Annotated in this window: 49 protein-coding genes (2 of these 49 only partly in view); 21 read left to right on the forward strand and 28 right to left on the reverse strand. The window is 64.4% G+C overall.

Features of this window, described 5'->3' with window-relative positions; translation table 11 throughout:
* A protein-coding gene (locus GEV06_02295; GenBank protein ID MPZ16736.1) for a hypothetical protein crosses the window boundary here: on the forward strand, window positions 1-302 show its 3' portion. The gene continues 40 nt to the left of window position 1, outside the view; only the last 302 of its 342 coding nucleotides appear in the window; its start codon lies off the left edge, out of view; the stop codon is at window positions 300-302.
* A 73-nt stretch (window positions 303-375) separates the two neighbouring features.
* Window positions 376-2529, forward strand: a complete 2154-nt coding sequence (gene feoB / locus GEV06_02300) for a ferrous iron transport protein B (GenBank protein ID MPZ16737.1) — start codon at window positions 376-378, stop codon at window positions 2527-2529.
* Window positions 2530-2951: 422 nt separating this feature from the next.
* On the opposite strand, the gene GEV06_02305 is transcribed toward feoB, so the two are convergent.
* Both GEV06_02305 and GEV06_02310 read right to left on the reverse strand, forming a co-directional pair.
* Window positions 2952-3710 carry a hypothetical protein gene (locus GEV06_02305; GenBank protein MPZ16738.1) on the reverse strand — a complete coding sequence of 253 codons (759 nt, stop codon included), beginning with the start codon at window positions 3708-3710 and terminating at the stop codon, window positions 2952-2954.
* Window positions 3711-4187: 477 nt separating this feature from the next.
* Window positions 4188-5495 (reverse strand): amidohydrolase, encoded by a 1308-nt coding sequence (locus tag GEV06_02310; protein MPZ16739.1) that lies wholly within the window; start codon window positions 5493-5495, stop codon window positions 4188-4190.
* Window positions 5496-5534: 39 nt separating this feature from the next.
* On the opposite strand from GEV06_02310, the gene GEV06_02315 reads away from it, so the two are divergent.
* The gene (locus GEV06_02315) at window positions 5535-6839 is read left to right on the forward strand and encodes a membrane dipeptidase (GenBank protein MPZ16740.1); all 1305 of its coding nucleotides are present in this window, start codon (window positions 5535-5537) and stop codon (window positions 6837-6839) included.
* Window positions 6840-6905: 66 nt separating this feature from the next.
* Window positions 6906-7472 carry a cob(I)yrinic acid a,c-diamide adenosyltransferase gene (locus GEV06_02320; protein ID MPZ16741.1) on the forward strand — a complete coding sequence of 189 codons (567 nt, stop codon included), beginning with the start codon at window positions 6906-6908 and terminating at the stop codon, window positions 7470-7472.
* Here the strand turns inward: GEV06_02320 and GEV06_02325 are convergent.
* Together GEV06_02325 and GEV06_02330 are read right to left on the reverse strand one after the other, a co-directional pair.
* Window positions 7462-9867, reverse strand: a complete 2406-nt coding sequence (locus tag GEV06_02325) for a TonB-dependent receptor (GenBank protein ID MPZ16742.1) — start codon at window positions 9865-9867, stop codon at window positions 7462-7464. The genes GEV06_02320 and GEV06_02325 overlap by 11 nt on opposite strands.
* A gap of 184 nt (window positions 9868-10051) precedes the next feature.
* Entirely contained in the window at window positions 10052-10417 is a 366-nt protein-coding gene (locus GEV06_02330) for a hypothetical protein (GenBank protein MPZ16743.1), read from the reverse strand.
* 99 nt (window positions 10418-10516) lie between these two features.
* Here GEV06_02330 and GEV06_02335 point away from each other — a divergent pair, with 99 nt between their 5' ends.
* Both GEV06_02335 and GEV06_02340 read left to right on the forward strand, forming a co-directional pair.
* Window positions 10517-10741, forward strand: coding sequence for a hypothetical protein (locus tag GEV06_02335; GenBank protein MPZ16744.1), 225 nt, complete (start codon window positions 10517-10519; stop codon window positions 10739-10741).
* A gap of 52 nt (window positions 10742-10793) precedes the next feature.
* Window positions 10794-11711, forward strand: coding sequence for an SGNH/GDSL hydrolase family protein (locus tag GEV06_02340; GenBank protein MPZ16745.1), 918 nt, complete (start codon window positions 10794-10796; stop codon window positions 11709-11711).
* A gap of 180 nt (window positions 11712-11891) precedes the next feature.
* On the opposite strand, the gene GEV06_02345 is transcribed toward GEV06_02340, so the two are convergent.
* Window positions 11892-14624 carry a peptidase M14 gene (locus GEV06_02345; protein MPZ16746.1) on the reverse strand — a complete coding sequence of 911 codons (2733 nt, stop codon included), beginning with the start codon at window positions 14622-14624 and terminating at the stop codon, window positions 11892-11894.
* Window positions 14625-14997: 373 nt separating this feature from the next.
* Between GEV06_02345 and GEV06_02350 the strand changes: the two genes are divergently transcribed.
* Both GEV06_02350 and GEV06_02355 read left to right on the forward strand, forming a co-directional pair.
* Window positions 14998-15807, forward strand: coding sequence for an HAD-IB family phosphatase (locus GEV06_02350; GenBank protein ID MPZ16747.1), 810 nt, complete (start codon window positions 14998-15000; stop codon window positions 15805-15807).
* Entirely contained in the window at window positions 15800-16060 is a 261-nt protein-coding gene (locus GEV06_02355; protein ID MPZ16748.1) for a hypothetical protein, read from the forward strand. The genes GEV06_02350 and GEV06_02355 overlap by 8 nt, the downstream gene beginning before the upstream one ends.
* 42 nt (window positions 16061-16102) lie before the next feature.
* Here GEV06_02355 and GEV06_02360 read toward each other — a convergent pair whose 3' ends face one another.
* Genes GEV06_02360 through GEV06_02375 form a run of 4 tightly spaced genes read right to left on the reverse strand, consistent with a single transcriptional unit; the run spans window position 16103 to window position 20997 of the window.
* Window positions 16103-16792 (reverse strand): hypothetical protein, encoded by a 690-nt coding sequence (locus GEV06_02360; protein ID MPZ16749.1) that lies wholly within the window; start codon window positions 16790-16792, stop codon window positions 16103-16105.
* 4 nt (window positions 16793-16796) lie between these two features.
* Window positions 16797-18266 (reverse strand): DUF2064 domain-containing protein, encoded by a 1470-nt coding sequence (locus GEV06_02365; GenBank protein ID MPZ16750.1) that lies wholly within the window; start codon window positions 18264-18266, stop codon window positions 16797-16799.
* The gene (locus GEV06_02370) at window positions 18263-19864 is read right to left on the reverse strand and encodes an FAD-containing oxidoreductase (protein MPZ16751.1); all 1602 of its coding nucleotides are present in this window, start codon (window positions 19862-19864) and stop codon (window positions 18263-18265) included. The genes GEV06_02365 and GEV06_02370 overlap by 4 nt, the downstream gene beginning before the upstream one ends.
* Window positions 19864-20997, reverse strand: coding sequence for a hypothetical protein (locus GEV06_02375; GenBank protein MPZ16752.1), 1134 nt, complete (start codon window positions 20995-20997; stop codon window positions 19864-19866). Before GEV06_02375 ends, GEV06_02370 begins: the two co-directional genes overlap by 1 nt.
* 126 nt (window positions 20998-21123) lie before the next feature.
* Here GEV06_02375 and GEV06_02380 point away from each other — a divergent pair, with 126 nt between their 5' ends.
* The 3 genes from GEV06_02380 to GEV06_02390 all read left to right on the forward strand — a co-directional run bounded on the left by GEV06_02380 (window position 21124) and on the right by GEV06_02390 (window position 24940).
* On the forward strand, window positions 21124-22338 hold the full coding sequence (locus tag GEV06_02380; GenBank protein MPZ16753.1) for a glycosyl transferase: 1215 nt from the start codon (window positions 21124-21126) through the stop codon (window positions 22336-22338).
* Window positions 22339-22454: 116 nt separating this feature from the next.
* Window positions 22455-23378, forward strand: coding sequence for a hypothetical protein (locus GEV06_02385; protein MPZ16754.1), 924 nt, complete (start codon window positions 22455-22457; stop codon window positions 23376-23378).
* A 20-nt stretch (window positions 23379-23398) separates the two neighbouring features.
* Entirely contained in the window at window positions 23399-24940 is a 1542-nt protein-coding gene (locus tag GEV06_02390) for an ATP-dependent DNA ligase (protein ID MPZ16755.1), read from the forward strand.
* A 148-nt stretch (window positions 24941-25088) separates the two neighbouring features.
* Here the strand turns inward: GEV06_02390 and GEV06_02395 are convergent, their stop codons facing one another.
* The gene (locus GEV06_02395; GenBank protein ID MPZ16756.1) at window positions 25089-25721 is read right to left on the reverse strand and encodes an outer membrane beta-barrel protein; all 633 of its coding nucleotides are present in this window, start codon (window positions 25719-25721) and stop codon (window positions 25089-25091) included.
* A gap of 298 nt (window positions 25722-26019) precedes the next feature.
* On the opposite strand from GEV06_02395, the gene GEV06_02400 reads away from it, so the two are divergent.
* Window positions 26020-26982, forward strand: a complete 963-nt coding sequence (locus tag GEV06_02400) for a VWA domain-containing protein (GenBank protein MPZ16757.1) — start codon at window positions 26020-26022, stop codon at window positions 26980-26982.
* Window positions 26983-27293: 311 nt separating this feature from the next.
* Here GEV06_02400 and GEV06_02405 read toward each other — a convergent pair whose 3' ends face one another.
* Genes GEV06_02405 through GEV06_02440 form a run of 8 tightly spaced genes read right to left on the reverse strand, consistent with a single transcriptional unit; the run spans window position 27294 to window position 35982 of the window.
* Window positions 27294-28205, reverse strand: a complete 912-nt coding sequence (locus tag GEV06_02405) for a hypothetical protein (GenBank protein MPZ16758.1) — start codon at window positions 28203-28205, stop codon at window positions 27294-27296.
* Window positions 28206-28219: 14 nt separating this feature from the next.
* Window positions 28220-29551: an RIP metalloprotease RseP gene (rseP, locus tag GEV06_02410; GenBank protein ID MPZ16759.1), complete on the reverse strand. Its 1332-nt coding sequence runs from the start codon at window positions 29549-29551 to the stop codon at window positions 28220-28222.
* 60 nt (window positions 29552-29611) lie between these two features.
* Window positions 29612-30796, reverse strand: a complete 1185-nt coding sequence (locus tag GEV06_02415; protein MPZ16760.1) for a 1-deoxy-D-xylulose-5-phosphate reductoisomerase — start codon at window positions 30794-30796, stop codon at window positions 29612-29614.
* A 58-nt stretch (window positions 30797-30854) separates the two neighbouring features.
* Window positions 30855-31685 carry a CDP-archaeol synthase gene (locus GEV06_02420; GenBank protein ID MPZ16761.1) on the reverse strand — a complete coding sequence of 277 codons (831 nt, stop codon included), beginning with the start codon at window positions 31683-31685 and terminating at the stop codon, window positions 30855-30857.
* 56 nt (window positions 31686-31741) lie between these two features.
* A complete protein-coding gene (locus tag GEV06_02425) occupies window positions 31742-32527 on the reverse strand; it encodes an isoprenyl transferase (GenBank protein MPZ16762.1) in 786 nt (261 codons plus the stop codon).
* A gap of 19 nt (window positions 32528-32546) precedes the next feature.
* Entirely contained in the window at window positions 32547-33362 is an 816-nt protein-coding gene (gene truA, locus GEV06_02430; GenBank protein MPZ16763.1) for a tRNA pseudouridine(38-40) synthase TruA, read from the reverse strand.
* A gap of 14 nt (window positions 33363-33376) precedes the next feature.
* Entirely contained in the window at window positions 33377-33949 is a 573-nt protein-coding gene (locus tag GEV06_02435; protein ID MPZ16764.1) for an orotate phosphoribosyltransferase, read from the reverse strand.
* Window positions 33946-35982, reverse strand: coding sequence for a prolyl oligopeptidase family serine peptidase (locus GEV06_02440; GenBank protein ID MPZ16765.1), 2037 nt, complete (start codon window positions 35980-35982; stop codon window positions 33946-33948). The genes GEV06_02435 and GEV06_02440 overlap by 4 nt, the downstream gene beginning before the upstream one ends.
* A gap of 929 nt (window positions 35983-36911) precedes the next feature.
* On the opposite strand from GEV06_02440, the gene GEV06_02445 reads away from it, so the two are divergent.
* From GEV06_02445 to GEV06_02455, 3 genes are all read left to right on the forward strand, one after another.
* Window positions 36912-38789, forward strand: coding sequence for a hypothetical protein (locus GEV06_02445; protein MPZ16766.1), 1878 nt, complete (start codon window positions 36912-36914; stop codon window positions 38787-38789).
* A 401-nt stretch (window positions 38790-39190) separates the two neighbouring features.
* Window positions 39191-40000: a glycosyltransferase gene (locus GEV06_02450; protein MPZ16767.1), complete on the forward strand. Its 810-nt coding sequence runs from the start codon at window positions 39191-39193 to the stop codon at window positions 39998-40000.
* 33 nt (window positions 40001-40033) lie between these two features.
* Window positions 40034-41134, forward strand: coding sequence for a glycosyltransferase (locus GEV06_02455; protein ID MPZ16768.1), 1101 nt, complete (start codon window positions 40034-40036; stop codon window positions 41132-41134).
* A gap of 35 nt (window positions 41135-41169) precedes the next feature.
* Here GEV06_02455 and GEV06_02460 read toward each other — a convergent pair whose 3' ends face one another.
* The 6 genes from GEV06_02460 to GEV06_02485 form a co-directional block, all read right to left on the reverse strand.
* Window positions 41170-42024 carry a TIGR02757 family protein gene (locus GEV06_02460; protein ID MPZ16769.1) on the reverse strand — a complete coding sequence of 285 codons (855 nt, stop codon included), beginning with the start codon at window positions 42022-42024 and terminating at the stop codon, window positions 41170-41172.
* A gap of 17 nt (window positions 42025-42041) precedes the next feature.
* Window positions 42042-42668 (reverse strand): hypothetical protein, encoded by a 627-nt coding sequence (locus GEV06_02465; GenBank protein ID MPZ16770.1) that lies wholly within the window; start codon window positions 42666-42668, stop codon window positions 42042-42044.
* A gap of 62 nt (window positions 42669-42730) precedes the next feature.
* Window positions 42731-44080 carry an amidohydrolase family protein gene (locus GEV06_02470; protein ID MPZ16771.1) on the reverse strand — a complete coding sequence of 450 codons (1350 nt, stop codon included), beginning with the start codon at window positions 44078-44080 and terminating at the stop codon, window positions 42731-42733.
* Window positions 44081-44091: 11 nt separating this feature from the next.
* The gene (locus GEV06_02475; GenBank protein ID MPZ16772.1) at window positions 44092-45108 is read right to left on the reverse strand and encodes an aspartate carbamoyltransferase catalytic subunit; all 1017 of its coding nucleotides are present in this window, start codon (window positions 45106-45108) and stop codon (window positions 44092-44094) included.
* A complete protein-coding gene (pyrR, locus tag GEV06_02480; protein MPZ16773.1) occupies window positions 45105-45623 on the reverse strand; it encodes a bifunctional pyr operon transcriptional regulator/uracil phosphoribosyltransferase PyrR in 519 nt (172 codons plus the stop codon). Before pyrR ends, GEV06_02475 begins: the two co-directional genes overlap by 4 nt.
* 223 nt (window positions 45624-45846) lie before the next feature.
* Window positions 45847-47577 carry a hypothetical protein gene (locus tag GEV06_02485; protein ID MPZ16774.1) on the reverse strand — a complete coding sequence of 577 codons (1731 nt, stop codon included), beginning with the start codon at window positions 47575-47577 and terminating at the stop codon, window positions 45847-45849.
* Between GEV06_02485 and GEV06_02490 the strand changes: the two genes are divergently transcribed.
* From GEV06_02490 to pyrF, 3 genes are read left to right on the forward strand one after another with little or no spacing between them, the layout of a single operon-like run.
* Entirely contained in the window at window positions 47561-48463 is a 903-nt protein-coding gene (locus GEV06_02490) for a dihydroorotate dehydrogenase electron transfer subunit (GenBank protein MPZ16775.1), read from the forward strand. The two genes, GEV06_02485 and GEV06_02490, sit on opposite strands and share 17 nt — an antisense overlap.
* Before the next feature lie 4 nt (window positions 48464-48467).
* Window positions 48468-49406 carry a dihydroorotate dehydrogenase gene (locus tag GEV06_02495; protein MPZ16776.1) on the forward strand — a complete coding sequence of 313 codons (939 nt, stop codon included), beginning with the start codon at window positions 48468-48470 and terminating at the stop codon, window positions 49404-49406.
* Window positions 49391-50116 (forward strand): orotidine-5'-phosphate decarboxylase, encoded by a 726-nt coding sequence (pyrF, locus tag GEV06_02500; GenBank protein MPZ16777.1) that lies wholly within the window; start codon window positions 49391-49393, stop codon window positions 50114-50116. The genes GEV06_02495 and pyrF overlap by 16 nt, the downstream gene beginning before the upstream one ends.
* On the opposite strand, the gene pal is transcribed toward pyrF, so the two are convergent.
* The 4 genes from pal to GEV06_02520 all read right to left on the reverse strand — a co-directional run bounded on the left by pal (window position 50103) and on the right by GEV06_02520 (window position 54116).
* Entirely contained in the window at window positions 50103-50681 is a 579-nt protein-coding gene (gene pal, locus GEV06_02505) for a peptidoglycan-associated lipoprotein Pal (protein MPZ16778.1), read from the reverse strand. The two genes, pyrF and pal, sit on opposite strands and share 14 nt — an antisense overlap.
* A 328-nt stretch (window positions 50682-51009) precedes the next feature.
* Window positions 51010-51264 carry a hypothetical protein gene (locus GEV06_02510; GenBank protein MPZ16779.1) on the reverse strand — a complete coding sequence of 85 codons (255 nt, stop codon included), beginning with the start codon at window positions 51262-51264 and terminating at the stop codon, window positions 51010-51012.
* Between the two features lie 343 nt (window positions 51265-51607).
* Window positions 51608-53755, reverse strand: a complete 2148-nt coding sequence (cadA, locus tag GEV06_02515) for a cadmium-translocating P-type ATPase (protein MPZ16780.1) — start codon at window positions 53753-53755, stop codon at window positions 51608-51610.
* 10 nt (window positions 53756-53765) lie between these two features.
* Window positions 53766-54116, reverse strand: coding sequence for a metalloregulator ArsR/SmtB family transcription factor (locus GEV06_02520; protein ID MPZ16781.1), 351 nt, complete (start codon window positions 54114-54116; stop codon window positions 53766-53768).
* Window positions 54117-54448: 332 nt separating this feature from the next.
* Between GEV06_02520 and GEV06_02525 the strand changes: the two genes are divergently transcribed.
* From GEV06_02525 to GEV06_02535, 3 genes are all read left to right on the forward strand, one after another.
* Window positions 54449-55471, forward strand: a complete 1023-nt coding sequence (locus GEV06_02525; GenBank protein MPZ16782.1) for an ATP-binding cassette domain-containing protein — start codon at window positions 54449-54451, stop codon at window positions 55469-55471.
* Complete coding sequence (locus GEV06_02530; protein MPZ16783.1) at window positions 55464-56237, forward strand: ABC transporter permease subunit; 774 nt, start codon at window positions 55464-55466, stop codon at window positions 56235-56237. The genes GEV06_02525 and GEV06_02530 overlap by 8 nt, the downstream gene beginning before the upstream one ends.
* 84 nt (window positions 56238-56321) lie before the next feature.
* On the forward strand, window positions 56322-57671 hold the 5' portion of the coding sequence (locus GEV06_02535) for a hypothetical protein (protein ID MPZ16784.1). It continues 306 nt past the right edge of the window; 1350 of the gene's 1656 nt are visible here — the first part of the coding sequence; its start codon is at window positions 56322-56324; its stop codon lies off the right edge, out of view.

Consider the following 57671-nt stretch of genomic DNA (forward strand, 5'->3'; position numbering starts at 1 on the left):
TGAAATCACGCGCATCCTCGACGAAGAACAGCTCCGTGCCGACTTCTCCGGCGATCACTGTTTCTCCCGCGCAACCGGTCCGCCTGTCAGAGCTTCGCGCTGGCGCACGCGCACGGGTGCACGCGGCGGACCTCGCTTCTGAAGACTCTGCGCTGCTGCGGGCGATTGGCTTGGCCGAACGCTGCCTCGTGCGCGTCTGCAAGGCAGGGGAGCCGTGTATCGTGCAGGTTGGGGCGACACGGATTGGCCTGTCTGGCATAGTCGCAGGTGGCATCTTCGTCGTTCCCGAGCGGCTCGACTGAGCTGCGGTAGCTACCCGAGGCGCGCGCCTGGACGATCGATGCTGCAGTGTGGTGACCGAGCCACAACACGCCCATGCCGACCGCTGTGAATCCAGTACCCGCCCGCAACGAGTCCGACGGAGGGATGGCACCCCCCGCGGCCGTAGCGCTGTCACCCGAGCCGGCACGGGTCGCGGTGACGAATGCGCGCGTCGCGCTCATCGGAAACCCGAACACAGGCAAGACGACCCTCTTCAATCGCTTGTGCGGTGCACGAGCCAAGACAGCCAACTTCCCTGGCACGACTACCGGTGCGCGGGTAGGACGTCGACAACAGGATTCAGATCGCTTCGAGATTGTCGATCTGCCTGGCCTCTACCAGCTCAGCCTCGATGTGCCGGAAGCGCGCGTCTGCCGCGCCGTCCTGAAGGGTGAGGGCAGCTATCGGCAGCCGGACGCGGTGGTCGTCGTCGTTGACGCGTGCAACCTGTCGCGGAATCTCGTGCTGGTCGGGGAGCTCCTCTCCGACGGTGTTCCGGTCGTGGTAGCCCTCAACATGGTGGACCTGGCTCAGCGTCGGGGGCTCAGCCTCGATGCCGGGCGGCTGGCGGCCATGCTCGGTTGTCCTGTGGTTCCCATGGTTGCGCGACGCGGCAGCGGTATCGACGCGCTGCTGGACGCGCTGAAGCGCGTCGTGACAGAAGCGGACACGCCCGAACCGACGGCCGTGTCGCCGCGGCCCATACGGGCGGCGGTTCAAACTGCGACGGCTCTCGACAGCTCGAAGATCGCACGGGTGATGCCTTCCTGGGCCCCGGTACCCCGGAATGGCTCTGTCGAAGCGCTCGCCGCGTGGGCGGATGATGTCGCGATGGAGAGCGTTGGTGGAACCGACGCGGTTGGCTCCGACACCGACACGTTGACCGAGCGGCTCGACAAGGCGCTCACACATCCGGTCGCCGGCATGTTGGTCTTTCTGGCGGTGATGGGTGGGCTGTTCTGGATACTGTTTGCCTTGGCAACCGTCCCCATGGACTTAATCGGGGGGACTTTTGCCTATCTGGGCGAGCTGGTGGGCCGCTACCTCCCACCGGGGCCCGTGCACGACCTCCTGGCCGAGGGCATCATTGGCGGCATTGCTGGCACGGTGGTCTTCTTACCCCAGATCTGCCTCCTTTTCTTCCTGATCAGCCTCCTCGAAGACACGGGGTATCTGGCTCGAGCCGCGTTCGTGATGGACCGCGTGCTCTCTCGTTTTGGCCTCCCCGGTCATGCGTTCGTGCCCTTGTTGACGTCACACGCCTGCGCGATACCTGGCATCATGGCCGCACGCTTGATCCCGGATCGCCGAGATCGCCTGGCGACGATCTTCATCGCGCCGTTCATGAGTTGCTCGGCTAGGCTACCGGTATACGTACTCCTGACCAGCCTGTTGTTCGCCGAGCGGCCGGCGCTCGCGGGCCTTGCCTTCGCGGGCTGCTATCTGCTCGGCGGCACGGCGGCGATGGGAAGCGCGCTCCTGGCTCGCGGGACGCTGCTGAAGGGACGGGCACGGCCGATGGTGCTGGAGCTGCCCTCCTACAAGGTGCCCTCGTTGCTGAACGCCCTCGTCTCCGCCAAGGATCAGGGTGTTGCCTTCCTCAAAACTGCAGGCACGGTCATCGTGGCAATCTGCATCGTGATGTGGTGGCTCAGCGCCTACCCGGCTGTGGATCCGCCCGCGGAAGCGGTCGCCTTACGGGCGCAGGCGGCCCAACCGGGTGTCTCCGGCGAGCAGGCCGCAGCCCTCTCCCAGGAGGCCGATTTCCTGACGGCGCGAGCCGAGCAGGCCGGCAGCTTTGCGGGCCAGATGGGGCAGTTCGTGCAACCTGTATTTGCCCCCCTTGGCTACGATTGGCAATTGACCGTTGGTGTGCTCACGAGCTTTCTCGCGCGGGAGGTTTTCGTCTCGACGATGTCAGTTCTGGTAGGCGGCTCGCCGGATATGGACGTGGAGGACCAAGGGGTCATCGCCCGCATCCGGACCGCGCCACGTGCCGACGGCAGGCCGGTCTTCACGCCGGCGACGTCGGTGAGCGTGCTCCTGTTCTTCGTCCTGGCGATGCAGTGCCTACCGACATTGGCGGTCACCCGCCGCGAAACAGGCTCGCTCAAGTGGGCCGGTCTGCAGCTCGGTTACATGTCCGGTCTGGCGTATGTCACGGCGTTGGTGGCCTACCAAAGCTTGAGACTACTCGGGATATCGTGATGCGAGAGAGGTAGCGCTCTGAGATGTTCGGTTACGACTGGCAGACCATCGTGGTCACGCTCGCTGCGCTGGGAGCGCTGGCGGTTGTGGTACGCCGCATCCTTGATCTGAAAGGGGTCAGGGGTCAGGGGTCGGCGAGCAGGCCGTCCTGTCCATCATGTGCGTCGGGCGCAGCAGCATGCGCGACCCCCTCGCGAAAGCCGCCACCGGCGGCGCAGCCGGTTCAGTTGATGCGAAAGCGCGCGGGAAGGGCGTAACAGGGTGATGGCGTGATGGGGTGACAAGGTGAGCGGGTGGTTCGATTGCTCGAGGCGCACGTCAAGCGACGTAGAAACGTCACCCGACTTCCAACCTCGAATTCTCGAATGACCCCCTCACCTTGTCACCCGATCACCCAGTCACTTTGTCACCCCCTCACCTTGTCACCTAATAATTGCCCTGCCCACGGGCACGCGGACGCGTTGTCTGATGCGGGAGCCTCCGCCGGTTGTCCGCGCTGCTTTGTTGGCCACCGGTGACGAGGTGATGGGGCGCAATCCGAGTACTTGATGGAGCGCCTCGAGGGTGTCGATTTCGGTGATCCGATTGTCGTCAGCGTCGTAGCGCACCTGTTTCACGACACCAATCAGGCGCCCTTCCAGATCGACGACAGCGCCGCCGCTCATTCCCTTCAACAGCTCGAGATCGAGCCAGACACGATCGCTATGGACGGCCGCAATGATGCCCCGCCGCAGTGTTGGCTCCACCTCTCCGAGGGCGTGGCCGAGCACGAAGACTTCCTCACCCACGCGCAGTGGCGTCCGCCTCAGCACGAGGCCACGCTCTGGCATCTCGACATACATCAACGTCAGGTCTCGCACCTGACGGCTTGCCGGCCAGACCTCACCTCCAATTCGAACCTTGCCGTGTGCAATGCGGAGGCAGTGTGACGCGGTCAGCAAGCGGTGCTCGACGACGACCGCGGAACAGTAGATGGGATCGATATCATCCCCAAGCGGCAGCACCGCGGGTCGCACGAGACCGTAGACGCTAATGGCAGCAATGGCGAGCAAGCTAATCATGGCGGCTGTACTTCCTTTGAACGTGCGCCGACACGGACACCGAACGGTCGAACCGCTTCTGCCGCAATCAGATACACACCCCGACCACCTTCGCACGAATCCCGCGTGCGGCCTCGCCATGGCGGTCGCGTGGCCGATCGTCTACGAACGGCCGCCGACAAGTAGACATCCACGCCAACGCGGCGCCGCGCCTACCAACGGTTACTTCGAAAGCTGTGAGAGGGTTCCGGGGTCCGGGCAAGCCAGCGCCAACGGAGCACGCGGCATGCTTCTAACCCGGTAGCCGTATTATCCAACACCTTGGTGTCGGATCGCTAGTGTCCTGTCTCAGTAATTCGCGACATAATTCTCGGGCGGGCATCCCGCCTGGCGTCGTTGCTCGTCGGTCGAATACGGCCTGTATGCTTCCTCCTCGCGCCTCGCCAGCCGGGCGCCGCGCTCCGGGACTTATGCCACGAATCACTGAGACAGGACACTAGCGAAAAATCGCGGCAGGCCGCCGCCCGTCCCCAGGGCTGCAGAAACCGACGATCTTTCTCTCGCATAGCTTGAGACGCGCGGCGTCGCAATTTGGTCGGGTCGATGCGGGAATCTCGGTCACTGCCGGAAGAGAAAGTCGAGGAGGAGCGTGCTCATGGCCCGGACGCCAATCGGCAGGGCCTCCTCGTCCAAGTCGAACTGCTCGGTGTGAATCATGGCCGTGATGTTCCGGGCCTCATTCCGGACGCCCAGAAAGTAATAGAAGCCGGGCGTCTCTTGCTGGTAGAAGGCGAAGTCTTCGGCACCCATCTGGGGAGGCGGCACCACCAGAGCATCCTTGCCCACGATGGCTTCCAGGACGGGGAGCGAGGCTGTCGTGAGATCGGGATCGTTGTATGTCACGGGTGCCTTCTGCTCGTACTCGAATTCGTACTGGGCGCCATAGCCACTCGTCATGCCCTTCACGAGACTCTCCATCAGGGCCTTGACCTGCCCCGACCCTTCCTTCGTCAGCGTGCGCACCGTTCCTTCGAGCTCGACACGGTCGGCAATGATGTTGAACCGATTCCCCCCGTGGATAGCGCCCACGGACACCACCGTCGGTGTCGTCGCGTTGACGAGCCGGCTCGGGATTGTTTGGAGCGCGAGGATGACCTCGGCGGCAATCGGCACCGGATCGAGGCCTGTATGTGGGTAGGCGGCGTGGGTCTTCTGACCAACGATGCTGATCTTGAATCGGTCGCTGCTTGCCATTGCCGAGCCAACGTTGTACCCGATGGTGCCGACGTCGAGCGTCGGCATCACGTGCAGGCCAAACACCGCCTCCGGTTTCGTCTCTGCGAACAGGCCGTCCTGCAGCATACGCAGCGCGCCGGTGTCGCCACCGTCTGGATCGCCTTCCTCCGCCGGCTGGAAGAACACCATCACGGTGCCAGGAATCTCTGCGCGCATGCCACTCAGCAGCTCCGCCACGCCGAGCGCGATGGCGACATGGGCATCATGGCCACAGGCGTGCTTCACGTTTTCAACCGTTGATTTGTAGGGCACGTCATTGAGCTCGGGAATGGGCAGGGCGTCCATATCCGCGCGCAGCGCAACCACCTTCCCCGGTTTCCCACCTTTCAGGATGCCGACGACGCCGGTCACGCCGATGCCGGTGCGAACCTCGTCGAAGCCCAGCTCCTGCAGCCGTCGCGCCACGAGATCCGCCGTGCGCTTCTCGCGAAACCCGAGCTCCGGGTGCCGATGGATGTCCCGCCGCGTTTCGACGAGCCTGGACACCATCGCGGCGGCCCCCTCGTCGACTTGGTGGCCGAGCGACGCCGGAACGCTCAGCGTCTGGGCGCTCAGATCTGGACACGAAAGCAGTGCGGCTACGCCCACGAGCGCGACTCCCAAGGTGACAGTGACAAAGCTACGGTGCATTCGACTCCCTCCCGTCGCAAGATCCTATAGGATCTGCCCATGCGGATTCCTTCGTTGCCAGTGATCGTGATCAGTGGGAGCCTTGTCGCTGCAGCCACGCTCGCCGCGAGCGGCCCAATCCTGCCGGGTCCCCAGGCGTCGCCGGCGCCGGTGGCCGAGGCTGCCCAGATCGAGCGGGCGCGCGCGCTGCTCGGCCGTGTGCCCCTCATCGATGGACACAACGACCTGCCATGGGCCCTGCGCGAGAAGGTGCACTACGATCTCACCAAGATGGACGTTCGCCGTTCTCAGCCCGGCCTCATGACCGACATCCCTCGGCTCCGTGAGGGCCGCTTGGGTGGCCAGTTCTGGTCGGTGTACGTGCCCGCGAGCTTACAGGGTGAAGCGGCAGTGACCGCAACATTGGAGCAGATAGACGCTGTCTACCTCCTCGCCCAGAAATACGCCGACACGTTCGAGATCGCGGCGACGGCAGACGAAGTGGAGCGGATCTTCAAGGGTGGCAAGATTGCATCGTTCGCGGGCGTGGAAGGCGGCCACTCGATCGATAGCTCACTCGGGACGCTTCGCATGATGTACCGCATGGGTGCGCGCTACATGACGCTGACTCATAGCAGCAATACGCCGTGGGCCGACTCCGCCACTGACGACCCGCGCCACGATGGCCTCACGCGCTTCGGCGAGGAGGTGGTCCGCGAGATGAACCGACTGGGCATGCTCGTAGATCTCAGCCATGTGTCGCCAGAGACGATGGCAGACGCTCTACGTGTGACTGAAGCTCCGGTCATCTTTTCGCACTCGTCTGCGCGCGCCCTCACCGACCATCCGCGCAATGTGCCGGACGACATCCTCCGTCAGCTGCCAAAGAACGGCGGCGTCGTGATGGTGACGTTCGTCCCGGACTTCGTCTCACCAAAGGGTGGCGCGCACTACACCGCCCAGCAAGCCGAGCGCGAACGCCTCGAACGCCTTCACCCAAGCGACGAAGAGGCGCGAGAAGCCGGCCTCCGGGCTTGGCGAAAGGCGCATCCGTCACCAACGGCGGCACTGACGGACGTGGCCAACCACATCGACCACATCCGTGAGCGCGCCGGGGTCGACCACATCGGGATTGGTAGCGATTTCGATGGGATTGAATCGACGCCAGTAGGTTTGGAAGACGTGTCCACATACCCGGCGCTCTTCGCCGAGCTGCTCACGCGCGGGTACAGCGAGGGCGACCTCGAGAAGATTGCCGGTCGCAATGTGCTGCGCGTCATGCGGCAGGCTGAGTCGGTGGCTGCCAGGCTGCAGTCGGCACGACCGCCCTCTGTGGCCACACTCGACGAGCTCGATGGGAAATAAGGGGTCAGGGGTCAGGGATCAGTAGGGATCAGGTCTGACGCCTGCTGATCCCTGACGCCTGTTGTTATGCCGCGGCTGACTCGACTCTACACGCGAAAAGGCGATGACGGTGCGACCGGCCTTGGCGGAGGGCAGCGGGTCGGTAAGGACTCCGCGCGGGTTGCGGCATACGGCACGATCGACGAGCTGAGCTCCACCATCGGCGTGGCGCTCGCGATCGGTCTCTCCCCACACCTCGCGGAAGTCCTTCCGGCGATCCAGAATGAGCTACTCAATCTCGGTGCTGATCTGTGCTTCGTCGAGGAGGACAAACAGAGGCTGACGCTCCCGCAGATCGAGCAGCGACATATCGAAGCGCTCGAGCGCCTCATCGACGAGCTCACCGCGATCGTCGGCCCGCTCGAGAACTTCATTCTGCCCGGCGGCGCTCCTGGCGCAGCGCAGCTCCACCTTGCGCGCACCGTCTGCCGGCGCGCGGAGCGCGACGTGGTGGCCTTGTCGCGCGCGGAGCCGATCGGGCGGCTCGTCCTGCCGTACCTCAATCGGCTTTCCGACGCGCTGTTCGCCATGGCTCGCTACGAGAACCACGAACGGAACGTTCGAGAGCCGTTGTGGGATAGCACTAGAACCTGATGCTGTATACCACCTTGACGTTGCGGCCACGCTCCGCCACCAGATCCTTGATATAGGAGAGGTGATTGCGGTAGAGCTCATCCGTCACGTTGTCGAAACTGAGCGTGATCGTATTGAGGACCCCGCGCGTCATGAACGAGTAAGCGCCAAACAGGTCCAGAAGGGTCGCACTGTCGGTGGGCGTCTCCTCGCCGAAGATGCGATCTTGCTCGGCGAGGCCCGTCAGGCGCCCACCCACCTGGAGAGCGTTCCAGTGGTACTTCGCCCCGACCGAAACGCGTAGCGGCGGCATCCGGGGCAAGGGATCGTTGGTCGTCCGGAGCTCACCGCGAACGTAGTCGAGCAGGCCCTCGATCACCAGCGCGTCGGTGACATGAAGGTCGGCGTGGGCCTCGACACCTTGCAGGAGAGCATCGCGACCCACGAACTCGATGAACTGCAGCCCTTCGTGGCCGTGACCGTGCTCGCCCTCGTCCTCCTCCTCGTGCTCTCCCTCTTCGTGCTCCTCTTCTTCTTCGAGCTCACCAAAACGACCCTCGAACTCTTCCTCGCTGATCGGGTTCCGGAAGATGTAGTTGTCGACGCTGTTCCGAAAATAGCTCACCTCTCCCGAGAAGCGGGATAGCCGCCAACGGAAGGCCACATCCAGGCCGTAGGCGACCTCCGACTCGAGATCGTCGTTGCCGATCTCGAACGAGAAGTTTCCGGGATGGGCGCCGAAAAAGTACAGCTCTTCCAGGGCAGGGTTTCGGGCCGCGCGCGCGAAGCTCACCGCGATGGTGGTCGCGTCGGTGGGGCGAAACAGCACACCGCCGGACGCCGATGCGTTGTCGAAGTCACGCGCGCGGAGCTCGGCCGGCGAGAACGACGCTCGGTCGTAGCGAGCCCCGAACTGGAGCGTGATGTGCGGCCAAGTGATCTCTTGATACGTGAACAGTCCAAATCCGCCCTGGTCGACCGGGGGCGCGAGCGCCTCCGCCCCGACCACCGAGAACGACCGCACGAGGCCAGAGACACCGAAGCTTCCCGAGAGCCGCCCTACCGGCCGGTAGCTCGCAAGCAACTGCAGGTCGGTCGCATCGTTGTCGAATGTCGTTGCAACCTCTCCGGCGTCGAGCTCGTCGTGCGTGTAACGCGTCACCCCCAGCGAGCCGCGGAGAGACCGGATGAACCCAGAGAGACCACGGCGCTCGCCTCGCAGCGTGAAGGCGTGCTGGCGCGGTGTGAGCTCGGTTTCCCCTTCCTCCACCATGGGCACACCGTATTGCCGATCGTCGTACGCGTAACTGCCGCCGACGTACCCATTGTCAGCCGTGTAGCCGAGACCGACGTGTCCCATGCCGCCGCGCGACTGCGAGTTGTCCACGTCGCCGAGCGGCGTGTCGATGTCGCCGCTGCGCTGGCCGCTACCGCCGGCGTTCATCGCCCACCGGCCGCCGCCCACGGTGATATCTGCCGCGCCACCAGCTTCACCGGCCGCCGACGCGAGATCGAGCTGCGCGGCGCCGCCGACACCGCTCATCGGCTGCATTGGGATCTCGCTCGTGATGACGTTGACCAGGCCACCGATGGCATTGGCGCCGTAGAGCAGCGTCGCCGGCCCGCGGACGACCTCCACTCGCTCAGCGGCAAGCGGGTTGACCATAACGCCGTGATCGGCCGACTGGCTCGACAGATCTCCGGTCCGCACGCCGTCTTGCAGCACGAGCACACGGTCGCCGTCCATGCCACGAATGACGGGGCGCGCTGGCGCCGAGCCGAGCGACCGCTCGGCCACTCCCGGCTCGTTCTTCAGCAGAGCGCCTAACGAGCCTTCCATCTTGAGCGCCAGATCCTGACCCGCCAGCACAGAGGTTGGCTGGAACGACTCGAAGGGGTCCCGAGGCGCCGGGCTCACCGACACGACCTCGGAGTAGTGGAGGTCGGCATGTAACGTGAAGTCCCGCGACAACCCCTGCTCGCCGACCGTGATCTCCTGACGCTCAGGTCGATAGCCCTCTAACGTGACGCGCACGTGATAGGTCCCCGGCGCCACGCCTTCAAACACATAAGTCCCATCCCCACCAGTCGTCACGACCGTCTTGAGCTCTTCGATGATCACCGTGACTCCGGGCAGCACGGCTTGTCCTTCATCGGTCACTCGACCGCGCACTTCTATGCCCGCGACCTGGGCCGCAGTCACGGCCGTCATCGAGCACAGGACGAGTGCCATCACACTCGCAATCCAAAGGCTCGCACTCGCTCGCCAGTTCTGCGCGCGACTGCATGCAGGCCCGTCCGGGCAACCGAGGCGCCTGCCGTGCGCCCTGTAAGAAACCAATCGCATCACACACCTCAAAAGCAGAAAGAAAACCCGCAATGCCACGGTGTCCAGCCGACCAGACGTGATCAGCATGCGCCGAACGCGTCGGTCGGACACCCTCCGCAACGCGACGGCCGTGGTCCACGACGATCCACGGCCACGCAAAGACCTGCCGCAAAGCGCAGCCTGACGTGCACCGGTGCACGTAGACCAGGACTCAACACCTATCTCGGGTCGTGTCTCGGTTGAGAATCAGGCGGCGCGCTGTGGCGGGCTCTTAACCCCGAACAGGGGGTGCGCGGGAGGGTCCCGGTGCGTCGGGCCGGTGGTACTCGGGCCGTACGTCGCCAGACCAGAACAGCAGCTTCGGTGTGGAATCGACTACGAAGTTGAACGATCGGACAGTGGGCTGCCAGCGCAGAACGTAGAGCGCATGACAGATTGCGCAACCGGTGGGCGTATGCCCAGTCGGAGGCGTATGGTGCGCCGTGTCGCAGACGACGAGCTCGCGGGCGCTCGACGGCGCAACAGGCCCGACGGGATGGATCAGAGTGAGCGGCCCACCCGGGCCCACCAGGAACAACGCCAGGATCAACGCGATCTGGCCGCCACGACCCAGTAGCGCCCGGCTCCAGATGCTCATCGGTCGAAGCGTAACAGGTTTGCCAGAATGGACCGCAACTGACGCCAGGTCCGGGGTGCCGGCTGCTCTGTTAGACTGAAGGCTCGGAGGAGCCTTCCAATGCATAGGCTTACGCTCACAGCCCTCGCGCTGGGTGTCGGGGCAGTCGCACCGCTGATGGCACAGCAGCCGCCGATCGCCTTGATTGGTGTTCATGTCGTCGGCATGGAGGACGAGAATGTCGCCAACAGCCAGACGATCCTCGTTCGAGATGGCCGTATCGCGGAGATCGGGCCAGCCGCGAGCGTGAAGATCCCCGAAGGGGCGAGGGGGGTGGCGCGGTGACCGGGGTGACACACCGACCGCGTGCCAGGGTGGCAAGGTGCTTGGGTAAGTCGTGACACCGCGGCGTCATCATCTGATCAAAGGGGCTAGGCAATGTAACGCTCTATCGATCTGCCTCCTCACCTGTCTCTTGCTCATAATCGCGGGCTGCGACGATAACGATGGTCCGACCGCGCCGACTCCGCCCACCGAACCCAATACAGCAGTTTATTCCGCCTTGGGCGCCAGCGACGCCATTGGCGCCGGCAGCAGCGGCGTGTGCGCGCCTTTCGCCAACTGCCCCAACGGTATGGGTTACGTCCAGCTCATCGAGCGACACTTGCGTGCAACTCAGGAGGAAGTCACGCTGGTCAACCTTGGCCTTCCCGGTGCGGTCCTCAGCCCGGAGATCGAGCGGCTCGGCGACGACCTCGGTCGCCAGATCTTCGGGAACTTCCTCGAGCGAGAGGCACCATTCATACTTCCGGGGAGCACGCTGGTCACCATCTTCGCCGGTGCCAACGATACGAACACGATTGCAGCGGCCATCGAGGCGGGCCGGTCAGACGGCGAGCTTCACCCCTACATCGATCGCTGGGTCGATGTCTTTGCACGCGATGCCGTTGCGGTGTTGGAACGCATTCGCGACCGTGCTCCGACGGCGCGCATCGTCATTGCCAATCTTCCGAACCTCGCGGCCCTCCCCTACGTGGCCAGCCGGCCAACCGAGGATCGTCAGATCATGCAGGAGATCTCGGTCAGGCTCACCACGCGCGCCATCAACCCGTTGTCCGGTCGTGGCGTGCTGGTCGTGGATTCGATGTGCGACGCCAGGTCCTACGACCCAGGGCTGTACTCGTCCGACGGCTTCCACCCGAATGACGCGGGCTACGCGTATTTCGCCGAGATCTACCTCGCAGCGATCACGAGTGGGACCACCGCAACACCTCCGGCAAGCTGCAGCTATATGCAGCTCGTCCCGCGGTTGTGATCGCTCCGAAGGCCCACTCAACCACGAAGGACACGAAGAATTTCACCACGAAGGACACGAAGAGCACGAAGACAGGAAGATCACGAAGAAAACCAATTGATTTCTCTTCGTGTCCTTCTTTCTTCGTGTCCTTCGTGTCCTTCGTGGTGAGATCCTCGTGTCCTTCCTGTTAGCCGAGGCTTAATACGCCGGGCCGAGGAGGATGGCGTTGATGAACAGCAGCTCGGTGGCCTCGGCAAATGCACGAAAGTTCGGTTCTTCGGCAAAGCCCACCACATGGCCTTCACCGAGGGGTTGGTGCATGAGATAAGCCTTGTTGGCGAGGAGTGTCTGCGATTCTGGCCACATCAACCCACTCACGACGAGTTGATCGCGCTTGGCATACAGCCCGACGTTTCGTCCCTTGTCCAACTTCAGCGGCGTAAACACCCGGCGGCCGGAGACCATCGCCTGGATCTCGCCATCCGTGCCCGCGCTGAGCCAGTGCTCCTGGTCGAGCAAGACGCGCGTGAGCGTGCCTGGTATCTCGAAGGGTTGTTCGCGTTCGGGCTCGATTGCTTCGTCGAGATTGATCGGCTGGCTCGGCGCCTTCCGTTGCTCGTCCTGCTTGGCGGCACCGGCGTTCTCGTCTTCGACTGGTTCCGTCGCGGGCCGTCCATCCCTGAGCTCCGGCGTGGTGGCCAGCAGACCGACGGCCTTCCGCGTCGCCCAGCGCGAGGCGTCGCCGAGCGTCACCAGCGTGCCGCCTGCAGAGACCCAGTATTTGACCTTCTTCAGCGTCTCGTCGGTGATGGCGGTGCGGTAGTCGCCGGATGGCAGAATCAGCACGTCATAACGCGACAGCTCGACGCGATCAAGGGATGACACGCGAACGGCAGTGGCCGCCTGGCCAAAGCGCTGCTCGAGCACGTAGCGTGCCGCACCGGCTGACAGGCTCTGCGTGGGCCTGTCCCACGCGAGGAGAACGCGTGGACGCTTCAGCGCGACCACCTCGTTGCTGCCGAGTGAGGCGCCGTCTTCGACGTACGCGCTGTCGGCTGGGACCGCTTCCGCATCGTGGCGAGCCACGATTGCGGCAAGTCGTGTCGGGAGATCGTCAGGGTTCTCGGCGCGACGGACGATCGCGGCACCAATTGGGTAACGGCGGTCGCCGAGCGTAAACGGCCGGCCCGTGAAGCGCACGCGGAGGCCCTCTCGGAGCGCTTCGATCACGGCTCCGGCCGTGCTCGATCCCCAAGGCAGCAAATATCCGACACGGGCCGCAGGGAGCGCGCGCGCACCGCTCGTCCCGTTGGAAGGCTGGCCCGGAACGGCGCCTTCGGTCGATGGCGCCGCGTGCGCCTGAGGCCCGTCGTCGGCCCTTCCCTCGACCGCCCGGGTCTCCACGGAAATGGGCCGCCTCGACTCGATCAGCTCGACGTCGAATAGTGCCGGCAGGCTCCACGCCGTGACGTCGTAGATCTGATCCGGAAGACGCTTCTTGCGGCGGCGATCTTGCTCCTCGACGAAGTCTTCGGGCTGTGCGACCTCGAGCTCGAGGAGATTTCGCAGGAGCCGGGCCGCGGGCTGCGCGGCGGGCACGACGAAGGCGCCGGCCGGTAGCTCGCGCGTGCCGAGGGTCACTGGCGCCAGTGTCTCACCGACGTCGAAGCCCTGCTCGACCAGGAGGCGGGCAAGTCGTCGCGCCCGTGATGGATCGCCGCCGGGCGCAAGGACGTACGCCCGGACCGGCCCGCCCTCACCTTCGGCCACGGCGGTGCGTCGGTAGGAGGCAAAGTCGCGCAGCAGCGCCGCGCGGTTGCGCGCGGCGGTGGCGGCCGTCGTGATGGCGGCGGTGAAATGGTGCAACACGCCGTCGCGATAGGTGAGCAGCGCCTCGTCCGTCCGCCGGAGCACGAGCCCACGGGCTGAGGCCTGCTCGTAAGTCATGCCCACGGCGCCGTGGAAGATTGGCCACGACTCGCCGTACCCCGGATAGAAAGAATCGTACTGCTCACGAATGAAGTAACTGAAGCCGCGCTCGTCGAATCGCGCGGCGTTGGCCTTGCCAAACGTCTCGAACCACGTCACCTGCTCCTTCGAGATGTGTGGATTGAGTGGATTCGCAGGCGGTGCGAAGTAGTAGGTCGAGTTGCCGCCCATCTCGTGCAGATCGACGACGACCTGTGGAAACCAGGTGAGAAAGAACCGCGTGCGGCCGCGGGTCTCCGGTTGGGACTGGCCGAACCAGTCCCGATTCATGTCGAAGAGGTAATGGTTGGTGCGGCCCCCGGGCCACGGCTGATCGTGCTCGGCCGCGAGCGGCTCCGGATCCGGCTCCCGGGCGCGGCCCGCCATGGTCGTCGCCAGGAATCGAGCGCGGCCGTCAGGGTTCTGCATGGGATCGATGAAGACAATCGCTTCGCGACGGATCAGATCGACGTCTGGATCGTCTTGTGCGGCCAGCAGGTGATACGCCTCGAGCAACGCGGCATCGCCAGACGAGATCTCGTCACCGTGCACGCCGTGCATGAGCCACACGAGCACGGGCAGGGTGCGAATGAGCTGCGCCTCCGCTCCCGGCGTCGCGCGACGCGGGTTTGCGAGCTGCTGCACGCGCTCTTTGACCGTCTCGAACTGCTGCATCCGTTCTGGCGACCCGACCGCGAGCACGTAGAGTGGCCGGCCTTCCCACGAGCGCGCATACTCGATCAGGCGCGTGCGCTCGGGTGCTGCCTCCTGCAGCGCTTGCAGGTACGCCACGATCTCATCTGGCGCCGTGATTTCCGCGCCAGGCTCGTGGCCAACGACCTGCTCGAGCGTTGGGATCTTTTCATCGTAGCGAACGCCTGGAGCAAATGGCGGCGCCTGTGTGGAGGGTTGCCCTTGAGCAGCAAGGGCCAATGTGCCGGCAAGAATGAACGACTGCATCATGAGCAAGGGGGCCGCTGTCCGACGAAAAGTGGCCCCTCTATTCTGCAATGAAATCGACCGAGACCCGTCATCAGGACGTCGCCGCACCGCGCTACCCTTGATCGTGGGCAAAGCGGCCGAATCACCCGGTTCGACCGTTCTTGGAAGGCGACGATTTCGTTGCTCGCCATCAGCAAAACGACGTGCTGGTCAGAACAAATGACCGGAGGGCTTCGCGTCGGTATGCGTGTTGGACTGGTTTCCTGCACGATATCGCCTAGTCGCTGGAAAGCGACGCGATGGCATCCATATTGCTCAGTACGAAGGCGAGGTGGGTTCGTCATCTTATACGTTCATCAACCCACTGGCATCGCACTCATAAGCAACACGCATCATGAAGCACTATTTATTGATCAGTGATTTCGATCAAACCCTCAGCCACAACGATTCTGGCCTCGTCCTCAGTCAATTGCTCGGTGTGCCTGATTTCGAGGCACGCGTTCGCGGACTGGCCCAGATCAACTTCGTGCAGCAAGGCGCCGAGCTCGCGTATCTCATGCTCCACGATCCCGAATTTCGTCGGGTGCGGCGGGAGCACCTGATCGAGACCGGTAAGCGCATCCGCTTGAAGCGCAACATCGACTTCCTGGCGCGCTTCGTGGAGAGCATCGAGGGTCACCAGTTTCACTTCTTCGTGATCTCTGCTGCACCGGAAGAGGTGATCAAGTCGGCGCTGGAGGGCCTCGTGCCGCCGGACCGCATCTTCGGCGCACGCTTCAACTACCACGCGGGAACCGGGGAGATCGAGTCCATTGCGCGCATACCGGCCGGCTACGGCAAGGTGGCCGTCCTGATGGACCTGCAGTCGCGTCTCCGCATCGCGTCCGACCGCGTCGTGTACGTGGGCGATGGCAGCTCCGACATCCACGTCATGCTACACGTGAACCGTCGCGATGGCTTCACCATCGCGGTCTCGGAGAACAAGTACATCACGCCCATCGCGAAGCGCACGATCATGAGCGATGACGCGCTGAGCGCCCTCGTGCCGATTCTCGAAGACATCCTGCTGTGGGACACGGCCCGCGTTCGGGTGCACTTCGAGACACACGGCTTCCTCATCCAGGAATGGGACAAGGTGCGAACCGACTGGCTGACGATTCGAGACAGCGGCCCGGACGTTGCGTCGGAGAGCGCCCATGTCTGAGTGGATTGGATGGCTCGCCACGGGCGTCTTCGTTTTGTCGTATGCCTGCCGCACGCCGATGAGCATGCGTCTCGTTCAGGCGGGAGGCGCGGTGTTGTGGGTGGGCTACGGCCTGTTTCTCGACGCCGCACCCGTCGTCGTCGCCAACGTGCTCGTTGGTGGAGCGGCGCTCTTTTCATTGTTGAGTGGCCGCTACTGGGAGCGAGACAGAAGTGAGCCGCCGCAGCGCCCGGAGCACGAGCGCGCGGCGTAGTGAAGGACGGTCGCGCCGGTTTCGAGCGGGGGTGGCGCACGCTCAGCGTGCGCCACCCCCGCCGAGCAGGAGGGCCACTAGCGCCGTCACGGCCGCGACTTGCCCTACCCAAAAGACAAACGCCCACTTGATCAGTCCCGTGTGCACGCGGCCGATCTCCTTCGTCAGTCCCGTATGCACGCGGGCGATCTCCGCCGTCAGTCCGGTCTGCACGCGGGTGATGTCGTTCGTGAATCCTGTCTGCACGCGGGCGATCTCCGCCGTCAGCCCCGTTTGCACCCGCGTGATTTCGTTCGTGAGCCCTGTCTGCACGCGGGACATCTCGCTCGTAAGTGACCCGTACATCCGGGTCATTTCGGTACTGAGCTGTCTGTGCACGGTGGCAATTTCTGCGCCCAGGTCCTTGCGTGTCGTCACAATTTCAGCACTTAGCTCTTGACGTACCGTGGCGATTTCAGCGCCGAGATCCTTGCGTGCCGTGGTGATTTCTGAACCGAGATCCTTGCGTGTCGTCACAATTTCAGCACTTAGCTCTTGACGTGCCGTGGCGATTTCGGATCCGAGATCCTTGCGTACCGCGACAATTTCCGCGCTCAGCTCCTTGCGTGCCGTCGCGAAGCCCTGCGCCATCTCGGTTCGGAGCGCTGCCCCTTCACGTCCGATCTCGAGACGCACGCTTGTTATTTCTTCCACCAATCGCCGCTCGAATCGATCCGCAGCAATTGTGATCACGTCGTCAGTCCACTCCCGGCGCGTCGTATCGAGAAGCGCGAGCAGTCCACTTGTCGCTTCCGGGCCCAGATGAGCCCTGAGCGCCTTTGGTACCGTCTCCGGATCCACGTGGTTGGCTCCTACGAGACGACGATGCCATCGTCGCGCGGAAGGAGTCAAGCCAAACGTGGGTCAACGGAGCAGCTCTGTCGCCTTCGGCGCGAAGTCGTTCGAGATCTTTCCATTCATCGACGTCATACCATGGCTCGAGCAGATGCGCGTCGACACCGTGCTGTCGTGCGAGCGAGAGCGTTTGGCCCAGGACGTGAGATGTCCCCCAGTCGATGCTCGAGAACAGCTCCGGATGGGGCACTCTGAGCCCAACGAGGTAGTACCCTCCGTCAGCCGCTGGTCCGAGCACAACGCGATCCCTCCGCTGTTCCAATGCCTTGGCCGCCGCAGCGAGGAAACGGACCGGCAGATTCGGTAAATCGGAGCCAACGAGGATCACGCTCCTCGCACCGAGACGAAAGAGATCCTCGAACGCGCCACTCAGGCGCCGGCCCAGATCGCCGCCACGCTGTGCGAGCACCTGGATCTCGGGACCAACGAGGTCGCGCAGTTGTGGGCAGGCCTCGGGCGGCACGCACAGCACGTATCGGTCAGCGGCCTCCATCGAGCGAATGATCTCCAGTGTGTCGCGGAAGAGCGCCGTCCGGAGAGCCAACTGATCCGCGGGTGCCAGATCTCGCGTCAGTCGTGTCTTGCCGCCGACCCATGGTGCACGTGCCATCATGCCAACGACAAGCGGCCGCCGGCGGAAATAGATGCGCGCCAGCACGCCCGGCGACACACCGCAGAAATAGAGCCCAGCCAACCACATGTTCTCCGCGCTTCTGCCGAGCCACCCGTCACGTTCCCACGCGCGTGCTGACGTGCGCACCGGTAGCTCATGGTGCAGGAGCTTGCCTACGCGCCTGAGTCGGCGGACCAAATCGACATCCTCCATCAGCGGCAAATCGCAGTAGCCGCCGAGCGCGTCGAAGACATCGCGTCTTACGAAGAGCGCTTGATCGCCGTACGGTAGGCCAAGGAGGCGAACACGCGCTCGCACTCCTGCTTCAATCAGCCGCGCGCGCCAATCGTTGCTGTCGAGCGCGAGACGATAGGATCCGCCGACGACGCCTGGCTGCCCGTCGGCGTCACGAATGGCGGCGTACCAACGGTTCGACAGGCGGGAGTCGGCATGAAGAAACAGCAGCCAGCCGCCATGAGCGACGGCGGCGCCGGCGTTCATCTGCGACGCGCGCCCACGCGGCGCGAAGACCACGCGAACCTCGGGATACTCGTCCTGCAGCCACTGGTACGTAGCTGTCTCATCAGCCGGCGCGGCTACGATGATCTCGGTGTCCTTCGGGCTATCGAGATCAGCGAGCACACCGTGGAGGTGCTGGCGGTCGTCGCGCCACGCTGGAATGACAATGGAAGTTGTCAACGCAACCAGCGGAAATACCCTTTCAAGAGACGCCCAACGGATGGCGTCAGACGTGCGCGGCGGTAGGCATCGCCCAGGCGTCGAATCACCTCCGACTGCGTGGGATACGGATGAATCGTCTGCGAGAGCGTCGCAGCGCCCAGACCCGCCGTCATGGCAAGTGTGATCTCCCCAATCATGTCGCCCGCGCGCCTTGCCACGATCGTGGCACCGAGGATGCGCCCTCGATGCCGATCCGTGTGGAGCCGCGCAAAGCCATTGGTTTCCTCGTCGAGGACGGCACGATCGATGTCCGTGAGATCGACATCAAAGGTCCGCACATCGAAGCCCTGCTCGTCCGCCTCTTGCGCGGACAAGCCGACGTGCGCCACTTCAGGGTCCGTGTACGTGCACCACGGAATCACGAGCGCTCTCGCCTTCTTTCGCCCGAAGAACAACGCGTTTTGAAGGACGATACGCGCCATTGCGTCGGCGGCGTGGGTGAACTTCCACGCCGAGCAGACGTCGCCCGCCGCGTAAATGCGCCGATTCGTCGTCCGCAGGCGATCATCGACGCGGACGCCTCCCTGTGCGAGCTCTACGCCGGCCGCGGCAAGCTCGAGGCCTGCGACGTTCGGCTCACGCCCGACCGCCAGGAGGATCTCGTCGGCCTCCACGCCTTCTTCACCTTGACCACGGTTGAAGCCCACGTGCTTCCCGTTCGGTCCGCGCGCGACGCGTGTGAGTCTGGCGCCCAGACACAGGGCGATGCCGTCCTGAATGAAGCGTCGGTGGAGGAACGCCGCTACGTCCGGATCCTCGCGCGGCAGGAGCTGCCGATCGAGACTGATGATCGTCACGCGGCTACCGAAAGAGGCAAACGCCTGTGCCATTTCGCAGCCGATTGGTCCAGCGCCAATCACGAGCAGTCGACGAGGTAGTGTCGTCAAACCGAAGAGGGTCTCGTTGGTCAGGTATCCCACCTCAGTGAGCCCGGTCACCGGAAGCGCGGCCGCGCGCGCGCCGGTCGCGATCACTGCGCGCGAGAAGGTCAGGCGCTGGTCACCCACCATCACAGCGTTGCGGCCGCAGAAGCTGGCCTTGCCCAAGTACACGTCCACCCCGAGGTCACTGAAACGTCGCGCGGAGTCGTGTGGCGCGAGATGCGCTCGGAGCCGGCGCAGTCGATCCATCGCCACGGCGAAATCGACACGGACATCCTCACTCGAACGGACACCGAGTCGCGCCGCCCGTTTGACGTCATGGGCTGTACGCGCCACGTGCAAGAGCGCTTTCGAGGGCACGCAACCGTAGTTGAGACAGTCACCGCCCATCAAGTGTTGCTCGACCAGCGCCACGCGTGCCCCGAGCGCGGATGCACCGGCGGCCGTCACGAGACCTGCCGTGCCGGCACCCACGACGACGAGGTTGTAGCGCCGACGAGGGGTTGGATTGATCCAATCGGACGGATGCACGTTGTCGACGAGCTGCCGATCGTGCGGATCGGCAGGCAGCAGGCCGAACTCCGTGAAGTCCAACGACGCCGGTTCCACGGCTGTCCCGACGCCGTCGGCCGGCGCGCGGTAGCCGAGAGTCTGACGCTCACTCACACCGCGCATCAGGGCACCTCTGCGGTCCAATTCGATTTCATCGCTGCATCTCGGCGGTCATCTTCGGACCATTCTACGTGGTCCGGCGCAAGAATACGGTCACAGAGGGATCCTTCGTCGCGGGTTGGCTCCGTCATCGGCGGCGGTGAGGCGGACCGATCGCCTGCTTCATCGATATGGCGGAGGAGGTCGGCGGCCGTCCACTCATTGCCCCGCAGTACGGTCACCACACGCCCCTGCGGATCGACGACCGCCGTCCGGAGCGCGTGCATGATCTCGCTGCCCTGCTGTTCGTAGACCAAACCGAAGAAGCCCGCAAACCGGCGAACGTTCTCCAGTTCACCAGTCAAGAGGCGCCATGACACGTTGCCGCGGACCGAAACGCGGTTCCGTCGGTCGCCTCGCGCGACGAGGCGCGCAGCGTACTTGCGCAACACCGCAGGTGTGTCGTATTCGGGGTCAACGGTCACCGGCACGAACTGCGTCTTCGGCATCCCGCCCGGTCGCGCCTGCAACAGCGTTGCCGTCTCGGTGAAGCGTCGCATCATCAGCGGGCAAAAGTCGGGGAGCGGACAACGCGTGTAGATGAACGTGACGACGGACACGTGGCCCGTGAAGTCGCGCTCGCGAACGGGCTGCTCGTCCTGATCAACGAGAGACAGCGCAGGTACCCTCGTGCCCGGCGCTGGCGCCCCCGGCAGATGGCCGGCCTCACCGCCCCGCGAATTGTCCGATGCGCTGTTCCTCGTCACGACGATCTGTTGCAGCCACGAGCGCTCGCCATCGACGACAAGTGTCGCCGCAACGCGGTCTCCTGGTGCCATGGCCTGCAGCGCCCACTGCTCCTTGACCGCGAATTCCATCGTCATGGCTTGCATCACACCTTCGATTTCTTCGTGCGCAACAGTCACCTTGCGTGCCGATGGCGCGACCGACACAACGCGACCGACCAGGGGAAATTGCTGCGCGCCAGGACGCATCTCGAACTCCGAGTCGCTCGCCTGTCCGCCGCGCTCACAGCTGCTCACCATGAGGCAACCACAGAGGATGAACAGCAACCACCCCATCGGTGCTAGCGAGCCAGCTCGCTGGAACACTGGATCCCTGCGCGGACTCCGCACGTGACACACCTCCTCGTCCATCGTATAGCGATCGACAGCGCTTGGTGGGCCTCGAGCCTCAGCTTCACAACCTCGACCCTTCGACCGTCATCGCTGAGATCAACGCCCAGGAGCGTTGACAGCGCCGCGTGCTAGGATCGGGCGCTTATGGGAGACTTCTACCAAACAGGGGTTCTCGCCACGTTTCACCTCTTCCAGGAGGCAGGGGCCCTCGCCCGCCTCGAGCAAGAGCTCGTGCGGCACGCGCGCCAACGGCCCATCGCGCTCATCGTACCGGCGCTCTACTCGGAGTTCGAAGGGGAAGCGCTCCCACGGATTATCGAGGAGCTCCGGAACGTCCCGTACCTCAAGCGGATCATTCTCTCGCTCGATCGTGCCGAGCGTGCGCAATTCGACGAGGCTCGCAAGCGCCTGTCGACGCTGACGACGCCGGTGACCGTGGTCTGGCACGACGGCCCTCGCCTCCAGGACTTGTACGATCAGCTCATTGCCTACGAGCTCCCGATCGGACAGCAAGGAAAGGGACGCTCCTGCTGGATGTCCACCGGTTACGTACTGGCAAAGGGCGACTGCGAGGTCATCGCCATGCACGACGCCGACATCGTGACCTACGAGCGCGCCATGCTGGCGCGCCTCGTGTATCCGGTCACGAACCCGACAATGGCGTACGACTTCGCGAAGGGATTCTATCCGCGGATCAGCAATCGCAAGATGCACGGGCGCGCGACGCGGCTCCTGATGACCCCGCTCGTTCGCAGCCTGGTTCGCATCATCGGACACCATCCGTATCTCGTGTATCTCGACAGCTTCCGCTACGTGCTCGCGGGCGAAATTGCCATCGTGTCAGACCTCGCGCGCGTGGTACGGGTACCGGCAGACTGGGGCCTCGAGGTGGGCACGCTCGGCGAGGTGTACAGAAATACGTCGAGTCGGCGTGTATGCCAGGTCGGGCTCGCCTATCACTACGATCACAAGCACCGCGAGCTCTCACCAGACGATCCGAGCAAGGGCTTGATGAAGATGAGCGTCGACATCAGCAAATCCATCTTTCGCACGCTCGCAAGTGAGGGCATCACGCTATCGGCTGGCACCTTCCGCACCCTCTCGGCGGCATACGTCCGAACCGCTGAGGACACGATTCAACGCTTCCTCGACGATGCGACGATCAACGGGCTCATGTTCGATCGTCACGAAGAAGAAACGGCCGTCGAGACCTTCGCCAAGGGCATGCAAATCGCGGCCGAGCAGTTCCTGGGGGATCCGCTCGGCGTGCCACTCATCCCGAACTGGAACCGCATCGCGTCGGCGATCCCGGACTTCCTCGATCGGCTGCGTGAAGCAGTCGACGCCGATAACGCTTAACGAGTCCTTGGTCCTTGGTTCCTGGTGCTTGGTGCGATCCTCCAAGCTGCCAAGGCGCACCAAGAACCTAGGACCGAGAACCAAGGACCAAGGACCAAGGACCAAGGACCAAGCAGTTGATCGTGTCTCACATCATCATCTTCAGCGATCTCGACGGCTCCCTGCTGGATGAGACAACCTACCAGTGGGACGCTGCGGCGCCAGCGCTGGACGCCGTGCGACGCGGGTCGATTCCTCTCGTGTTGGCGAGCAGCAAGACGCGCGCCGAGATGGTCTCATTGGCGTACGCCCTGGGATTGACCGACGACCGCGGCCTTCGTAATCCGCTCATCATTGAGAACGGTGGCGGCGTATTGCTGCCCCACGATTCGGCGGTGGAGCTCTGGCCAGACGCCGTCTCGACCCCCGAGGGTTGGCTGATGGCGCTGGGCACACCCGTGGCCGCCCTCCGCGAGGCGCTCTTGGCAATCGCCGATGAGTGTGGCGTCCGAGCGCGAGGGTTCTCGGCGATGGCCGATGATGAGATTGCCACACTCACCAGCCTGAGCGCCGACGCGATTGCGCCCGCGCGCCAGCGCGAGTTCGATGAGCCGTTCGTGCTGACCGACGTGCGTGAGCCGCTGGACACCGAGACCGAGCGGTATCACGCCGCCGTCAAGTGCGTCCACCAGGCTGCCAAGGGACGAGGCCTGCGCGTGACTCACGGTGGGCGGTTTCTGCATCTGACTGGGGACGTCGACAAGGGGCGAGCCGCGGCTCTGGTGTTGCGCTGGTACGAGGAAAAAGGGGACAGGCCCCTTTTTGCGGGTCGAGCACAGGCAAAAAGGGGCCTGTCCCCTTTTTCCGTCGCGCTCGGGGATTCTCCCAACGACCTCTCGCTGCTGCAGCTGGTAGACCAGCCCATCATCATCCCGCGCCCGAATGGGCGGCCGGATCCCGAGCTCAGGAGCGCATTGCCACATGCGACCGTCGCGCCGACTCCCGGACCCGCAGGATGGAATCATGCCGTGCAGGCGCTGCTGGCAAAAGTCGAATGCTGAGGGCGCTACTATAACGTCAGATGCTGCTCGCCGACGTGATGCAGGCTTCCGCGCGGGTTGCGGCCACTCGGGCACGCTCGGAGAAGATCGCGCACCTCGCCGACCTCCTGCGCCGGTTGCTCCCGGAAGAGATCGACATCGCGGTCGCCTATCTCTCTGGCCGACTCCGACAAGGCCGTATTGGCCTCGGCTGGGCCGCCGTTCGCGACGCCCGCGCGGGAGGTGCCGCCGGCACTTCGAGCTTGACACTGCTGGAAGTAGATCACGCGTTGGCGCAGCTTGCGCGCACGACTGGGCGAGGCTCGACAACCGAGCGCGCCGGTCAGCTCGGCAGGCTCTTTGCTCGCGCCAGCCCCTCCGAGCAGGATTTCCTCACCCGTTTGATTCTGGGCGAGCTGAGGCAAGGGGCACTCGCTGGCGTCATGGAAGAAGCGCTCGCAAGGGCCGCGGACGTGGATCCTGGGGCCGTGCGGCGCGCGCTTCTCGTGGCCGGCGATCTGCACACGGTATCCCGTGCCGTGCTGGCCGAGGGGCGTTCGGGTCTCTCGCGGTTCTCGCTTCAATTGCTGCGGCCGCTACAGCCCATGTTGGCGCAACCAGCCGACAGTGTCGACGAGGCATTCGCGCGCCTGGGTGAAGCCGGCCTCGAGTGGAAGCTCGATGGCGCGCGTGTACAGGTGCATCGCGTGGATGATGAGGTCCGCGTGTTCTCCCGGCGCTTGAACGACGTCACGCCGGCGGTCCCGGAGCTGGTCGAGGCAGTTCGCGCATTGCCTGCGCGCCAGCTACTGCTCGATGGAGAGGTTCTCGTCCTCAGGCCAGACGGCACGCCGGAGCCGTTTCAAGTGACGATGCGGCGATTCGGGCGGAAGTTGAACGTCGACCGCTTGCGTGGCGAGCTGCCGCTGTCGCCGTTCTTCTTCGACCTGCTCCACCTCGATGGCGAAGACCTTCTCGACGAACCGTCGGCGGAGCGCGCACGTGCACTGCGCGCGATCGCGGACACACAGGCCGTCGTGCCTTACATGGTGACCGACGATCCCAACATCGCACGTGGCTTCCTGGACGAGGCGCTGGCGCGCGGCCATGAGGGACTCATGGCGAAGGCGCTCGGCTCGCCATACGAGGCGGGACGTCGGGGTTATGGATGGCTGAAGATCAAAGCGGCGCAGACGCTCGACCTCGTCGTGCTCGCGGCCGAATGGGGCCACGGGCGGCGGCAGGGGTGGCTGTCCAACTTGCACTTGGGCGCGCGCGACCCGGCGACCGGCAGCTACATCATGCTTGGAAAAACCTTCAAGGGTATGACCGACGCGATGCTGGTGTGGCAGACCGAAAAGCTCCTCGGCCTCGAGATAACGCGTGACCAATGGACTGTTTATGTACGCCCCGAGCTCGTCGTCGAGATCGCGTTCAACGGCGTGCAGAAGAGTCCTCAATATCCAGGTGGCGTGGCCCTGCGCTTTGCACGCGTCAAGCGGTACCGACCGGATAAGCCGGTCGAGCAAGCCGACACTCTCGAGGCTGTTCGCAAAGTAGGGGCTAGGGATCTCGGGATCTAGGGGTCCAGGTAGGGCCGCCTCGCCGAGGCGGCCGTTATCTCGCCGAGGCGCCCGGACGGCGCGTCCGGCGAACGCGCCCTACCAACGCTGACCTGTGTCCTAGACCCCTTGGTCCCTTGATCCCTTGATCCCTTGATCCCTTGATCCCTTAGAACTTAAAGGTTACGCCGCCGGTGAAGCGAACGAAGTCGAAATCGATGTCACTCAGGTCGCCGCTCGCTGCGCGGAAGTAGCGCAAGTCGGCGCGTGCGCCCATCGTTGGTGACCAGAAGAAATTCGCACCTCCACCGATGTTGAACCCGAACGAATTGAACGAGTCCGAGCCATTGACGCTATCCTGCGATAGACGAATGAGACCAATGCCACCACCCGCGTATGGCTCGACGATGGTGGGAGTTTCGAACACGTACATCGCGCCGCCCATCAAGGTGACAACGTCTGCGCTCACGTCGAACGGATCATCGTCATCCGCACCGCTGTGAATCCAGCCGAAGTCGGCCTCGATACCGATGGGCCCCGACAGGAACAGCCCGGACCCTCCAAGCGTGACGGCGCTCGAGTCGCCATCATCCGAGATGCCGAGGAACGGCGTCACGTATGTCACATCCTGTGCTTGGGCGGCCGACGGCACCACAATCAGTAGTCCTAGACCAAAAAGAATCCCGAGAATTCGTCGCATTCCTTCGCCTCCTTCGTGAGGTGTCTGAACGTGCCGGTCGCGTGAACAACGGCGGCCGGCGAATGAAAGCAAGAACAATTGCCGATTAGTGAACGCTCTCATCCCTACCTGGGTTTGTCCGAGGCTCAACCATTACCGGACACTAGTTCTGTATTCGACCACCCACGGCTCGCGTAGCCACGGGTCAGCCGATGAAAAGCTCAGGCGCGCCAGGAGGGAAAAATCACGTTGCAGCGTAAGAGCTGAGACGCTGCATCGACCTGAGCTGGAGGTGCGCAATCGCACAGCCGAGCCGGCCGCACGAAAGCGCAGGGAATTAAGACTATACGTTACATCCTCGCTAAATGCAAAACGCTTGGGCAGCCAGCGGGACGCTGGCCTCTCATGCTAGGCTGAGTCGATGCGCGACGCGTTGGTAGCACGAGCGGTGCCTTCGAGCAGAGCGGCGCGAGGGCGAGAGACGCTGGTGGGGCTCGCGGTCCTCATTGGCGTGGCCCTCCTTCCGGGCTCGCTGCTGCTCGCTCAAACCCCGGCATTCAAGAGTAGCGTTGCCACCGTGCCTCTGTACGTCACCGTGACGGATGGGGATGGACGCCTCGTGCCTGGTCTGACGCAGCAGGACTTCGAGGTGTACGACAATGACAAGAAGCAGGAGCTGACGCTGTTTCGGAGCGACGTCACGCCGTTCACCGCGACGGTCATGCTCGACACGAGCCTCAGCATGGCACTGCTCACCGAGCTCCTGAAAAATGCGACCGAGCAGTTCGTGATTCGGATGCTGCCGGACGACCTCGCCCGCGTCGGCTACTTCAACGACAAGATCGAGTTCACGAGCGAGTTCACAAACGATCGGGACGCGCTCATTCGATCGCTCGATCATGTCGACTTCGGGAACCCCACGCGTCTCTGGGACGCCGTGGACTTCGGTCTCGATGCGCTCGAGCCGCTCGACGAGCGCCGCGTCATCGTCGTGTTCACCGATGGCGACGACACTGACAGCCGCCGATCCCGCGGCGATGTCCTCGAGCGAACGCGCGCGACCGGCATCATCGTGTACGCGATTGGGCTCGATAGTGAGCTCGTCGTAGACGGCCGCCGCATTCGCACATCGCCAGACCGCGGCCTTCGCGGCCTGGCGGAGGAGAGCGGCGGCGGGTTCTTCCACCTCGAGAAGAGGGATGAGCTCGGTTCGGCGTTCACCCGTGTTGTGCAGGAGCTCCACACGCAGTACGTGTTGGGCTTCACTCCCGAGGTCTTCGACGATGAGGTGCACGAGCTCGAGGTGAAACTGAAGCGCCGCGGTCTACGTGCCCGGACACGCCGAAGCTACGTCGCGTCAGCCCAACCAACAAAAACACAGTGAGATAGGGCCTAGACGAAGAAGACGAGAAGCACGGCTGTCGCCAGCAGAATGCCTACAGCTAGCTCCGCAGTACTGGAGAAGGTTGGTTCGATCATTGGTGCCCCCGAAGTACGCTCACCGCGTCGACGGCGACAAGCGCAAGCCGTCTAAAAAGAGGCAAATACGAATCGTTGGCGGCGGGCTATTCGCCCCGGCCGCTGGCCAGCGCCGGTTTGTCGGGTCCCAGCGGGACCCGACCGGCGAAGGCGGTTATGTTTTCAGACGAGACGCGGGTGCGAGAGGTTCACTTCAACGAGGTTGTTGGGACGAAATTACGGGTTTGGCGGGGCTGGCTCGAGGGTCACCGGGCTATCGAACCGGGCACGGAGCATGGTGCCGACATCGAGCGAGACGTCCTTACCCGGCGTTGCCAGAATCGCGCCCCCACCACCAATGACGAGGCCAGCGAGCGCTCCCTTTCCGCCCCCGAGGATCCCGCCAATGATTGCGCCAGCCACGCCGCCGGCGGTGGCGCGTCCCGCCTCACCTTTCAACCCCTTGCTCTCCAGCGCGTCGGTCACGGTCGCTCGGATCTTGTAGGTCTGATCGTCGATGGTCAGAGTGTCGAACGCCAATGTCAGCCTCCCCGTGCGGTCGGTGCGCGTCGCACGGTCGACTGCGCTGACCACGCCACCGAGGACGGCCCCTGCCGGAATGAGCAGCTCATCGCCGTGCGACAGATCGACGAGCGTCGTGCCCTCGAAGCGATCCTCGACCTGCGCGGTCTCTGAGCTCAAACGGTTCTGCAGTCGAACGTCGATCTCCTGGCCTACGGGAATCGTCCGCGGCCGGCCGGACTCGGCGGGCTCAGCGGTCACCTGCTGTCCTTTCGTGCGAAGCTCGAGATCCGCGACGCGATCGCGAACAGCCCCGACCTCCTTCTCAGATAGGTTCCCTTCCTTCTGGAGCTTGACGCGCAGATAGGTGATCTCGTCTTGCAACGTCTCGAGCTCGCCTTGCAGCGCATCGGCGCGCGCCGCATCACGGCTGCGCAGGTCTTCAACGGCTGCACTGAGCTCCTTGGCACGACGGTGCAGATCATCGATATCCTCGGCGCCGGCGGTCTGCATCGGCGATGTGCTGATAGCGGCGCTCGACTTCACGGCAGCAAATGCCGGCATCGCTGTAACCGCGAGCAGCGCGGCGCATCCAACGAACGTCGATCGAATCACTATTCTGTTCATGAGCATTTCTCCAGTTAGTTTCCAGGCATGATGCGACCGAGCCAACCAATTCGGATCAGATCGTTGTAGAAGACTGTCACCATCAAGAGGAGGATGACCAGGACGCCAGCAAGCATCACCCGCTCCTTGACCGCGACGCTGAAGTCACGCCGGGCGAGACCCTCGAGCGCCATGATGAAGATGTTTCCACCGTCCAGGACGGGGATGGGCAGGAGGTTGATCACACCCAGGTTGAGACTGATCATCGCCAGGAACGTGAACAACGACAGTGCCCCGGCTTCCGCTGCCGTTCCCGAGAACTGTGCGATGCCGATCGGGCCCGCGAGCTGATCGAGCGATGTCTGCCGCGTGAAGAGACCGCCGAGGAGTCTGAATATCAGGCCCCCCCACTCGAGGTTCTGTTGAACGCTCATGCCGATGGCCTGGAAGAACCCTGGCTCGATGTTGCGAACCTCCATCGGCGTGAGATTCGTCACACCAATCAGCCCGACGCCATTCTTGAGCTCCGGCGTCACGTCTATCTTCAGCACCTCTGAGCCACGTCTGACGCTCAAGGTGATCTGCTTGTTCGCGTGTTTATTGATGAAGCCCACGAGGTCGTTGATCCCCAGCTCCTTGCCGTTCACGCCAAGAATAACGTCACCGTCACGCAAGCCAGCCTTTTCCGCAACCGATCCTGGATCGACCCGCCCGAACTGAGGGTGCACATCCGGGCTCACACCAAGGTCGCCCGCCTTGAAGTCGCCGGACGCCTTCGGCGTCAGCGTCAGCGTGCGCTCGACGCCGTCCCGTACGAACACGACCTGCAGCGCCTCCTCGGCGCGCGGCAGCACCGCCATCTGCAGGTCGTACCACGTGGGCACGGCGTTACCGTCGATGCTGACGATGCGGTCGCCGGGACTGATACCGGCACGCGCCGCGGGTGAGTCAGGGGCCACGCGTCCAACCACTGGGGGCTGCTCCTCGTAGAGCGGGACCTGCGCTCCTTGCCACAGCACACCGGCCATCACGACAATCGCGAGCACGAAATTCATCGCGGCGCCAGCGAGGAGTATCTGAAAGCGCTGCCAGCGGGTCTTCGACAGGTACTCGTCTGACCGCCCGCTCCCGGGATCGTCGAGCGACTCCCCCGCCATCTTCACGTACCCGCCAAGAGGAATGGCGCTGATGCAGTAGTCGGTGTCACCCCGGCGCATGTGCACAAGCTTTGGGCCGAAGCCGAGCGAGAAGGTTAACACCCGTACGCCATGCCAACGTGCAACGAGGAAGTGCCCCAGCTCGTGGACGAATACGACAACGCCGAGGACGAACAAGAAAGCCAGGATACCGGTGAAGGTCACAAGCAATAACCCCTTCTAAGCGACGCCTCGGCGAGGCGCCCTCCCGCTATTGTGCCGGGGCGCGCATCAAGTCTCAAGCCCGCCGGCGACGCTCTCGCGGGTGAACCGTCGCGCCCATGCGTCCGCTTCTCGGATGGCCTCCAGGCTGGCGCCCCCCCCGCACGACAGGCGGGCGTGCCGGTCCAGGGCCTGCTCGACCAGCCGCGGGATGGCCGGAAACGGCACGCGCCTACTCAGAAAAGACGCTACCGCTACTTCGTTGGCCGCATTGAGCACGACCGGCTGCGTGCCGCCCGCGCTGAGCGCCGCATACGCGAGACCGAGGCATGGAAAACGTGCGTGATCCGGCGCTTCGAACTCTAGGCTGCCACAGGTAGACAGATCGAGCCGCGGCACCGGGCTTTGCCAGCGCTCGGGCCAGGAGAACGCGTACTGAATCGGCAGCCTCATGTCGGTGACACCGAGCTGCGCGATTACCGACCCGTCCGACAGCTCCACGAGGGAGTGCACGACCGACTGCGGGTGAATGAGAACCTCGATGCGACCGGTCGGCACGCCGAACAGCCAATAGGCCTCGATCACCTCGAGCCCCTTGTTCATCAACGTGGCGGAATCGATCGTGATCTTGCGGCCCATCTTCCAGGTTGGATGGCTCAGCGCATCCTCCGGCGAGACATCGGCCAGACGGCCGAGCGCACGGTCGCGAAATGGGCCCCCCGATGCTGTCAGGATGAGGCGAGCCACCTCAGTGGACGAACGACCGTGGAGGCACTGGTGGATCGCGTTGTGCTCGCTATCGACCGGCAAAATCGGCACGCCGTGCGCGCGGGCCTCCCGCGTGACGAGCGCGCCGGCCATCACGAGCACTTCCTTGTTGGCCAGGGCAATGGTCTTGCCGGCTCGGATCGCGGCCACGACCGCCTCGAGCGCGGCGGTGCCGGAAGAGGCGCAGAGCACGATATCGACGTCTGGCTGCGTGGCGATCTCGACCAGGCCGCGTGGCCCGTGGGCGAAGCAATCGATGCCCGTCACGGTCTCCGCTGCCAGACGGGAACGCACCTGGGCCAAGCTGTCCGCCGTGGCCATGGCAACCGCGCCGGGCCGAAAGCGCTCGACCTGCCGCGCCATCATCACGGCGTTCGCGCCGGCGGCAAGAGCGACCACCTTCAACCGATCGGCATGCGCCTCCACGACCGAGAGCGCGCTGCACCCAATCGACCCGGTCGAGCCCAGAATCGCGATTCGTTTCACCCTCGCCTCGCCCTTTGCCCCTTGTCCCTGACCCTGCCTAATCCCTGACCCCTGATCCCTATACAATGCCTGGCACCAGCCGCAACGCCAGGTAGTACACAGGCCCCGCGAAGAGCAGCCCATCGATTCTGTCGAGCATCCCTCCGTGCCCGGGAATCAGGCTCGACGAGTCTTTGACCCCAGCTCCGCGCTTGAGCGCCGACTCGAACAGATCACCGACAATGCCCATGCCTGCGACGAGCAGGCCGACCAGCACGAGCAACCATGGCGCCGCCTGGGGCAACCACAGATGACCCAAGAGTGGCATCACGACGGCCGCGGCGATGCAACCGGCAATGGCGCCTTCCTGGGTCTTCTTTGGGCTAATTGCCGGCGAGAGCGCTCGCCGGCCGAAGAGTCGGCCGGCGTAGTACTGCATCGAGTCACTCGCCACCAAGGCGAGGACAACCAGCAGCAGCGCCCCAGCGCCGGCGACACTACGCACCGACGCCAACGCACCGATCGGCAGGCCCAGATAGAGCGCCGGAAAGAGCGTCGCCGCTACGTCGCGCAGCACGCCTCCATCGACACGCCCCTGCGCCACCGGCACGCTCGCTGCGGCGACGACAGCGGCGAGCAGCGAGACCTCGACACCTACGCCCTGCCAGGCGACGGCTGCGCACGCGGTGAGCGCCGCGACAGCCGACAGCAACCGCGGGATATCGGCCCCAAGCGCTTCGACCAGGCCGGCGTACTCGATGAAGGCCAGCGCGACCACCACGAGCGCGAGCACGAAGGTTGCCGCCGACGAGATCCAAATGGTCACGATAACGAGTGGCAGCAGGACAACGGCGCTGAGGAGCCTTATCACAACACTAGGCGTCAGGGGGCAGCAGGGATCAGGGATCAAGGGTCACGGTCAGCCCTCAGAGCTCGAGACTCACAACTCACGACTCACAACTTCCACTACCGTGACGCCGCCGCCGCTCGCGAAATCCCGCCGTATCGACGATCTCGCTTCTGGTAGTCGAGAACTGCTTCGAGCAGGTGTTGGCGACAGAAGTCCGGCCACAACGTGTCGGTCACCCATATCTCAGCGTAGGCTATTTGCCAGAGCAAGAAGTTGCTCACGCGCATCTCGCCGCTGGTGCGAATGAGCAGATCCGGATCGGGCTGTCCAGCTGTGTACAAGAAGTTACTGAACACACGCTCGTCGAGCTCGTCGGGGCGAATGCCCGTGGCAAACGCACGCTTTGCGGCCTCGACGATCTCCGCGCGCCCTCCGTAGTTCAGGGCAATGTTGAGCTGCATGCCGTGGCTTTCGGCGGTCTTTCCCATCGCCTCGACCAGGGCATCACGCACGTCCGGTGCCAGCTCCTCGAGCCGACCAACGACCTTGAATCGAATATCGTGCTTGATGAGCGTGTCCAGCTCCGAGCACAGATAGCGCTTGAGCAGCGTCATCAACGTGTTGACCTCGGTCGCCGGGCGCTTCCAATTCTCGACCGAGAACGCGTACATCGTCAGGTACTCGATGCCCAAACGCGCGGAGGTCTCGACGACCTCGCGCACTGCGTCGATGCCGGCGCGGTGCCCCTCCACACGCGGCAGGTGGCGCAAACCAGCCCAGCGTCCATTACCGTCCATGATGATGGCGATATGCGCAGGCAGGCGATCTTCACGAATCCGTCGCGCCAGCTCCACCTCGGGGGAGTCGGGTGGCAGCCAGTCCAATAATGCGTCTAGCCCCATCCAATCCTCAGACCGACCATCATACCTCAAGGCGTCCTTGGTCCTTGGTCCTTGGTCCGTACTCGACGCGAACCAGGAACAGGCCGTGCGCTGGCGCGGTGCGCCCGGCGTGCCTGCGATCTCGCGACTCGAGAGCTGCGACGAAGTCGCGCGGCCTCCACCGGCCGAGACCGACCTCCACGAGACTGCCGACAATAGCCCGCACCATGTGGCGGAGAAACCCGTCTGCCCTGATCTCGGCCGCAAGCAGCGTAACTGTGTTCGATGTTGCGACGCTGCCGATCCACGGCTCGATGAACGGTGCGCGGCGGAGGCTGACATCGCTCACAGTACGGACCCTCGTCTTCACTCGACTGCCGGAGGATGCGAACGCAGAGAAGTCATGGCGGCCGCGCACGGTCTCGAACGCCTCACCCATGGCTTCGACGTCTAGATCGGCGTTCACGCTCCACGCATAGCGCGATGCAAAAGGTGTTGCGCCGCGTCCGGAGAGAAGACGATAGCAGTAGCTCTTGCTTCGGGCGTCGCGGCGCGCGTGGAAGCCATCTGGGACTGGCTCCACGCGCAGCACTCGCACGCTGTCGGGGAATGCGGCGTTCAGCGCGCGCTGGATCGTGTCCGCATCATGGCGCGTGTCGAGCGACGCGCTGGCGACCTGGCCGAGCGCATGCACGCCCGCATCAGTGCGTCCCGCGCTGACGATACGCACTGGATGACGCACGATCGCTTCAAGGGTCTCTTCGACGAGCTGTTGAATACCGAGGCCGTTTAGCTGCCGCTGCCAGCCCGCGAACCCACTGCCATCGTAGGCGAGCGTGAGCTTGAAGGTGCGCATCCCGGGGCGGCCTCTCAAGCCTGCCGAGAGCCAGGCTTCACCGCGGGAATGCCTTGCGCGCAGAGCGGGCAGGTGGCCGGCTCATATTCCGGGAAGCGGACCTCGGCAAGCGCCCGGAACGGCACATCGAGATCGACTGACTTCCCACGCTTGATGATTGCAGCCACGCCGATCACGTCCGCGCCCGCCGCCCGCGCCACCTGCATCGTCTCGCGCGTGGAGCCACCGGTCGTGACCACGTCCTCGACGACGAGAACACGGCTGCCAGAAGAGAGAGCGAAGCCTCGCCTGAGCGTCAGGACGCCCTCTTGGCGCTCGGCGAACAAGGCGCGGGCATCCAACGCTCGCGCCACCTCATGGCCGATTACGATGCCGCCCAATGCAGGGGAGAGCACTGCCCCAACCTCACGATCGCTCACGGTCGCGGCGAGCGCCTGGCCCAGCGCTTCGGCGTGCCGCGGGTATTGCAGTACGAGCGCGGACTGCATGTAGCCAGTGCTGTGCAACCCGGAGGTCAAGCGGAAGTGCCCCTCGAGCAGAGCACCCGACGCTCGGAAGAGATCGAGTACAGCTTCGGAAGTCATCATGGAATGCGATCGGATGGTGTGTCGCCCGATGGCGCGGCCTTCAGATTCTCCTCGAACAACTTCAAGATGCGCCGATATTCATCGGCCCAGCTCGTCTGTTCCTCGAACGAATGGTTTTCGGCGGGATACACGGCCAGCTCCCAGTTCTCTTTCCCGAGCTCGATCAACCGCTGGGCAAGGCGGACCGAGTCCTGGAAGTGAACGTTGGTGTCGACCATCCCGTGGCAGATGAGCAAGGCGCCCTCGAGCCCTTCCGCGAAATAGATTGGTGAGCTGCGCGCATACGCTTCCGCGTCCTCCTGCGGAACGTTCAGAATGTTCGAGGTGTATCGGTGGTTGTAGTGAGCCCAGTCGGTGACCGGCCGGAGCGCCGCGCCCGCCGCGAAGACGTCCGGTTGCGTGAACATCGCCATGAGCGTGAGGAATCCACCGTAGCTGCCGCCGTAGACGCCGAGGCGCTTGGGGTCGGCATCGTGCTCCTCTACCAGGTACTTCGCGCCGTCCACGATGTCGTCGAGATCCTTGGCGCCCATGTGGCGATAGACGGCCGTGCGCCAGTCGCGGCCATAGCCCGCGCTCCCGCGGTAATCGATGTCGAGCACCACGTATCCGCGTGATGCGAGCAGATGATGAAACATGTATTCGCGGTAATAACTAGACCAGTAACGATGGGCGTTCTGCAGATAGCCGGCACCATGGATGAAGATCACCGCAGGGCGCTTCGTGTCGCGCCTGGCACGCAGCATTTCCGGCGTATACAGGCGTGCCCGGACCTGGGCACCATCGCGCGCCTGGAACGTGACGATCTTTGGATCGAGCCAAGGAAACGACTGCCACTCCGCTGATGTGCTCGTCGTGACCTGGATCATGCGGGGCACTGCGCCGCCGGCCGGTGTGTCACCGAGCGGCATCAGGTAAACCTCCGGCGGCTTGTTGCCAGCCGAGTGCACGATGCCCGCCATCGTCCCGTCAGGTGACGGCTCGAAAACGTGATGGCCGGTGGCCCCGGTGACGCGGGCTGGCTGCCCGCCGGCCGCTGGCACGGCGTAGATCTGTCGCTCGCCAGCATCCGCCTGCGTCGACGAGATGTAAAAGCGGCCGCCATCCTGCGACAGCGTCACCTCGTCTACCTCCCAGCGGCCAGCCGTCAAGGCCTGGGCGGCTGGCTTCTCTGCGGTTGCGTCGACCAGATAGAGATGTCTCCAATCGCCACGCTCGGCAAGGAAATACATGTGGCGGCTATCCGGCAGCCAGCCCACGCGCTGATCCCGCCGCACCCACGCTTCGTCGTGCTCGTGGTCGAGCACCCTCGTCGCCCCACTTTCCGGGATGATCCGAACGATCCATCGATCCTTGTTGTCACTCGATCGAAGGACAGCGATGGCATGCCGGCTGTCGTTGGACAGCCTGAGATCGAGCCAGTTCACCGTCGGGGCTGCCGCACTGGTCCCTGCCGGTCCTGCGGTGGGCTTCGGCGCCGGCTTCTGGGCCGACTTCTGGGCAACGACGCCGTCCTCTTGCTCGTCCTCTTCGGCCGCCTCTTCGATCGCCCTCGGCGCGGCATCAGGCGTGGTGGCGTCGGCCGTTCGCGAAGCAGGCCGGCCCTGCTCCAAGCGCGTCTGCTCGGGCGGCGCATCGGGCCAGCGAACCCACGTGGCCTTTCGCGTGTGGAGGTCGAGCACCGCCAGCGAGCGCGTCTCCTGCGCGTCCCCAACCTTCGTGCGCGTGCGAATGTCCTCCGTGTAAGCGGATTCGGTGAGATAGTCGGGAACGTTGGCCGTCGCGGCGTTCGCTGGCCGCTCCGACACCAGCACGTACGCATATCGTTCTGAGGCATCCAGTGCAGCGTCCTCGACCGATTGACGCTCGCCGAGCTCGAGGCGCGGCGGCTCGCGGCGCTTCTGCCGCTCTTCCGCCTCCTTCTCGCGACGCACCACCTCGCGAACGTGCTCCAGCAGTTTCGCTTCCTCTCGCTCGAGGTATTGCTGGCTCCTGGTGGTCCGCGGCTCACTCTTCTTCGGAGCAGCTTCCATCACCTGAATGACGAGACCCGAGGAGCGGCCGGTCACCGGCACCAGGAACAGAGAGTCCTCGCGGGTAAACGTGACGTGCGTCTCGCGGCGTGCCCAGCGTGGGTTGTCTTCGCGCGCCGAAGTCCGCGTCACATCGATGCGGGTGCCCTCGACCGTATCGACCAGTGCGATATCGCCCTCGTCTACGAAGAGCGCCCGGCGATGGGCACGATCCCAGATGGCGTCGGGCGGCGGCGCCGACTTCCGTTCCTCGTCGTTGAGCTTGCGCAGCCCCTTTCCGTCCCGGTTGACGATCCAGGTATCGGCGCGGTCTTCGCCCGGCTCACGCCATTCGAAGTACAGCCGCTTCGAATCGCCGGACCAGCGCAGATCGGATGGCGGATAGCCTACGAGCTCGGGGCCGCGCATGATGCTGTCGACACTCAGCTCGAAGGTCGTTGATGGGTCCGGCGTCGCGGCGGACGCGGGCTGCTGAGTGCTCGTCCCGGAGGGCGGCCTCGCGGGCGTTCGGCCACTGAGGGGAGAAATGGAGGCGACGAGGAGCAGGGAAAGGACGACCAATCGCATGGAACCCTCACAACGGCGGGCTGCGCTAGAAGCGTCTCGGAACCGTCACGGGCCGAGGGAATTCTCGAGCGGCCACGCAGCTTAGCAGTAGGCCAGTATACAATCACGCGGCGGGGCACGCGGCGGGCACGCGGCGGGACCTCACGCCCCTTCGGCGCAGGTGGCGGGACGGAGAACCAGCGCGGCTGGTTCTCCGTCTATACGCCAGGGTTCGTCTCTTGCATGGAGTCTCGGTGGCTAGGGAACAGCGAGCCACGTGGCCAGCATGTGCAAGATGACCGCTGCCGGGCGCACCTGTTCCTGCAATGTGAGAGTTGCAAAGCGTCCTGCCTGAATTTTGTGGACAACTGGAGATCCTCACCATGGGTGCAGAGTCAACAGCCATCACGCGCCTGGTCGTCACGGCGCTGCTCGTTTCCGGACTTGCAATGCCCGCTATCGGACAGGAGCGCTCTGGCGAGCAGGTCTCTCCGCCGGCGGCCTCCATGACCATTGGAGCGCTGCAGGCGTCACAGGATCCTCCCCAACCTGCCCCGCAGGAACCAGCACAGACTCCGCCGCCTCAAACTCCTGCGCCGGCGCCGAGCGAGCCCGAGCCACCTCCGGCGCCAACGGATCAGGTAGCGATGCCGCCTGTGTCGAGCGCCCCGCAGCCGCCGGATCCAAATGCGCGCTCGTTGTCGATTGACGATGCTGTGCAGCTCGCGCTGGAGAACAACTTGAACCTCAAGGTGGTGCGGCTCAATCCGCTGCTGTCGGATTTGGACATTGCCAATGCACGATCGAGCTGGACGCCAAGGTTCACGAGTGACTGGTCCTACCGAGACAACCAGCAGCCGTCAGCAAACTTCTTCGAGTCTTCCGGAGACATTTCTACTAGCCAGGCGCTGACGGGCAATTTTGGATTCGAGCAGCTCCTCCCGTGGGGAACCCGGTACAACGTTGGCTTCAACAACTTCCGCAACGAAACGAACAATCCTTTTAACGAGGTGAACCCGAGCACGAACATCGACCTCCAGCTGAACTTCACCCAACCGCTGCTGCAAGGATTCCGGATCGACAACGCGCGCCAGTCCCTTATCGTGAGCCGCATGGGCCGTGAGATTTCGGACGTTCAGCTTCGGGACAACATCATCGCGACGACGCGGGACGCGAGGAACGCCTACTGGGATTTCGTGAACGCGCGCGGCAATCTAGCGGTAGCCCGCCGGACCCTCGAGGTGTCCGAACAGCAACTCCGCGAGAACCAAAAGCGTGTAGAGGTGGGCGTCATGGCTCCAATTCAGGTCATCGAGGCCGAGGCAGAAGTCGCGCAGAACCAGAGCGGCGTCATTTCTGCAGAGACACAGGTCGAACAGGCGGAAGACGCCCTCAAGACATTGCTGTTCGACCCGTCTGCGCCCGATTACTGGGCGATGCACTTCGAGCCGGCCGACGAGCCGACGGTTCGCTTGCAACCGGTGGACATCGAGGCGGCGACGAAGAACGCCCTCGCCAACCGCACCGACCTTCGACAAGCGCGCATGCAACTGGAGATCAACGACGTCAATATCCGGTATACGAAGAACACGACGTTACCGGAATTGAATCTCAACGTGGGGTACACGACATCGGGACTTGGTGGGACGGCGCTGATACGGGAAGAGACTCCTGGCGGCCTTCCCGGTCCCGTAACCGGAGAAGAAACGAGATCGTATAGCGATACGTTGGGCGACGTCTTTGGTTTTGACTTCCCCACCTGGACCGTGGGCGTCAGTCTGAGCTATCCCCTTGGGCGTAGCAGTCAGGACGTGAGCCTCGCACGGGCACAATTGCAACAGCGACAGGCACAGCTCGAGATCCGCAATCTCGAGCGCAACATTCGCCAGGAGATCATCAACCTTGGCCGCCAAGTGAACACCAACACCAGGCTGGTGCAGTCAACCCGCGTGGCGCGCGAGCTTGCAGAAAGGAACCTCGAGGCGGCACAAAAGAGATTTGCCGTGGGTCTCATCAACCAGTTCGAGGTTATTCAACGGCAGCGCGATCTGTCAGGCGCGCAATTCGACGAGTTGGAGGCCATGATCACATATGCCAAGTCGCTCGTAGACTTCGAGGCTGCACAGGAGGGGGCCATTTTCGGCGGCGGCGGTGTCACCAGCGCCTCGCCGGGTAGCGGGAGCGTTGGAGGAAACCTCGGAGGCGGAACCGGCAGCACGGGCGGCAACGGCAACTTCACGGGCAATGGCGTCCCGCAGTAGTCAAGCCAGGTTCATCGTCGCCCGAGGTGCGACCTGAAAGTGCCTGATCGTCCGCCAAGCGTTCGTTGTGCGAAAGGAAATGTAGGGCGCGCTCGCCGACTCGTCCGCCGTAGCGCGGAGCGCGAAGGCGCGAGCGCGCCGTCACGGCCGCTTCGGCGAGGTGGCCCTCCCTAGTCATACCAAGGTGTCGTCAATTTACACCGTCTTTATTGATTTCGTCGTCAATTTACACCGTGTTTATTGGTTCTCTAGCGCCAATGTCGCCCCGTATTTATCGGTCACCTTGTCACAGATGGGCGCCGAAGCGCTCGGTCCAGGCCGCGACCTAGTGGGCTAGTCTTGTGTCGCGACGACACACCTGCAGCCACCGCTCGGCGGAATGGTCGGCTTAAACTGTCCCGGTGCCGAAGCTGACGGTTACGGTCATCACGCTCAACGAGGGGCACCAGCTCGCAGGTGCCCTCGAATCGGTGGTCGATTGGGTAGACGAGATCGTTGTCGTCGATGGCGGCAGCACCGATGACACGGTCGAGGTCGCTCGCCGCTACACCGACCGCGTGCTGTGCCGTGACTGGCCCGGGTTCGGTCCGCAGAAGAACCGCGCTGCCTCGCTGGCAACGAACGACTGGATTCTGACGCTCGACTCCGACGAGCGCGTGACGCCGGCCCTGGCAGCGTCCATCCAAGCAACCCTCGCGGGAGAGCCCAGCGCAGTCGCATACCGGATGCGGCGTCTCAGTTGGCACCTTGGGCGTTGGATACACTCCACTGACTGGTATCCGGACTATCAGACCCGTTTGTACGACCGCCGGCGTGCGCGCTGGGTGGATCGCAAGGTTCACGAAGGCCTGATTACGAATGGGCCGGTGGCCCTGCTCTCCGGAGAGCTTCGCCACTACCCGTATCGCAGTATCAGCGACCATCTGTCCACCATCGATCGCTACACGACGCTGTGGGCCGAACAGTCGCTGGTCGATGGGCACCGCGCCCGCTTGCGCGATCTCGTCCTGCGTCCGCCGGCTGCGTTTCTGCGAAATTACCTCCTTCGACACGGCTTCAGGGATGGCCGCGCTGGTCTCGTGATCTCACTGATGAACACCTGGTACGTGGTGCTGAAATTCGCGAAGCTTTGGGAGCTTCAGGCCCCCGACGTTCAATGTCCTATGCCTAGTCCTCATCCCCGTAAGGCGAACATCCAAGGGAAAGAGTGACAATCGCGCTTAGTGGCCTGTATCTAGCACTAGATGGTGTCGCTGCACATTGACACGGCGCGGACCTGGCGGGGCGGCCAGAATCAAGCGCTCCTCACCGTGCTCGGCTTGCGCGCGCTCGATCATCGCACCGTGCTCGTCGCGCATCCGGACGGCGAGCTGCGGCGGCGTGCATCGGAAGGGCCAGACCTGATTCCGCTTGCGCCGCGCGCCGAAGCAGATTTCGCCACCGGGTGGCGCCTCGCCAGAGTGCTGAAGGATGTGCGGCCCGCCATCGTGCATGCGCACGATCCCCACGGGGTGGCCGCAGCCGCTCTCGCGCTGTCGTTTCACCGCGCAACGCCGGCGCCGGCCTTGGTCGTATCGCGCCGCGTCGACTTCCTGTTGAAGCAGAACACGTTCTCGCGATGGAAACATCGCCAGGTACGTCTTTTCATCTGCGCGTCGGAGGCCATTCGGCAGCTCCTGATTGAACAAGGCGTTCCGGAAGCGCGCTGCGTGACCGTGCACGAGGGCGTCGACCTCGACCATATCGCCGCCCGAGAGCCACGGTCGCTCCATGAAGAGCTCTGGCTGCCGCGAGGCGCGCCGGTCGTCCTGAACGTCGCGGCACTCACCGCGCACAAAGGCCAGCGGTACTTCATCGACGCCGCGGCGCGCGTGCTCCGTCAGTTACCAGACGTCCGATTCGTCATCCTCGGTGAAGGCGAGCTCCGCTCTTCGCTCGAGCGCCAGACCCGCGAGCTCGGCCTCGAGCGTCACGTGCTCCTGCCGGGCTTTCGGCCGGATGTCCTGTCGCTGCTCAAGACCTGCGACCTGTTCGTCATGAGCTCGGTCATGGAAGGACTCGGTACGTCGCTGCTCGACGCGATGGCCTGCGCCAAGCCAATTGTTGCGACCGACGTCGGCGGCATTCCAGAGGTGGTGGTCGATGGCGAGACGGGCTTGCTCGTCCCTCCGCGCGACGGCGACGCCCTCGCGCGCGCGATTGTCGCGCTCCTCACCGACGAGCCGCTGGCGCGACAGGTTGCATCCGGGGGTTATGAGCGCGTGAGACGGCGCTTCTCCGCCGAGCGTATGGTTCTCGAAACGCTGGAGGTGTATCGGCAGGTGCTCAGGTCGGGGTCAAGTTAGCAGGTCCTCCAAACGCATCGTATCCGGATCGAGCACTACTCCGGTCGGCAGAATGCACGCAACGGACACTGTCGGTTGCTTCCACTCGTTCCAAACCCACACGCGCCCATCATGCCGAGGTGGCACAGAGAAAAGTCGTATCGGACAGGATCATCGGGATCGAACCGGCGCAAGGAGGCGGTGATCTCCGCCGCCATGCGCCAGCCGGCGCTGCGGTACCGTGTGAGGCCGAGGCACCGACCGACGCGGATGACGTGCGTGTCGAGCGGCACGACGAGCTGTGCGGGCCGAATCATCGTCCAACCACCGGGATCGACGGCGTCGGAGCGCACCATCCAGCGGAGAAAGAGGTTCAACCGCTTGCACCCGCTCCCAGAGGAGGGGCGCGGGAAGAAGAAGTGCACGCCCGGCCGCCGCGGCAGGGGCCTGCCGTACGCCTGGCGTACGTCCACGCCGCAAGCGCGAGCCGAGAAACGCTCCACGGTCTCGCTGACGTCCGGCGCGCCTGAATCGTGTCCGTCCGCCACGTAACGCTCGATACTGCCGGCGCGCTCGATCATGTGGCGGAGCACGAGCATCAGAGCCACCAGATCCTCGGCGCGCGTCCAGCGATGCCCGAGCCCGGCAAACGTGTCCGTGAGCTCGGATAGCGCAAACGATCGCACGAAGGCCGCCGGCGATGGTCCCATCAACGTGAGCAGGCGCTCGACCGAGGCCAGCACGCTCGCGACGCGCCCAAACGCGAGCGCTGATGCGACAAACGCTACGATCTCGCGGTCCGCAATTTCACGGTACCGATGGACGAACTGCACCGGGTCGGCCGCTGCGTCCTCTCGATTGAACGCTTCGTACAGATCGTCGAGCTCCGGCTTGAGAGAGCTGTGGCGCATTCCGGACTGTTCGTGGGTTAGAAGCTCGTTAGAGGGATGCGGGCACGGCACATCGGACACTGATCCGCCGGGTAGTTCTCTGGCGCGCCGTACTCGACCAGCGAGATGTTTGGCACACCAAGGTCGACAACCGCTTCCATGCGATCGCAGATCTCGACGCAGGCGATCACGTCACCCCCGGCGTCGCGCACGAGCGTCATGCACCGCTCGAACGTCTTGCCCGTGTTCCGCACATCGTCAGCCAGGATCACCCGCCGTCCAGCAACGGTGCTGGCATAGAAGGGCCGCAGGCGGAGGCCTCCATGCGGATCGTGCGTGAACGGCGCAAAGCGCAACGACGGGTGCGAGAGGCTGCGTTGGCCGTCGAGCAGTCCGGCCAGCGTGTGGGCGAGCAACGCACCGCCCGTCGCGGGTCCGGCAACCACCTCGACCCGCATCTTGAGCTCATAAGGCATCAGTTCCAGGAGATCCTGCGCGAGGCGCCAGATGGTCGACGGATGCTGGAAGAGACGGTGCGGATTGACATACACGCGGCCGTGGTAGCCGTTGCCATAGTCGAAATGGCCGTCGAGCATCAGGACCTCCGACTGGCGGAGCTCCTGCATCGCGCTGCGGCGCACCTCTTCGGCTCTGGCGAGTGTCATGCAGACCGGTCAAATGAACCGTATCGTTGAACGACGGTAGGGCCGCCTCGCCGAGGCGGCCGTTAGCGACCAGGCACGTTCGGCGAACGTGCTTTCCTCAGTTCCCGCCACGCCGTCAGCGACGGAGTGTCGTCATTGCAGTACACGAGGCGGCCGCCTACGAACGTCGCGCCGACGCCGCCTCGTAAGCGCCATCCGCCAAACGGCGTGTTCTTGGACTTCGACCGGAGCTTCTTCTTGTCGATGGTCACGTCAAGATCTGGCAGCAGCACGGTGATGTCGGCAGGCCGTCCGATGGTTAGCGATCCGCCCGTGACCTTGAGGAGGCGCGCCGGGTTCACCGAGAGCAGCTCGACGAAGCGGCCGATCGAGATGACACCAGCATGCACGAGCCTGTCGAGGACCAACGGCACACAGGTCTCCAGTCCAACGATCCCGAACGGCGCGTGGTCGAACTCCACAGCCTTTTCATCGGCGTGATGCGGCGCGTGGTCTGTGGCAATCACATCGACCGCACCATCGCGCAGGCCCTCCATCAGCGCATCACGGTCGGCCGCCTCCCTGAGCGGCGGGTTCATCTTGGTGTTCGTGTCGTAGTCACCCAGCGCCTCGTCTGTGAGCGTCAAATGGTGCGGCGTCACCTCGCACGTCACACGGATGCCGCGCGCCTTACCGTCACGCACGGCTCTCAAGGACCCTCGCGTGCTCAGATGCGCAATATGCACCGGCGCCTTCGTCAGCCCGGCCAGCGTCACATCGCGCTGGACCATCAACTCCTCCGCCTCACCCGGTATCCCGCGAAGCCCGAGCACGCTGGCGTGGTATCCCTCGTGCGCGACACCGTCCCCCTTCAGCGTTTGGTCCTCGCAGTGATCGATGACCAACAGCCCCAGCATGTCCGCGTACTCCAGCGCGCGCCGCATCAGCAGCGCCGTGGCCACGGGGTGACCGTCATCGGAGACCGCCACACAACCGGCGTCTCTGAGCTCCCCCAGCTCGGCGAGCTGCTCGCCGTGCTGTCCAACGGAGACGGCGCCAATGGGATACACGCGCGCGCGATTCGCCTGGGCGGACCGTTCCAGGATCAGCTCGGTCACGCTGGCGTTGTCGTTGACAGGCGACGTGTTCGGCATACATGCCACAGCGGTGAAGCCGCCCGCCACCGCCGACGCCACACCGCTCGCCACATCTTCCTTGTGCTCCTGCCCCGGCTCTCGCAGGTGCACGTGCATATCAATCAGCCCCGGGCAGACGATGGCCCCTTCCGGCACGTCGAGAATCGCCGCGTCCCGATCGACCGCTATGTCGCGATCGATCCGAGCCACGACGTCGCCTTCAATCAGTACGTCGTAGATACCGTCACGATCGCTTACCGGATCTACCAGACGACCGCCTTTCAACAACAGTTTCATGTCTGTAGTGTCTACGAAGGGCCTTCGCTGCCGCCTGTCAGCAGATAGAGCACGGCCATCCGCACCGCCACGCCGTTGGCGACCTGCTCGAGGATGACGGAGTACGGACCGTCGGCCACATCGGAATCGATCTCGACTCCGCGGTTGATCGGCCCTGGGTGCATGATGATGACGTCGGGCTTGGCGCGCTGCAGCCGTGCAGCTGTCAAGCCGAACAATCGATAGTACTCGCGGATCGACGGAAAGAAGTGGCCCTGCATCCGCTCCAGCTGGATGCGCAGCATCATGACGACATCCGCATCCTGTACCGCCTCGTCGATGGACGAGGTGGCCGTCGCACCCATGCGGTCGAGGCCCACGGGTCGAAGCGTCGTCGGCGCGCACGCAACCACCTGCGCGCCGAGCTTGTTCAGCAGCAAGAGATTCGACCTCAGGACGCGGCTGTGGAGCAGGTCACCCACGATGGCAACCTTCAGTCCTGCGAAGCCTCCCTTGTGCTGGCGGATTGTGAAGCCATCCAGGAGCGCTTGCGTCGGGTGCTCGTGCGTCCCGTCCCCCGCGTTCACGACACGCGCCCGGCAGATACGCGCGAGCAGATGGCAGGCGCCGGACGAGGGGTGGCGCATCACGATCGCGTCCGGCGCCATGGCTTCGAGGTTCCGGACGGTGTCGGCGAGCGTCTCCCCTTTGACAACGCTGGAAGTGGAGGCGGCAATGTTGAGCGTGTCGGCGCTCAAGCGCTTCTCCGCAATCTCGAAGGAGGTGCGCGTCCGTGTGCTCGGTTCGAAGAAGAGATTGACGACCGTCTTGCCGCGCAGTGTGGGCACCTTCTTGATCTGCCGCTCGCCCACCTCCTTCATCGCCTCGGCGGTGTCCAGGATCAGACGGATCTCTTCCGCCGAGAGCTCCGCAATCCCGAGCAAATGACGGTTCTCGAGCGCCGTCACGGTCGGCGTTCGTGGGCCCTCGGCTGATCCCTGATCCCTGACCCCTACTGATCCCTGCCCCGTGCCCCCTGACCCCTTCATGAGGAGCTCGCCTCCTCCTCCAAGACCACTTCATCGACGCCATCGATCTCGGCGAGCCGCACCTGGACACTCTCTTTGAGCGACGTCGGCAGATTCTTACCGACGTAGTCCGCCTTGATGGGCAGCTCGCGGTGGCCGCGATCGATGAACACGAGCAGTTGGATGGTGCGAGGCCGGCCGAAATCGATGAGCGCGTCCAACGCGGCGCGCACCGTTCGCCCCGTATACAGCACGTCATCGACCAGGATGATGCGGTGGTCGTCGATGGGGAATGGGATGTCCGTCGGGCCAACCACCGGCTGCGGGCCGACCTGATGGCGCATGAGATCGTCGCGGTACAGCGTGATGTCAAGGGAGCCCACCGGCACTTGGTGGCTCGTCAGCTCGCCGATGGCCGTCACGATTCGCTGCGCAAGCGGGACGCCGCGTGTGCGAATGCCAACAAACGCGACATCGTCGAGACCGCGGTTGCGCTCGAGGACCTCATGCGCAATGCGCGCGAGCGTACGCCCCATCCGTGCCGCATCAATCACGACCGGCACGGTACCCTCAGATGCGCCAAGCTATTGCGCAAAGAAGATCGCTCGGGGATTCTTGGTGCCGCAGACGACGGCAGGCGGGGAGTGTCGGTCATGGATACCTCTTCGCAGCCTCGCGGGGCCACACTTAAAGAGTCGTGCAATCTTAGTGACGGGATGATGCCGGTGTCAATCAGAACCAGCAGGCGACGCCCGACCTTTAGGTCGGGCTGTACGTCGGCACGAATACCACCGGACGCTCTGCTGTGAAGCTCGATTTGAACAGATCAGTGCGCGCAAAGCCGTCCATGTCACGGGCAACCGGCAAGCCCAGGAAGTACAGCAACGTCGGGAGCACGTCCACCGCAGAGCCGCGGTGCGGGCGGCTGGGACGAACCGGCTGGCCATAGGCGAGAAGGAACCCGTCGGGCGACTGCTCGTGGACACTCAGGCTACCCGCTTCTCCGGCCAAGCGGCTCACCAGCCGGGCGACAAGGCCCGTCGGCTCCATGCCATAGCCCGACACCACGAAAAGGACGTCGTCATCACCCAGCCGGTCGATCGCCGCGCCCACCTTGCCATCGATGTACGCATAGTACTCGTCGAGCATCTGGCCCGCGCGACGCCGCTCCGCCGCGCTCGGTCCACCAACGAATCGGGGCAACGCGGCACGGCTGAACGTATGACGCACCCGATCGAATGCCTCGTATCGGAGCGCGGCAACCTGTGGACCGAAGCGCCGATCGAGGTCGAGGAAGATCTGCTCGTACAAGACATCGCGCCAGGTCGATGGATCGCCGCTGCGGCGCCCGCTCGGCGGTCGGGTCGACAACTCGGAGGCAATCTGGTCAGCGACCTGCGCGGCCGCGGAGGGCGCCGCCAGCGGCTCGGGCACCGGCGCAGGGGACGCTCCCGGGACACGCAAGTGCAGCCGATCGCTGATGAGAAATCCTCGGACCCATGGCGCCGGTGCCGTGAGGGGCCAGTTCACGATGCCGACGCTCAGTCCAGCAGCACTCAGAATTCCCCAGAGCGGTGGCGCGCGCAGCGCCGTGCGGAGCAACGGCTCGGCGCGGATCGCCCCGACCCACGACAGCACCTGGGCGCCACAGTAGGCAGGGAGGAGCTCGAGGTGTGGTAGGCCCGATCCAAAGGCGTAGCTCGCGGCCGCACGCACGCCGTTGGCCGACGGATACTTGCCGGTGGCGACAGCCGCCCAGACCGTCTCCGGCTGTGTCGGCCGAATGGTCGATAGGTGCAAGGATGCACCAGCGTCGAGCAGCCGGCCAAAGTTCGGGAGCCTGCCCTGTGCAGTGGCAGGATTGATGTACTCGAGCGACGCGCCGTTGACGAGCAGGACGACCACCTTGCCCGGCGGGCGAGCTTCGGGTACGAATGCCCGCGCGGCCTGGCCCGTGGCTCGCCTGGCCCCTTGGTCTGCCGGCCCGCGCGCCACGAGCGGCAGCAGCACCGACGCGAGCACGGCGAGCGCATACAAGCTGCCGCCAACGCGGCTGCCCCGCCGGCCGAACGAGTAGTGGACAACGGCAATCAGGAGGAGGACGAGGGCAGCAGCACTCACGCCGGCCGTGCCCGCCGCGAGGCGACGCGCCGTCTCCTCGCCGAGCTCGGCGCGAAAGGCCACCAAGTTCGTCCACATCAATAGCGCAGCACCGGCGCAAAGAATCGTCGTGACCCACGCGAGGATGCGCAGGCTGAGCCAACCCGGCATGCCGCCGCCGCGCACCAGGAGCCAGTGCAGGATGAGCAGGCCGGACAGTGTGACTGCGACGGCCGGCGCATAGACGAGCGCGAGGCGAATGTAGAGCCGTAGCACGAGGGAGGGCTCGAGCGCCAGCTGTGGGTTGAGCTGCAACACGAGCACCGTGATGTAAGCCGCACCGAGCGCCCCAGCCACGAGCGCGTTGGTCGAGATGCGCAGGGTTCGCATGGCTCGATCACAGAGTGACACAGATGCTCCTCGTCAGATCCGTGGATATACTCACAGCGGGATGATTCTCGACATCGACGCTGAGGTGCTGGCCAATACGAGGCTTTCCGCCGACTACAACATCCTCTCCCTGTCTGCTCCGGACATCGCGCAGCGAACCGAGCCAGGCCAATTCGTCATGGTGAGGCCCACCCGCGATTTCACGCCGCTTCTGCGTCGCCCGTTCTCGATCTTCGAGGTTCTGCGCGATCAATCGGGCGCGCCAGTTGGCATCTCACTCCTCAACAAGCGTGCAGGCGTCGGAACACGTCTGCTGTCGGACCTCGAGCGAGGCGCGCGTGTCTCCTGCCTTGGTCCTCTCGGCCGCCCGTTCGAGCCTGTCGACCCGCCCGCCGCAGCATTCATGGTGGCGGGCGGCGTTGGTCTGGCACCGTTTGCCACGCTCTGCGAGGCCCTGATCGCCCGCGGGACCCGTACCACGTTGTTCTACGGCGCCCGGCGCCACACCGAGCTGTTTCACACGGAGTGGTTTGCCGCTCGCGGGGTGACCCTCGCGCTCGCCACGGAAGATGGGAGCCGCGGCGACCTTGGTCTCGTGACCCAGCCGCTCAGGCACCAACTTGCCTCATTTGCCTCGTCGGACCGCGTTGCGATCTATGCGTGCGGCCCGACGCCAATGATGCGTGCCGTGTGGAAGCTTGCCGCGGACTTCGGCCGCGACGTGCAAGTCTCGCTCGAGCCGGTCATGGGCTGCGGCATGGGCGGGTGCTACAGCTGCGTGGTTCCGGTGCGCAACGAGGAAGGCCGCAGTCACTTCGTCCGCGCCTGCCTCGCCGGTCCCGTCTTCAACGCGAGCCGCGTGGTGTGGGAGGAGCTGTTACGATAAGGATGTGGATCTCACCGCGCGGATCGGGTCGCTCACGCTCAAGAACCCTCTCATTGCCGCGAGCGGCTGCTTCGGCTACGGTGTCGAGTACAGGGACGCCGTCGATCTCGCATCCCTTGGCGCTGTCTGCGTGAAGGGCTTGTTCCCCGGCGAGCGTGAAGGACACGCGCCACCGCGCATCGTCGAGACGCCGGCCGGCATGCTCAACGCCATCGGCCTGCAAGGCGTTGGCGTTCACCGCTTCGTCCGCGAGTACCTCTCCCAGCTCCGGTCGCTCGGTGCAACGACGATCGTGAACGTGTGCGGCAGCACGCTCGACGAGTACGTCGAGGTAACCAAGGTGCTCTCCGACCAGGAGGGTGTCGCGGCCATCGAGCTCAATATCTCCTGTCCGAACATCAAGGAAGGCGGCATTCAGTTCGGCTGCAGCCTCAGCGGCACGCACGAGGTGGTGGCCGCCGTCAAGCGTGCCACCCACCTGCCGGTCATGCCCAAGCTCACGCCCAACGTGACCGATGTCGCGTCGTTCGCGCGGGCGGCTCAAGAGGCGGGCGCGGATGCGGTATCGCTCGTGAACACGTTCCTGGCGATGGCAATCGACGTGGAAACGAGACGACCCAAGCTGTCGAACGTCCTGGGCGGTCTGAGCGGCCCCGCCATACGTCCCATTGCCGTGCGAATGGTGTGGGAGTGCCGGCAGGCAATCACGATTCCGATCGTGGGCATCGGGGGGATCACGAACGGCGCCGATGCGCTCGAGTTCATCATCGCTGGCGCCGATGCCGTGCAGGTCGGCACGGCGAACTTCGTGGAGCCACTGATCTGGACGCGATTGCTCGCTGACCTCGAAGACTATCTACGCCGTCACCATATCGAACGACTGTCGGATCTGGTCGGCAGTGTCGAGGTCTCGGCGTTCGAGCCCGCATGGATCGACTCCTAGTTGCACTCGATGTTCCCTCCGCCACCGACGCACTGGCCTTGGTGGATCGGCTGGGCGATGTGGTCGGTGGGTTCAAGATCGGCAAGCAACTGTTCACTGCCGAGGGACCGGCAGCGGTAGAGCCCATTGTGGCGGCGGGACACCGTGTCTTCCTCGATCTCAAGTTCCACGACATTCCGACGACCGTCGCGGGCGCAGCCCGCTCGGCGGTACGCTTGGGCGTGTGGATGCTGACCATTCACGCAAGCGGCGGTGTGGACATGATGCGGGCTGCGCGAACAGCGGCCGAGGAAGAAGCCGCGCTGCGCGGACGGCCGTGTCCGCTCATCGTCGCGGTGACGGTGCTCACCAGCTTGGATGAGCGTCGGCTCCGAGAGGTGGGAGTTGCGCGCCCCCTCAATGAGCAGGTCGAGGCGCTGGCGCTTCTCGCGCGCGAAGCGGGCATGGACGGTGTCGTCGCATCGCCGCTGGAGATCTCACGTCTCCGAGCGGCATGTGGCGCCAACTTCCTCATCGTGACGCCAGGCATCCGGCCGCAACGGACGCCGGGGACTCCATCCGACGACCAGGCGCGCACGCTCAGCGCAGGGGCCGCCATGGCCAGCGGTGCAAGCTACCTCGTCGTCGGCCGGCCGATCACGGCGGCCGCTGATCCACGCGCTGCCGCACGCGCGATGGCCGCGGAAATCACAGACGCTACTTTGCGGTGATCAGGAAGTGGCCGCGTCGGTTCTGCTGCCAGCAGCTTTCGCCCTGCTCCGGGCAGAACGGGTCCTCCTTCCCCTTGCTGACCGTGGTCACACGATCCGCTTCGAGGCCGAGGCTGACCAGGTAGCTGCTCACCGTCGTCGCGCGTCGCTCACCAAGCGCGAGGTTGTACTCGGTCGTGCCGCGCTCATCGCAGTGCCCTTCGATGAGAACCTTCGTGGTCGGCCACTGCTTCAGCCACTCCATGTTCTTCTGCAGGGACGTTCGCGCTTCTTCGCCTAGCTCCGCGCTGTCTAACTCGAAGAACGCATCGGCGAGTGGCTGCTCAGCGTTGAGGTCCTCGAGACTCTTGCCGGCGAAGATCTCATCTTCCGACAGCGGCTTCTCGTCCGAGGGCGTCTCTGCAGGGGCCGGGGGCGACGGCGGAGGTGGCGGAGCTTCTGGCGCGGCGGCCGGGGGCGGCGGCGGGGGCGCGGGAACTTCCGCAGGCTTCTTTCTGCCACAGCCGGCCACGGCCACGGCCAGGGTCAAAGCAACGAGGAGAAAGGTCACACGCGAACGCAACATGAGCAAAGTTCTCCTTGCGTCAATCGGCAGCGGACTCGTGAGCGATGGTAGCGCGCGTCAGCCTCTCGCACCGTCGCGGCCGCCTCGGCGAGGCGGTCCTCCCTGGCACGCAGTCCTAAATGCGGAAGCAGAGATTACCCGTGCTGTGCATTATGCATCGACTCTTTGCGTTGACAAGGGATTTCAGGCCCCCCTTACCACGCGACCGCCATTTGAGATTTGAGACCGAGCGCGAGATCGAGCACACCGCGGGCGCGGCGTACCCTACTTGAGGGTACCGATTTACTGCTGAGCTGTCAATTGCCGACGCGGCGGAGTGGCGGGCAAGCTAATCATCGTCCCAACTGTCCTCTTCGTCGTCCACGTCGTCGTCATCCTCGTCGAGGTCCTCGTCCTCGTCCTCCTCTTCCTCTTCGTCGAAATCCTCCTCCTCCTCGTCGTCCTCAACGGGCTCGAGCTCGAGCGGATCTACACCCGTGACCTCGAACTCGGTGCCACAGCTCTCACATCTGACCGCGTCACCTTCGTCGATTTCTTGCACATCGATTTCGAGATCCGCGTCGCATTCTGGACAGGTCACCATAGCTCCTGACTCCCACCGCAGACCGAATCTGGTGGAGTTGCTTGCGGCAATCCAAACTCTCGCCCATGCTGGGGCCCGAGCGCCTCCCGCACTCGGAGCCGAGGCTGGCTGGATCGGCGTTGAGCATCCACGCGTCGGGTCCCTCCCGCGCCGGCGACACCACACCGACCGCGTGTGGAGTGCCGGATTATAGCGACAAGGAGAGCGGCTCCGCAACGCACGACATCTCCGCCTTCGCCACTCGAAGAGCGCCCCCGAGATGCGTTCCCTCGATGATACCGCGATGAGGGGGGAAGGAGCTGACGACGTAACGGACGCCTCGGCGAGGTGTCCCTACGCGGGATTACTCCGCGGGACGGACGCGAAGCAAGCGGAGACCGTTCCCAATCACGATGAGCGATGCACCCATGTCGGCGACAACGGCCATCCAGAGCGTCGCCATCCCGGCAATCGCCATTACCAGAAACGCGGCCTTCAGGCCGAGTGAAAAGGCCACGTTCGTCTTGACGGTGGCGAGCGTCTTGCGGCTGAGTGAAAGAGCGTACGGAAGCTTGTGAAGGTCGTCGCCCATGAGAGCAACGTCGGCGGTCTCGAGCGCGACGTCCGTTCCGGCGACACCCATGGCGAGGCCCACGTCCGCGGCCGCAAGTGCCGGCGCATCGTTGACGCCGTCACCGGCCATCAGGACAGTGCCCGTGCGCGACTTGAGCCGCACAACCGCATCCACTTTGTCTTCGGGCAATAGGTCGGCGCGCCACTGGTCGGCGCCAACGGCGTCAGCGGTCGCCTGGGCCGCCCGTGCACAATCTCCGCTCAACACGACAATTGGCGCTACCCCCTGGCGCTTCAGCTCGGCCACCACTGGCCGGCTCGCGGCTCGCAGCTCGTCTCCCAGGACCAGTGCGCCAACGACGTCACCGTCGAGCGCCACGAGGACAACAGAGCCGCCACTCGCCTCCGATGCGGCCAGCGCGCCAGCGACCGGACCGCTGTCCACGCCGCGCTCCCGCAAGAGTCGCTCGTTGCCCACGAGAAGCGTCGCGTGCCCGAGAGCTGCCTCGGCACCGCGCCCAGGCCAGGCACGGAAGTCGGACGCCGCGTCGATCGGAACGCTTTCAGCGCGGGCGAGCGCGACCACCGCACGCCCAATGGGATGCTCGGAACGGGCTTCCACGGCCGCCGCCAGGCGCACGACCGCCGCGCGGTCCCTGGGAGGGATGGGATAGACGTCGGTAACGGTCAGGCGTCCCGTTGTCAGTGTCCCTGTCTTGTCGAAGGCGATCGCTCGTACGTCGGCGAGGCGCTCGAGGTGGCGGCCACCCTTCACGAGGACGCCGTGGCGCGCAGCCACCGTGAGCGCGGACACGATCGCAACCGGCGTCGAGATGACCAGCGCGCACGGACAAGCAATAACGAGCAACACGAGCGCTCGGTAGATCCAGTCACTCCACGCGCCACCGAGTGCGAGCGGGGGCATCACCGCGACCAGCGCCGCGGACAGGAGCACAGCCGGCGTGTAGACGCGAGCGAACCGATCAACCCAGGCTTGGGAGGGCGCGCGTTGAGCCTGGGCCTGCTCGATCAAGTGCGTGATGCGGGCGATGGTGCTGTCGCGGCCCCTGCGCGTGACACGAACTTCCAGTGCGGCCGACCCATTGATGGTACCTGCGAATACCGGACTGCCGGGCCCTTTGGCCACCGGCAGCGACTCGCCCGTCACGGGCGATTGATCCACATCGCTCTCACCGTGGACGATGTCGCCGTCGAGTGGTACCCTCTCACCCGGCCGCACGACGATGACCTCACCGAGACCCACGGCATCCACCGGCACCGTCATGTCCTGACCGTTGCGGCGCACGAGGGCCTCCGCAGGCGCAAGCGACATCAGCGCGCGTACGGATCGGCGCACACGATCCATGCTGCGGACCTCCAGCCACTGCGCGAGCGCGAACAGGAAGATGACAGTTGCCCCTTCGAACCACTCGCCGATGAGCGCCGCGCCCGCGACGGCCACCAGCATGAGCGCATTGATGTCGAGCGTGCGCAGCCGCACGGCGGCTGCGGCCCGCCGCACCACGGGCAGGCCGCCCGCGACGGCAGCCCCACCAAACGCAGCAGCGAGCGCCCATTGCGCGGCGCCCGCCGCGTCGAGCAAAGCGCCGACGATCACGAGCACACCGGAGACGGCAACGAAGAGACCGCGCGACCAGCCGCCGGCGACCGCCGGACGCGCACGGTCTTCGTCGTGCGGCCAGGCGCGCAAGCCCGCCTCTGCGACTGCCTCCGTGATGCGGGTGACGGAGATGCGGGCGGCGTCGTGATGGACACGCAGCTGCTGGCGGACAACGTCGGCCGAGAGCCCGGTCAGACCAGGGAGCCGCTGCAGGTGCTTTTCCAGCAACGCCACCTCTTCGTGACAACAGAGGCCGTCGACGCGAAACGTCGACTCCGCGTGCTCGACACAAACATCGCAACTCGAACGCAGGACCATCAACTCCCTCTTAGCGCGGTGCGTCTACGGCTTCGCGGACGTGCCCTGAGGCCTGCTGGAGCAGTGTGAGGATATGGTGATCGTCGAGGCCATAGAAAACGAGGCGCCCGCTCCGGCGCGCGCGGACGAGCCGAGCGCCGCGGAGCAAGCGGAGCTGGTGCGACACTGCGGATTCGGACAGCCCGACGATGGCCGCAAGATTACATACGCAGATTTCACCCTGGGACAGGGCATCGAGCAGCCGCACCCTGGTCGGATCGCCGAGCAGCCGGAACGTCTCCGCGAGCGCGGTGGCAGTGCGATCGCTGACGAGCTGGCGTCGAAGGCGCGCGACGGTGGCGGGATCGGTGTGGGTGTCCACACACCGGTCATCAGCACTGCTGGGCGTTGTAGCCTGCTCTGGTAACCGGCGATGGTCCGGAGACGTAGTACTTGGAGACTTGGTAGATGTCAGCAAGGCTCTATATCTGAACACATGCTCAATCGTCACATTGTAGCACGACCGAGGCGGCCTGAAGGCCGCGCGCTACGTCTATATCCGTGCAGAAGGAGCCTGTCCTCTTGCGCCACGGTTGACACAGTTTTCCGCCACCACTAGGATTTTTGGTTGCGATTCCTCATCAGGCTCGGTGCAACGCCTGGTCCTGCAAGCCACGCGTCGACTCCGGCGCGATTCATAGTTGGGAGTGCACGGTGATCGAGGTCCAGCACCTCACGAAGCGATACGGTCTGACCACGGCCGTTGACGACATCAGCTTCTCAGTTGGGAAAGGCGAGATTCTCGGGTTCCTGGGACCGAACGGCGCCGGGAAGACGACGACGATGCGTGTCCTCACGGGGTATATGCCAGCCACGCAGGGCAAGGCGACGGTTGCGGGCTACGACGTCTTCGAGCAGCCCGTCGAAGCCAAGCGCCGGACGGGATATCTTCCCGAGACTCCGCCGCTGTATCCGGAGATGACCGTCCACGAGTATCTGACCTTCGTGGCGGCTATCAAGGGGATCCCGTCCGCAAGCCGCAAGCGCCAAGTCGACAACTCGCTACAAACGGCGAGAATCACAGACGTCGTGTACAAGCGCTGCGGAGCGCTCTCGAAGGGGTACCGCCAGCGCGTGGGGCTGGCGCAGGCAGTGCTTCACAATCCCGAAGTGCTCATCCTGGACGAGCCCACTGCCGGCCTCGACCCCAAACAGATCATCGACACGCGCGAGCTGATCAAGAGCCTCGCGGGCGACCATACGATCGTGCTCAGCACGCACATCCTGCCCGAGGTCGCCCAAACCTGCCAGCGCGTCGTCATCATCAACAAGGGACGCGTCGTCGCGGAGGACACGCCCGAGAACCTAACGGCGTCTGTTACGGACGTCGAGGCTATCTACGTGCAGGTGGACACAGGTGGCGTCGACGCGGCGCCGACGCTCCAGGGCGTGGCTGGCGTGACGCGTGTGGTGGGGACGGAGGCGCGCGACAGCCGGTTCGCCTTCGAAGTGCACAGCGAGCCGGCCCGCGATGTGCGCCGGGACCTCGTGGCGGCCATCGTCTCGCAGGGCTGGGGCTTATTGGAGCTGCGACCATTGCGATTGAGCCTGGAGGAGGTCTTCCTCCAGCTGACGACCGAGGAGCACGACGCCCCGGAGACAAGCCCCCCGGAGACAAGCCCCCACGAGACAAACGCCCCGGAGACAAGCGCCCAGGAGACAACAATTCATGAGTAATGTTCTCGCGATCACGCGAAAGGAGCTGCGCGCGTACTTCACGTCGCCGATTGCCTACGCGACGATCGGCCTTTTCGCGCTGATCTTCGGCCTGATGTTCGTCGCGTTCTTGCGATTCTTCCTGGACCAGAGCCTGCGCACCGGCCAGATGGGGATGGGTGGCCCTCAGAGCGTCAACGTCAATCAAATGCTCATTCGGCCGCTCCTGCTCCAAACGAGCGTCATCGTCCTCTTCGTGCTACCGCTCCTGAGCATGCGAACGTTTGCCGAAGAAAAGCGCAGTGGGACGATGGAGCTGCTGCTCACCTCGCCGCTCCGTGACTGGGAGATCATCCTCGGCAAGTTCTTTGGCGCTGCGGCTCTCTATGCGCTGATGCTCGCCGTGACTTGGCTCAGCGTGGTCTGGTTGTTCATGTACGGCAACCCCGAGTGGCGCCAGGTTCTCACGGGCTATCTCGGCCTCCTACTGCTGGGGAGCTCGTTCCTGTCCTTGGGAATGTTCATCTCGAATCTGACGCAGAACCAGATCGTCGCCTGCTTCGTGACCTTCGCGGTGTTGTTGCTGCTCCTGCTCTTGAATTGGGTGGCGGAGTTCGCTGGTCCGATGATGCGGGAGGTCGTGACCGCGCTTTCCATCACCGAGCACTTCGATGACTTCGCGAAGGGCGTCATCGACACGAAGCATCTCGTGTACTACGCGAGCTTCATCTTCTTCGGGCTGTTCCTCACGTCGCGCTCGCTCGACGCCGATCGGTGGAGGGGATGAGAGCGCCGATGGACACACGTGCCGATCTAGGCGCGGCTCGAGATCTTCCCTCTCTGTTTTGTGAACGGCCAACCTGAGCGCATTATGAACACCGCGATGCTGAAGAGAATCTTGAACTGGATTGGTTGGGTTGGCGTCGCCCTCGTGCTGGCCGCCGTGGCCCTGCTCGTCGTCAAGCCGGATCTCACGACGGTCCGATGGTGGCTCGCGATGGCGGGTCTCGTGTGCGTGCTGCTGTATCTGGCCAGCCAGTGGCGCGAGATCATCGGTGCGTTCGGCAACCGCTCGGTCCGCTACGGCTCGCTTTCACTCGGCAGCATTGCGATCGTGATTGGCATCCTCGCGGGCGTGAACTATGTGGCTGGACGGGAGAGCAAACGCTGGGATCTCACGGCATCGAAGCAGTTCAGCCTGTCTGATCAGACCAAGAGCGTGCTCGCCGACCTCGAGTCGCCGGTTCAGGTCAAGGTGTTCGCGCGCGACATGAACGCGGGCGAGTTCCGCGACCGCCTGATGGAGTACCAGAACGCATCGGATCAGGTGAAGGTCGAGTACATCGATCCCGACCAGCAGCGCACCGTTGCGAACAAGTACAAGATTCAGCAGTACGGCACCATCGTTGTCGAGTACGGCGGTCGCAGCGAGCGGACCACGACCAACAGTGAGCAGGAGGTCACGGCGGCGATTGTCCGTGCCGTCGAGGGTGGACAGAAGAAGGTCTACTTCGTCCAGGGGCATGGCGAGCGCGATCCGACGAGCGCGGATGAGCGCGGCGGGTACAACGCAGCCACCGAGCAGCTCAAGACCGAGAACTTCGAAGTCGAACCCCTCCAGCTCGCGCAGCAGCGTGACGTTCCCGAGGATGCGAACGTCGTCGTTGTCGCGGGCCCACAGACGGATCTCCTCGAGCCGGAGGTCGAGGCGCTTCGCCGATACCTCAACCGCGGCGGGAAGCTGCTCCTCATGCTCGATCCGCCGACGAGCCAAGAGAGCCAGGAACTGACGAGCCTCGTTGCGTTGGCGCACGAGTGGGGCATCGAGGTGGGCACCAACGTGGTCGTGGATGCCAGCGGCATGGGGCAGCTCATCGGCTCCGGTCCAGAGACGCCGCTCGCCATGACCTATCCAGAGCATGCCATTACGACCAACTTCAAGATGATGACGGCGTTCCCCCTCGCCAGATCCATTACGCCCGTCAGTGACGGCGTCGATGGGCGCACGGCGCAAGCAGTGGTCGAAACCAGCGATAACAGTTGGGCCGAGGCGAATCTCGGCGCTCTCGCCGCGGGCGGTGAGGTGTCGCTGGATGAAGAGGCGGGCGACAAGCCGGGGCCAATTCCGCTGGCAGCCGCCGTGTCACTACCGGCCCCAGAGCCAGAGCCAGAGCCAGAGGCAAAGGCCGGTGGAAACGGCGAAGCCTCCAAGGAGGAGGCT

Origin of the sequence: Luteitalea sp., from assembly GCA_009377605.1 — a bacterium.
Taxonomy (GTDB): domain Bacteria; phylum Acidobacteriota; class Vicinamibacteria; order Vicinamibacterales; family Vicinamibacteraceae; genus WHTT01.

Coding starts and splice junctions, on each gene's coding strand:
- cadA (MPZ16780.1), bottom strand. CDS start 53,755: ATGGTCCTGCGTTCGAGTTGCGATGTTTGTGTCGAGCACGCGGAGTCG.
- GEV06_02355 (MPZ16748.1), top strand. CDS start 15,800: ATGTCTGAGTGGATTGGATGGCTCGCCACGGGCGTCTTCGTTTTGTCG.
- GEV06_02305 (MPZ16738.1), bottom strand. CDS start 3,710: ATGGCGAGGCCGCACGCGGGATTCGTGCGAAGGTGGTCGGGGTGTGTA.
- GEV06_02510 (MPZ16779.1), bottom strand. CDS start 51,264: ATGGTGACCTGTCCAGAATGCGACGCGGATCTCGAAATCGATGTGCAA.
- GEV06_02370 (MPZ16751.1), bottom strand. CDS start 19,864: ATGCGCGGTGTGAGTGAGCGTCAGACTCTCGGCTACCGCGCGCCGGCC.
- GEV06_02440 (MPZ16765.1), bottom strand. CDS start 35,982: ATGGAAGCTGCTCCGAAGAAGAGTGAGCCGCGGACCACCAGGAGCCAG.
- GEV06_02325 (MPZ16742.1), bottom strand. CDS start 9,867: ATGCTGATCACGTCTGGTCGGCTGGACACCGTGGCATTGCGGGTTTTC.
- truA (MPZ16763.1), bottom strand. CDS start 33,362: ATGCGCACCTTCAAGCTCACGCTCGCCTACGATGGCAGTGGGTTCGCG.
- GEV06_02310 (MPZ16739.1), bottom strand. CDS start 5,495: ATGCACCGTAGCTTTGTCACTGTCACCTTGGGAGTCGCGCTCGTGGGC.
- GEV06_02395 (MPZ16756.1), bottom strand. CDS start 25,721: ATGAGAGCGTTCACTAATCGGCAATTGTTCTTGCTTTCATTCGCCGGC.
- GEV06_02470 (MPZ16771.1), bottom strand. CDS start 44,080: ATGAAACTGTTGTTGAAAGGCGGTCGTCTGGTAGATCCGGTAAGCGAT.
- GEV06_02530 (MPZ16783.1), top strand. CDS start 55,464: ATGAGTAATGTTCTCGCGATCACGCGAAAGGAGCTGCGCGCGTACTTC.
- GEV06_02400 (MPZ16757.1), top strand. CDS start 26,020: ATGCGCGACGCGTTGGTAGCACGAGCGGTGCCTTCGAGCAGAGCGGCG.
- feoB (MPZ16737.1), top strand. CDS start 376: ATGCCGACCGCTGTGAATCCAGTACCCGCCCGCAACGAGTCCGACGGA.
- GEV06_02435 (MPZ16764.1), bottom strand. CDS start 33,949: ATGATGACTTCCGAAGCTGTACTCGATCTCTTCCGAGCGTCGGGTGCT.
- pyrF (MPZ16777.1), top strand. CDS start 49,391: ATGGATCGACTCCTAGTTGCACTCGATGTTCCCTCCGCCACCGACGCA.
- GEV06_02335 (MPZ16744.1), top strand. CDS start 10,517: ATGCATAGGCTTACGCTCACAGCCCTCGCGCTGGGTGTCGGGGCAGTC.
- GEV06_02445 (MPZ16766.1), top strand. CDS start 36,912: ATGGGTGCAGAGTCAACAGCCATCACGCGCCTGGTCGTCACGGCGCTG.
- GEV06_02330 (MPZ16743.1), bottom strand. CDS start 10,417: ATGAGCATCTGGAGCCGGGCGCTACTGGGTCGTGGCGGCCAGATCGCG.
- GEV06_02315 (MPZ16740.1), top strand. CDS start 5,535: ATGCGGATTCCTTCGTTGCCAGTGATCGTGATCAGTGGGAGCCTTGTC.
- GEV06_02390 (MPZ16755.1), top strand. CDS start 23,399: ATGCTGCTCGCCGACGTGATGCAGGCTTCCGCGCGGGTTGCGGCCACT.
- GEV06_02475 (MPZ16772.1), bottom strand. CDS start 45,108: ATGAAGGGGTCAGGGGGCACGGGGCAGGGATCAGTAGGGGTCAGGGAT.
- pal (MPZ16778.1), bottom strand. CDS start 50,681: ATGTTGCGTTCGCGTGTGACCTTTCTCCTCGTTGCTTTGACCCTGGCC.
- GEV06_02455 (MPZ16768.1), top strand. CDS start 40,034: ATGGTGTCGCTGCACATTGACACGGCGCGGACCTGGCGGGGCGGCCAG.
- GEV06_02350 (MPZ16747.1), top strand. CDS start 14,998: ATGAAGCACTATTTATTGATCAGTGATTTCGATCAAACCCTCAGCCAC.
- GEV06_02380 (MPZ16753.1), top strand. CDS start 21,124: ATGGGAGACTTCTACCAAACAGGGGTTCTCGCCACGTTTCACCTCTTC.
- GEV06_02320 (MPZ16741.1), top strand. CDS start 6,906: ATGCCGCGGCTGACTCGACTCTACACGCGAAAAGGCGATGACGGTGCG.
- GEV06_02465 (MPZ16770.1), bottom strand. CDS start 42,668: ATGACACTCGCCAGAGCCGAAGAGGTGCGCCGCAGCGCGATGCAGGAG.
- GEV06_02405 (MPZ16758.1), bottom strand. CDS start 28,205: ATGAACAGAATAGTGATTCGATCGACGTTCGTTGGATGCGCCGCGCTG.
- GEV06_02485 (MPZ16774.1), bottom strand. CDS start 47,577: ATGCGAACCCTGCGCATCTCGACCAACGCGCTCGTGGCTGGGGCGCTC.
- GEV06_02345 (MPZ16746.1), bottom strand. CDS start 14,624: ATGATGCAGTCGTTCATTCTTGCCGGCACATTGGCCCTTGCTGCTCAA.
- GEV06_02460 (MPZ16769.1), bottom strand. CDS start 42,024: ATGCGCCACAGCTCTCTCAAGCCGGAGCTCGACGATCTGTACGAAGCG.
- pyrR (MPZ16773.1), bottom strand. CDS start 45,623: ATGGGGCGTACGCTCGCGCGCATTGCGCATGAGGTCCTCGAGCGCAAC.
- GEV06_02490 (MPZ16775.1), top strand. CDS start 47,561: ATGCGCAGGGTTCGCATGGCTCGATCACAGAGTGACACAGATGCTCCT.
- GEV06_02375 (MPZ16752.1), bottom strand. CDS start 20,997: ATGGACGAGGAGGTGTGTCACGTGCGGAGTCCGCGCAGGGATCCAGTG.
- GEV06_02425 (MPZ16762.1), bottom strand. CDS start 32,527: ATGGGGCTAGACGCATTATTGGACTGGCTGCCACCCGACTCCCCCGAG.